Origin of the sequence: Streptomyces sp. NPDC050528 (genome assembly GCF_044457795.1) — a bacterium.
In the GTDB taxonomy this organism is placed as follows: Bacteria; Actinomycetota; Actinomycetes; order Streptomycetales; family Streptomycetaceae; genus Streptomyces.
The window spans coordinates 56124-111252 of the sequence record NZ_JBITHH010000022.1; the positions used below are offsets into that span (position 1 = coordinate 56124).

Here is a 55129-nt window from a genome sequence, read left to right on the forward strand (position 1 = left end):
TGACGACGCCGTTCCCGTTGTGCTGGTCGGTGACTTCAACAGTCCCTCGCATCTGGACTGGCCGGATGTGGAGTGGCCGGTGACGAAGGCGGCGGAGGACGCGGGGCTGTCTGACTCGTACCGGGAGGTGCACCCGGACCCGGTTGCCGAGCCCGGGCACACCTGGTCGCCGATCCATCCCGTGAACGAGGACGGTAGTGGGCGCGCCGAGCCGCAGGACCGGATCGACTACGTCCTGCACCGGGGGCTGGACGTGCTTGACTCCCGGACGTTCGTGGTGGGCACGCCTGGCCCGTGGCCGGATGTGTCCGGGAACTGCTGGCCGTCGGACCACGCGGCTGTGCTTACGGTGTTCGCGGTGCCCCGCCGTTGAGTGACACAGCGGTGCGGCAGCGCGCCCCAAAGGGGCGCGGGGAACTGCGCGACCAGCCACAACGGACCCGCAGCCGACGCACGGGCCTTCCCGCGGAGCGCTATCAGGGGTTCCAGAAGAACGACACGTGTGCTCGGTCGAAGCGGCCCTCGGCCAGATCCTGTCGCGGGATCACCCAGTGCAGGGTCGAACCCTCCCGCCCGTTGAGACCGATGTCCCACTGGGCGAGCAGGGTCCACTCCCCGGGAGCGGGCAGTTCTGCGGTGTCGTCGGCCCGGTGCCGGCGTGCCTCGTGCGCGTCCTCCGCCGCGTCCGTGACCGGGTCCGTCTCCGTGCACTCGTGGGAGGCGTAGCCGCCGATGTGCAGCGGGCCGTCGACGATGATGTCGCCGTACGTCTCCTCCCACACCTCGGCCAGGTCCCAGGCGCGGGGATGACCGGGGAGCGTGACGGTCTCGTCGCCGCCCTCCGGGGAGCGGACCAGGAAGTGGTACGGCAGGGAGACATCGGGCGCCAGCCGCAGCTCCTCCTGCGGGAACTGCTCGTAGACGGAGAGCGCGGCGCCGTCGTCGAACTCGTTCCCCTCTTCGCCGTAGACGCTGGCGTACTTCGTGTTCCGTTCCTCGACGGGTGTGCCCTCGGGGATGTACACGACCTCGCCGGCGCTGCCGCCGTAGTACGTCATCTCGGGGAAGCCGAAGAGCAACAGGCGGCCGTCGGGCGGGAGTTGGAGGCCGGTCGTCTCCTCGGGCAGGGCCGCGCAGTCGAGGGTGGCGAGTAACGGGGACCAGGGGTCGGGGGCGTCGGCGGGCAGGAGCAGGGGGCCGCCGAACCGGCCGACGACCGGGCCGTCCCCGCTGGTGACGAGGGTTCCGGACGGACGGGCGGTGGCGATCCAGCGCTCGACGTCCTCGGGCGGTATCCCGCGTCCCAGTGCTTCCTCGCGGAAGGGGGTGAGCCGGTTGATCAGGGCAGGATTCATGGGCGGAAACCTACGCCCGGGGTCTGACAACGGGTTCACCGCACCGGAACGACCCGTGCCCACCGGGCACGCAACGAATCGCCGCCCCACCGCGCCCGCACGCAACAAACCGCTCACCGGCGCGCAACGGCTCCTTCTTGTCCGGCCCGGCCCCTCGGCCGTACCGTCTAGGTGGGCCCCGATAGGCGGCTCTTCAACCTCTTCAGCCTCTTCAGCCCTTTCGTACCGGTGAGGAACACACATGCGCACCGCCCTCCTCCAGAGCTCCGGCCGCCCCGGCTCCGTCGTCGAGAACCTCAAGGTCCTCGACGAGGCCGCGGGCCGGGCCGCGGCCGGCGGTGCCGGGCTGTTCGCCGCGCCGGAGATGTTCCTCACCGGATACGCGATCGGCGACGACATCGGCCGCCTCGCCGAGCCCGCCGACGGCGACTCCGCGGACGCCGTCGCCGAGATCGCCGGCCGCCACGGACTCGCCATCGCCTACGGCTACCCCGAGCGCGACGGCGACGCCGTGTACAACTCCGCCCAGCTGATCTCCGCCGACGGCACCCGCCTCGCCAACTACCGCAAGACCCACCTCTTCGGCGACTTCGAGCGCGCCCACTTCACCCCGGGCGAACAGCCGGTCGTCCAGGCCGAGTTGGAGGGCCTGACCGTCGGCCTGATGATCTGCTACGACGTCGAGTTCCCGGAGCCCGTCCGCGCCCACGCCCTCGCCGGCACCGACCTGCTGCTCGTGCCGACGGCGAACATGCACCCGTTCCAGTTCGTCGCCGAGTCCCTGGTCCCGGTGCGCGCCTGGGAGAACCAGATGTACGTGGCGTACATCAACCGCATCGGCCAGGAAGGGGAGTTCGACTTCTTCGGCCTCTCCACGCTGGCCGGACCCGACGGAGTCGCCCGCACCCGCGCAGGCCGCGGCGAGGAACTCCTCCTCGCGGACCTGGACCCCGAGTTCCTCGCCAACTCCCGTGCGGCGAACCCGTATCTGACGGACCGTCGCCCCGGCCTCTACGGGTCCCTCGCCTGAATCCCCCTGCTGTTCCCGTACTTGTACTTGTTCTTGTTCCGCTAGGAGTCCGTACCCCATGACGTCCACGGTGCCCAACGCCGTCCAGCACGCCGACGCGCAGCAGCCGCCGATCACCATGTTCGGGCCGGACTTCCCCTACGCGTACGACGACTTCCTCGCCCATCCGGCGGGCCTCGGCCAGATACCCGCGACCGAGCACGGCACCGAAGTCGCGGTGATCGGCGGCGGGTTGTCCGGCATCGTGGCCGCCTACGAGCTGATGAAGATGGGCCTCAAGCCCGTCGTCTACGAGGCCGACCAGATCGGGGGCCGACTGCGGACCGTCGGTTTCGAGGGGTGCGATCCGTCCCTCACCGCCGAGATGGGCGCGATGCGCTTCCCGCCTTCCTCGACCGCTCTCCAGCACTACATCGACCTGGTGGGACTTGAGACCCGGCCGTTCCCCAACCCCCTTGCGGAGGCGACCCCTTCGACGGTCGTCGACCTCAAGGGCGAGTCCCACTACGCGACCACCGTCGACGACCTCCCGCAGGTCTACCGCGACGTGATGCACGCCTGGAACGCCTGCCTCGAAGAGGGCGCCGACTTCTCCGACATGAACCGCGCCCTGCGCGAACGCGACGTCCCGCGCATCCGCGCGATCTGGTCGAAGCTCGTCGAGAAGCTCGACAACCAGACCTTCTACGGCTTCCTCTGCGACTCCGAGTCCTTCAAGTCCTTCCGGCACCGCGAGATCTTCGGCCAGGTCGGCTTCGGAACGGGCGGCTGGGACACCGACTTCCCGAACTCCATCCTCGAAATCCTGCGCGTCGTCTACACCGAGGCCGACGACCACCACCGCGGCATCGTCGGCGGCTCCCAGCAACTCCCGCTCCGCCTCTGGGACCGCGAACCGCAGAAGATCGTCCACTGGCCCTACGGCACCTCGCTCGCGTCCCTGCACGTGGGCGGCGAACCCCGCCCGGCCGTGACCCGACTGCACCGCACGGCGGGCAACGGCATCACGGTGACGGACGCCAACGGCGACATCCGCACCTACCAGGCGGCGATCTTCACCGCCCAGTCCTGGATGCTGCTCTCGAAGATCGCCTGCGACGACTCGCTCTTCCCGATCGACCACTGGACCGCGATCGAGCGCACCCACTACATGGAGTCCAGCAAGCTCTTCGTCCCCGTCGACCGGCCGTTCTGGCTCGACAAGGACGAGGAGACCGGGCGGGACGTCATGTCGATGACCCTCACCGACCGTATGACGCGCGGGACTTACCTCCTCGACGACGGCCCGGACAAGCCGGCCGTCATCTGCCTCTCGTACACCTGGTGCGACGACAGCCTCAAGTGGCTGCCGCTGTCGGCCAACGAGCGGATGGAGGTCATGCTGAAGTCGCTCGGCGAGATCTATCCGAAGGTCGACATCAGGAAGCACGTCATCGGCAACCCGGTGACCGTCTCCTGGGAGAACGAGCCTTATTTCATGGGCGCGTTCAAGGCCAACCTGCCCGGCCACTACCGCTACCAGCGGCGCCTGTTCACCCACTTCATGCAGGACCGGCTGCCCGCGGACAAGCGGGGCGTCTTCCTCGCCGGCGACGACATCTCCTGGACGGCCGGCTGGGCCGAGGGCGCCGTCCAGACCGCCCTGAACGCGGTCTGGGGCGTCATGCACCAGCTCGGTGGCGCGACCGACCCGACGAACCCCGGGCCCGGGGACGTCTACGACGAGATCGCGCCGGTCGAACTCCCGGAGGACTGAGGGGAGTTCAGTCAGCTGGAGGTGAGCCGGCCGGAGTTCCTCAGACCCCGGCCGCCCGCGCCTTCTCGTAAACCTCCGCGGCGACGTCCTTGAGTTCCCGGGCGTCCCGGGTGCGGGTCTGCAGGTCGACGAGGATCTCGTCCAGGCCGATCGCGGCATGGGCGGCCAGGTCCTCGACGATCTGGTCGACGCTGCCGTGGAAGGGGGGCCGGTCGGGGCCGTCGTAGGGCTTGGCGCTGTAGCGCGCGTTGGCGCGCAGGACGCTCGGGATCGGTTCCGTGCGTCCGCGCTCGGCGGCCGTGTCCCGCAGCGCGCGCCACTGCGCGGCGACCGCCTCCGCGCCGATGCCGACCGGTATCCACCCGTCGGCGTGGTCGACCAGTCGGCGCCGGGCCTTCCCGCTGGTGGCCGGGAGCAGGATCGGGATCGGCCGAACGGGCTTGGGGCCGACCACCGCCGACGGGATCCGCGTCAACGAGCCCTCGTACGACACCGGGTCGGGGCCCCACGCGGCCCGGCACACCGCGATCACCTCGTCCAGGACCTGGCCGCGCTCCTCGAACGGCCGTACCGAGGAGGCCGCGTACTCCTCGTAGGACCAGCCCGTGCCGAGGCCCGCGACCACCCGGCCGCCGCTCGCCGCGTCCAACGTGGCGAGGAACTTGGCCAGTTGGAACGGCACGTGCAGCGGCGCCACCAGCACGCTGGTGCCGAGGCGGGCCCGCTCGGTCGCGGCGGCGGCGAGGGTGAGCGTCACCAACGGCTCGGCCATGCTCCGGTAGTGATCGGGCCAGGGCACGCCCTCCATGCCGTACAGACCCTGGGCGGCGGGTTCGGGGAACAGGGCGCGCTCGGACACCCACAGGCTCTCGTAGCCGATCCGCTCGGCGGCGCGGGCCACGTCGGGCACGTCCCTGCCGAGGTCGTACCAGCGCATCTGGGGGAGGCCGAGTCCGAGAGGGATCGTCATGCCCTGTACTCCTTCGCCCGAGGTTCGCAGTGGTCCGTCCTGCACCCGAACGTACAACCGGAGTAGGGGAGTTGACCGGATCAGTCGGGCAAGGGTGTGAGCATCAGACGGCCCGCGAGCCCGACCGCCGCGTCCAGCCGTTCGGTGAACTCCTCGGCGACATCGGGCAGTCCGCGCAGTGCCCACAGGGCCCGCGCCGCCGTCCAGGTGGCCTCCCGGGCGCGCTCCAGACTCCACGAACCGAGCAGATGCGTCAGCGGATCGGCGATCTGGAACAGGTCGGGCCCCGGCATCAGCTCTTCCCGGATGCGCTCCTCCAGCGACACGAGGAGATCGCCCACGCGGTCGAACTCGTCCTCCAGCTCGGCCGGTTCGCAGTCCAGCGTGCGACAGGCGTCCACGACGGCGAGCGCCAGATCGTGGCCGATGTGCGCGTTGATGCCCGACAGGGCGAACTGCAGCGGTCGTACGCCGGGATGGCGGCGGAGCTGGAACAGCGGGCGCCAACAGGCGGGCGGGCGGCGCCCGTTGGCCGCCGCGTCCACGGCCGCGAGGTACCGCTCCGCGAACCGTACGTCCAGCGCGATCGCGGCCCGCGCGTCGGCGAACCGCCCGGCGTCGACGCTCCGGTCGACCGCCTCCGTGACGGCGAGATAGACGCGGTTGAAGACCGCGACCCCGTCCCGCGCGGGCAGTTCCTCGTCGAGTGCGCGCAGCCGGGAGACGACGATGTCCACGGGTGTGGTGAAGTGTGCCAATTGCCCCATGGGGGCAGCGTCCCAGTCCTAGGCTGGCCGGGGTGCCGCCGGGCCCGACACTTCCCCAGAACGGGGGAACGGGTTCGGCGCGAGGGGGCGGCGTGTCGGGTTCACGAGGCCGGCGGCGGAGTCGGGCCGCCCGGCGCGGTGTGCTGGTGGTGGCCGCGTCGGTCGTGGTCGCGGTCGGCGCCGTGACCGGGATGATCAACGCGCTGGACGACGAGCGCGGTGCGAACACGGCGCGGCCGGACGCGACCGGGGCGACGCTGCTGGTGCCCATGCCTGACACGCCGTCAATATCCGCCCCCGCAAAGGCGAGTGGCTCCGCCTCCGCCACACCGAAGAAGACTGTCGCGCCCTCGCCCACCAAGACCGGGAAGGAGCGGCCCGCCGCCGTGTCCCCGCGCCTCTACCGTCACCCCGAGTCCCAGGTCCTCGACTGGGTCCGCGATCACCCCGACGACCCCCGTACCGAGGTCATAGCGTCCCGGATCGCCGATCAGCCGGCGGCGGTGTGGTTCGCGGACTTCACACCGTCGACGATCACCTCCCGGGTCCGCGCGGTCACTTCGGGCGCCGCCGCGCAGGGCCGGGTGCCGGTCGTCGTGCCGTACGCGATCCCGGACCGCGACTGCGGCGGGGCCTCGGAGGGCGGGGCGGGCGACTTCGACGCGTACGACGGGTGGATCGACAACTTCGCGGCGGGACTGGGTTCCAGGGAGGTCGTGGTCATCCTCGAACCCGACTCCATAGCCCAGGCCGACTGCCTCTCCGACGCCCAACGCGCCGACCGCTTCGGGGCGTTGGCCCGCGCGGGCCGCGTCCTGAAGGCCGCCGACCCGAAGGCCCGCGTGTACTACGACGCCGGCCACTCCGACTGGAACCCGGCCGCGCAACAGGCGGCCCTGCTGAAGCAGGCGGGCGCGGCCTCCGCCGACTCCTCCGACGGGATCTTCAGCAACGTCTCGAATTTCCACGCCACTTCGGCCGAGATCGCCTACGACCGTCAGGTCCTCGACGCCCTCGGCGGCCCCGCGGGTCTCGGCGCCGTCATCGACACCAGCCGCAACGGCAACGGCGCCCCGGCCGACGGCCAGTGGTGCGACCCGGCGGGCCGGAAGATCGGTCAGGCACCAACTCTCGATACCGGGGAGGCGCGGATCGACGGCTACTTGTGGGTCAAGCTGCCGGGTGAGTCGGACGGTTGCAAGGGCGCGGCCGGCACGTTCACGGCGTCGTACGCCTACGACTTGGCGCGCTGACCCCGCTGACCCGCGTCGCCGGGTGAGTCGTACGACGAGGTCCCCTCGTCCAACAGCGGTTGCTCGGTCTTGAGATGGGCGGGTGCGAGGAAGCGCAGCGCGTGATAGCCGGTGATGACGACGAGCGTGCCGAGCGCGATCCCGCTGAGCGTGAAATTGTCGGTGAACTTGATCGAGACACCGCCGACGCCGATGATGATGCCCGCAGCGGCCGGTACCAGGTTCAGCGGATTGCGCAGGTCCACACCGGAGTTGAGCCAGATCTGCGCGCCGAGCAGGCCGATCATGCCGTAGAGGATGACGGTGATCCCGCCGAGCACCCCGCCCGGGATCGCGGCCACGATCGCGCCGAACTTGGGGCAGAGGCCGAAGAGGAGGGCGAAGCCGGCCGCCGCCCAGTAGGCGGCGGTGGAGTAGACGCGGGTCGCGGCCATCACGCCGATGTTCTCGGAGTAGGTGGTGTTGGGCGGGCCGCCGACGGCCGTGGACAGCATCGAGGCGACGCCGTCCGCCGAGATCGCGGTGCCCAGCTTGTCGTCCAGTGAGTCGCCGGTCATCTCGCCAACTGCCTTGACGTGTCCGGCGTTTTCGGCGACCAGCGCGATCACCACCGGCAGCGCGACCAGGATCGCCGACCACTGGAACGTCGGTCCGTGGAAGGACGGCAGCCCGACCCAGTCGGCCTTGCCGACGCCGGAGAGGTCCAGGCGCCAGTGGTCGGTGACCTCGCCGCTCGCGCTCATCGAGTGGATGCGGCCGAAGATCCGGTCGAACGCCCAGGAGATGCCGTAGCCGAAGACCAGGCCCAGGAAGATCGCGACGCGGGACCAGAAACCACGCAGACAGACGACGGCCAGACCGGTGAACGCCATGACCAGCAGGGCCGTCCACTGGTCCTGCGGCCAGTAGGTGGCGGCGGTGACCGGGGCGAGGTTGAAGCCGATCAGCATCACCACCGCGCCGGTGACGATCGGCGGCATCGCGGCATGGATGATCCGCGCCCCGAACCGCTGCACGGCGACCCCGACCAGGAACAGCACGACCCCGACGACGAACACCGCGCCGGTCACCGTCGCGCTCGTCCCGCCCTGCGCCCGGATCACCGCGGCGACGCCCACGAACGACAGCGAACAGCCGAGGTAGCTGGGCACCCGGCCCCTGGTCGCGAGCAGGAAGATCACGGTCGCGACGCCGGACATCATGATCGCGAGGTTGGGGTCCAGACCCATGAGTACCGGGGCGACGAAAGACGCGCCGAACATCGCGACCACGTGCTGGGCGCCGAGTCCGACCGTGCGCGGCCAGGAGAGCCGTTCGTCGGGGCGGACGACCGCTCCGGGCGCGGGCGTCCGCCCGTCACCGTGCAGCTTCCAGCGCACGCCGAGGTCCATGGTGGGTTCGCTTTCTCTGTAGCTGAATTCGCTAGCTGAATTCTGTCTATCTGAAGTCGGTCCGGACCATTGTCACGGCCAGCTGGTGGTTCTACGCTCGCACGGTTCCACTCATGAACTGAGTTCATATATCTGATCGGAGCTGATCGGTGAGTGCACTGAGCGCAAGACCTCGACGGGGTGTTCTGCCGGCCGTGGCGGCCATGCTGGCAGCCGTGTTCTTCCCCTCCGTGTCCGCCTCCGCGCACACGGCACCCGCCGTTCCCCACACCGCCGTCCTCGACGGCACCCGCCTCCAGCAGACCAAGCTCCGACTGGACCACGGCGACCCCCAACTCCGTCGCGCGCTCAAGCAGTTGACGACCCGCGCCGACAACTGGCTGCACCAGGGCCCCTGGACGGTCGTCGACAAACCAAAGCCCGCCCCCGGAGGGGACGTTCACGACTACCTGAGTCAGGCGCCCTACTGGTGGCCCACGACCACCCCCACCGCCGACAACCCCTGGGGCTGCCCCTACGTCCAGCGCGATGGACAGCGCAACCCCGAGGTCGACACGGGAACCGACCGCCAGGACGTGGAGAAGGTCTTCGACTCGACGTACGACCTGGCCCTCGCCTGGTACTACACCGGCGACAAGCGCTACGCGCACAAGGCCGACCAGGTCCTGCGCACCTGGTTCCTCGACCCGGCCACGAAGATGAACCCCAACCTGGACCACGCCCAGTTCATCCCGTGCAAGTACGACGGCCGCGCCATCGGCATCATCGACTTCTCCCAGTCGTACACCAGCGTCGTCGACGCCATCGCGATCCTCGGCACCGGCGCCCCCGGCTGGACGAGCAACGACCGTACGGGGATGGCCGGTTGGAACTCCGCCTTCCTCGGCTGGCTCAAGAACAGCGCCTTCGGCAAGGAGGAGGGCGCCGCCGCCAACAACCACGGCACCTTCTACGACATGGAGTTGGCCGCCCTCGCCTACGCGACCGGCGACAAGGCGCTGGCCAAGCGGACCGTGCTGGACGCGCGCGCCAAGCGCGTCGATCCGCAGATCGCGGGCGACGGCAGCCAGCCGCAAGAGCTTGCGCGGACCCGGAGTTGGCACTACTCGACCTTCGACCTGGTCGCGTACACCCGGCTCGCGGCCATCGGCCGGCATGTCGGCGTGAACCTGTGGACCTATCAAGGGCCGAACGGGCAGGGCCTGTTGAAGGCGGTGGACTATCTGCTGCCCGCCGCGACCGGGGCCGCCGCGTGGTCGCATCCGGAGCTGGAGTTCTACCGGTACGCGGCGAGCGATGTCGTCCACGCGGCGGCCGACGCGGGGGACGCGAAGGCGAAGGCCGCCGTACCGAAGCTGGAGGCGCCGCCCGGCGGCGACCTGTGGGCGCTGCGCCCGGCGGCCGAGCAGCTGGACTCGATCGCCGGTTGACCGGCCCACCCGGTAGGCCTCCTCTGTAGGCCCGCCTGACCAGGGCCTTCCCGACAGGGGCTCCTGAGCGGTCGCTTAGAATGGGGCGTCCCCACAGTCTCCACCGCCCCAACAGCACCGCTCGGGAGTCCCGCCGTGACCGTCGAAAGCCCGCCCGCCACCGTTCTGTCGTACGGCCAACTCGTACCGGTCACCGTGCACTTCGACGATCTCGACGCGCTCGGCATGCTGCACAACGCCCGCTATCCACTCCTCGTCGAGCGCGCCTGGACCGAGCTGTGGCAGGGGCACGGGGTCCGCTTCGACGGCGACTGGGCGGCCGCCGGTGACGCGTGCAACGTGGTGAAGGAACTGCTGATCAGCTACGAGGCGCCGGTCACCAGGCCGGGGGCGTACGCCGTGCACCTGTGGCTCGACCGGCTGGGGACGACGGGACTGACGTACGGTTTCCGGTTCTGCTCGGCGGATGGGGTGACGACGTACGCGACCGGCACTCGGGTGCTCGTGCGGCTGGACGCGGGGACGCTGCGCCCCGCGCCCTGGAGCGAGGCGTTCAGGTCCGTGGGCCGGTCACTGCTGCGCTCGGCGGGCTGACCTTCGGGCGCTCGCGGTCCCCGGCGCGGAGCACGCCCGCGAAGAGCACGAGCCCGCCCGCCAACACCGTGACCAGGCAGAACGACACGACCAGGCTCGTCGCCTGCGCCACCCCGCCGATCAGGCTCGGCGCGACAAGGCCCGAGGTGTAGGTGATCGTCGCGACGCCCGCGATGGCCTGGCTCGGGTTGGGGCCGCTGCGGCCCGCCGCCGCGAAGCACAGCGGGACGACGACGGCGATACCGAGACCGAGCAGCGCGAAGCCGGTCATCGTCAGCGCCGGGTTCTCCGCGAGCACGATCAACAGCCCGCCGCACACTGCCAGTACACCGCCCGCGCGGACCGTACGCACCGAACCGAAGCGGTTCACCACCCCGTCGCCCACCAGTCGGGCCACCGCCATCGTCAGCATGAAGCCGGTCGTCGAGGCCGCCGCGAGACCGGCCGACGTGTCCAACTGGTCCTTCAGGAACACCGCCGACCAGTCCAGGCTCGCGCCCTCCGCGAACACCGCGCAGAAGCCGACCGCGCCGATGAGCAGCGCGGACTTGGGCGGCAGCGTGAACCGGGGCGGCGCTTCCTCTTCGATGCCCGGGGGGATGTCCAGCACCCAGTGGCAGGCGGTCACGCCGAGGGTGGTGAGGACCGCGGCGGCGATGAGGTGGTGCACGCGCGCGTCCGAGCCGAGGTGCGCGGCGAGGGTGCCGCCCGCCGAACCGATCAGGGCGCCCGCGCTCCACATGCCGTGCAGGCTCGACATGATCGACTTGTCGAGGAGGCGCTCGATCTCGACGCCGAGCGCGTTCATCGCGACGTCGGCCATGCCCGCGCTCGCGCCGTACGTGAACATCGCCAGGCACAGGGTGACCAGGTTCGGCGCGAGGGACGGCAGGATCAGGGACATCGTCCACATGGCGATCAGCCCGCGCAGTGCCGTACGGCTGCCGAAACGGTGGGTGATCCAGCCGGCCAGCGGCATCGAGCAGGAGGCGCCGAACGCCGTGAAGGCGAGGGCGAATCCGAGCCAGCCCGTGGTGACGTGGGCGTGCTCCTGGATCCACGGCACGCGGGTCGCGAACGAGCCGGTCACCGCGCCGTGCACGGCGAAGACGGCCGCCACGGCGTACCGGGCACGCTTCACCTCGTGTCGGTCGTAGACCACTTCGCTCATTGTCGGCCCCTCCTGCTGTTCGCGTCCCCGCCGCCGTCACGATTTCTGCTCGCGTGGTCTCGTCCGCGCTCGCGTCGGGTAAACTATCAGGAACCCTGCCTGATAGATAGAGAGTTACCGGTCGCCCGTCGCACCCCCTCGATCTGGGAGGATTCCCGGCATGCCCGCATCCCCGAGCACCGCCCGGGTCATCAACGACCGGCTCGCCCTGCGGCTGCTGCAGCAGCAAGGCCCGCTGACGGCAGGGCGGTTGAAGCAGCTCACCGGACTGTCCAGGCCGACCGTCGCCGACCTCGTCGAACGCCTCACCGCCTCCGGGCTGATCGAGATGGTCGGCGAGTCCGGCGAGCAACGGCGCGGTCCGAACGCCCGGTTGTACGGCATCGTCGGCGACCGCGCCTACCTGGCCGCGCTGGACGTCCGCCTGGAGGGCGTCTCCGTGCTCGTCTCCGACCTGGTCGGCCGGGTGCTCGCGGAGGCGTCCGTACCGATCGACGGCGCTTCGGGCACGGGACCCGCGGTCGAACAGGCCGTCGCGCTGGTGGAGCGGGCCGCGAAGGAGGCGGGCGCGGAGCAGCTCCACACCGTCGGCGTCGGCGCCCCCGGACTCATCGACCCGGCCACCGGCGAACTCCGCGACACCACCGGCCTGCCCGCGTGGCACCGCCGCCTGGTCGCCGCCCTCCACGAACGCCTCCCCGGCACCCACATCGTCGTCGAGAACGAGACCAACCTCGCGGCGCTGGCCGAACAGCGGGACGGCGCGGCCCACGACCGGGACACGTTCGTGCTGCTCTGGCTGGGCATGGGGATCGGCGCTGCGGTGGTCCTGGACGGGGCGTTGCGCAGGGGCGCGTCGGGGGGTGCGGGTGAGCTCGGTTTTCTTCCCGTGCCCGGGACACGGGGGCTCCCTTCGTCGACGGACTGCGAGGGGGGGTTCCACTCACTGGCGGGGGCGGGGGCTGTGCTTGAACTCGCCCGGGAGTGTGGGGTGTTGGGGGCCGGGGGCGCGGGGGAGGGGGCTGGTGCTGCGGGGGTGGTGCGGTGGGCTGTTGCGGAGGTGGGGGGTTTTGGTGGTGGGGGTGAGGTGGGTTTTGAGGCCGGGGGTGGCTCGCGTGTAGGTGTCGGTGCTGGGGGTGACTCGGATGCGGGCGTCGGTGCCGGGCGTGGCTCGGATGCTGGCGTCGGTGCCCGGGGTGACGTGGATGCGGTGGTCGGTGCCGGGGGCGCTCAGGATGCGGGTGGCTCAGGTGTAGGTGTAGGTGTCGGTGCTGGGGGTGACTCGGATGCTGGCGTCGGTGCCGGGGGTGACGTGGATGTGGTGGTCGATGCCGCGAGTGCTCCGGATGTGGGTGACTCGGGCGCCGGTGTCGACGCCGGTGACGCCCCGGATGTGAGCGTCAGCTCCGGGCACTCGGCCCCCACGCGAATCGCCGGCCCCCTCGGAGCCTCAGCCGACCGTTTTCTCGACACTCTCGCCGACCGGCTCGCCCTTGGTGTCGCGTCCGTGGTCGCGCTGTTGGACCCCGGGTGCGTGGTCCTCGGTGGCGAGGTCGGGCAGGCCGGCGGGGACGAACTCGCCGTACGGGTCGCCGAGCGGATCGTTCGTATGTCCCCGTTGCCTGCGGAGGTACGCCCGAGTGCCCTGGGCGGCGCCGCCGTCCTGCGCGGCGCGCTGCTGACCGCGCAGGACGGTGCGCAAGGGGAGTTGTTCGGGTAGCCGCTTCAACTTCCGTGCCGCACAAGCCCGTTGGTGGTCACGCGTTGCTGATGCCGTCGTTCTGCGCGGAGCGCTGTGCGGCACGCTGCGCGGCGCGCGGCGGAGGTGGCGGTATGCGTGAGAACTTGATCTTGGACCAGCCTTCGGGGGTCACGTGATAGTGCTCCCCGTCGTCGGCGTCCATGCGTGAATGGAAGTGGACGTACAGATGATCGTCTTCGAGGCGATAGGTGACGCCGCCCATCATGCCGAACACGACGAAGGTGATCTCCATGGCCGGTGCCTCCGTCAGCGGCGCCAGCGGTGGCAACAGGTGCTCGGTCTCCTCGAAGCACCTGCCGGTTCGCTCCCGCAGCAGCGAGTGGAAGAGGTGTTCCAGTACCTCGGGCGGGGACGGGAGCGGCCGCACCTCGACCGGTTCCAGGAGCTCCAGCAGATGTGTGTGCCCCTGCTTCCGCGCGATGTCCACGGGGCGCTGCCCGTCCCGGGTGCGCTGCGTACGCCAGGCGCCGTGCGCGATCAACCGGGAGACGACGGGGAATTCCGCGCCGTGCCAGGCCGCCTGATGCAGCGGGGCGTAACCGGTGCGGATCCCGATCCGGGGGAGGTTGACCTGCTCCGGGTGCTTCCTCAACTCCTCGAACAGGCCGCTCCAGTCGGCGTCCCGGGCCATGTCCGAGAGCCGGTCGCGCTGCTCCCGGTACCACTCGTTGGGCTCGCTCTCGGTGAGGGCGTCCCACTGCATCTGGTTCCTGATCACCCGGACACGTTAATCCACGTCTTCCAGGCGCGTTCTTCCGGGCGAGGCCGTGCCCCAACTCGTCGGCGCTCCTCGTGAGTTCGGCCTGCCGGAAGCTGCCGCAAGCCGCCGCACGGCACGCGCGCTGAGTGGCCCGGCGGTGGGCAAGGGCCGTCGTCACCACCGCCGGACCGGTCCGAGGGTGTCCCTCCGGAGATCCGAAAAGGACTAGACCAGATGATCCAGCAGGCGGGGGCCGGTTGAGAAGGGCGACGACGCTGTCTGTGAGCCAGCCCACACCCTTCGCCTGGATGGACCCTTGCCGGGCGTGGCACACTGGCCGTGTACCAGAAGCAGCGCACTCCGGGGTCGGTGAAAGTCCGAACCGGCGGTTACAGTCCGCGACCCGTCCGCTTCCAGCGGCCGGTTGACCAGGTGAAATTCCTGGACCGACGGTTAAAGTCCGGATGGGAGGCAGTGCGCGGCGGGCGGGCATTCGTGCGCGCCGCCGTATCGGCTCGTCCTGTGTGGACGGGTTCTGTCCGGCGTCGTTCCCGGTGTCTTCGTCCGTTTCATTCTGTCGTCTTCGACAGGCCCCGGAGTCCGTGCCCTATGAGGCAGGAGGACCCGGGAAGTGTTCACCGGAATCGTCGAAGAGCTGGGTGAGGTCACCGCCGTCGAGAGTCTCGACGACGCCTCCCGCTTTCGTCTGCGCGGCCCCATCGTCACCGAGGGCGCGAAGCACGGCGACTCCATCGCCGTGAACGGCGTCTGTCTCACCGTCGTCGAGCACGAGGGTGACGAGTTCACCGCCGACGTCATGGCCGAGACCCTGAACCGCTCCAGCCTCGGCGTCCTCGCCGTCGGCTCCCGCGTCAACCTCGAACGCCCCATGGCCCTCGGCGCCCGCCTCGGCGGCCACATCGTGCAGGGCCATGTCGACGGCACCGGCGCGGTGTTGGAGCGCAAGCCGTCCGAGAACTGGGAGCTCGTCAAGATCTCCCTTCCGGCCGACCTCACGCGCTACGTCGTCGAGAAGGGCTCCATCACCGTCGACGGCATCAGCCTCACCGTCGTCGACGCGGGCCCGGACTACTTCACCGTCAGCCTCATCCCCACCACCCTCGACCTGACCACGCTCGGCCTCAAGCAGCCCGGCGACCCGGTCAACCTCGAAGTGGACGTCATCGCCAAGTACGTCGAGCGGCTCATGGGCGATCGCGAGGTGACCCCGTGAACTGGCTCAACTCCGAGGCCTTCGTCCTGTTCGGCCAGCACATCAAGTGGTCGGACATGATCGGCAACGTCATCGGACTGATCGGCCTCGCCTTCGGCTGGCGGCGCTCCATATGGAGCTGGCCCACCCAGTTCGTCTCCGGCGTGATCCTCTTCGCCGCGTTCGCCACCGCCCACCTCTCCGGCAGCGCCGGCAAGCAGGTCGTCGTCATGGTCGTCGCGGTCTACGGCTGGTGGCAGTGGAACCGCGGCACGGGCGGCTCCGCCGACGGCCACATCACCCCCCGCTTCGCCACCTGGCGCGAACGCGCGATCCTGGCAGCCTCCGCCGCCGTAGGGACCGTGGCCGTAGCGGCCCTCTTCAAGGCGTACCCGTCCCTCTCCTGGGACCCGTGGCCCGACGCCTACATCTTCGTCGGCACCGTCGTCGCGATGTACGCCCAGGCCCGCGGCATGGTCGAGTTCTGGTTCGCCTGGCTCCTCGTCGACCTCGTCGGCGTCCCCCTCAACTTCGCCAACGGCTTCGCCTTCTCCGGCTTCGTCTACGTCATCTACGGCGCACTCGTCCTGTGGGGCATGCGCGACTGGTGGCTGCGCTCCCGCAAGGCCCCGCAGCCCGTCCTGGAAGGAGCGCCGGCATGACAGCGGCACCGATCCTGTACAGCACCGATGGTTTCGAGGACTTCTCCCTCGACCCGGTCGAGCAGGCCATCGCGGACATCGCGGCGGGCCGCCCGGTCGTGGTCGTCGACGACGAGGACCGCGAGAACGAGGGCGACCTCGTCATCGCCGCCGAGAAGGCGACCCCCGAGATCATCGCGTTCATGATGAGCGAGTGCAGGGGCTTGATCTGCGCCCCCATGGAGGGCGACGAGCTGGACCGGCTCCGGCTCCCGCAGATGGTCGAGGACAACACCGAGTCGATGAAAACCGCGTTCACAGTGTCCGTGGACGCCGCGCCTGTTCACGGTGTGACCACCGGTATCTCGGCCTCCGACCGCGCGACCACGCTTCAGGTCCTGGCGAGCGGCAACGCCGAGCCCGACGACCTGGTCCGCCCCGGCCACATCTTCCCGCTGCGCGCCCGCACCGGCGGCGTGCTGGTTCGCAACGGCCACACCGAGGCCGCCGTGGACCTCGCCCGCCTCGCGGGCCTGCGCCCGGCCGGCGCGATCGTCGAGATCGCGGGCGAGGACGGCCGTATGCTCCGCCTCCCCGAACTGATCCCCTTCGCCCGCAAGCACGGCCTGACGATCATCTCCATCGAGGACCTGATCGCCTACCGGCAGACCGCCGAACCCACCGTCCGCCGCGAGGCCGAGGTCCAACTCCCCACCCGCCACGGCGAGTTCACGGCCTACGGCTACCGTTCCACCGTCGACGGCGTCGAGCACGTCGCCCTCGTCCACGGCGAGATCGGCGCCGGCGAGGACGTCCTGGTCCGCGTCCACTCCGAGTGCCTCACCGGCGACGTCTTCCACTCCCTGCGCTGCGACTGCGGCCCCCAGTTGGAGGCCTCCCTGGAGCGCATCCAGGAGGAGGGCAGGGGAGTGGTCGTCTACCTGCGCGGCCACGAGGGACGCGGCATCGGCCTCCTGTCCAAGCTCCGGGCCTACGAGCTCCAGGAGCGAGGCCGCGACACCCTCGACGCCAACCTGGAGCTCGGCCTGCCCGCCGACGCCCGGGACTACGGCGCCGGCGCGCAGATCCTGGAGGACCTCGGCGTCCACAGCCTGCGCCTGATGACCAACAACCCCGACAAGACCGACGCGCTCGTCCGGCACGGCCTCAAGGTCATCGGCCGGGAGCCGATGCCCGTACAGGCGGGCGAGCACAACCTCCGCTACCTGCGCACCAAGCGGGACCGGATGGGGCACGACCTCCCCTGGCTGGACGCGGCCCCCGTGTCCACCTGCGGCAACCAGTAATCGCGCAATCGCACTTCCACGCGGCATCGCACTTCTAGGAGACAAGAGAACGTGAGCGGCAAGGGCGCACCCGAACTGTCCGTACGCAACGTCGGAGACCTGCGGGTCGCCGTCATCGCGGCGCAGTGGCACGAAAAGGTGATGGACGGTCTGGTGGACGGCGCCCTGCGCGCCCTGCACGACCTCGGGATCGACGAACCGACCCTCCTCCGGGTCCCCGGCAGCTGGGAACTCCCCGTCGTGGCAAAGGTGTTGGCGGGCCGGGGCTACGACGCGATCGTCGCCCTCGGCGTCGTGATCCGCGGCGGCACCCCGCACTTCGAGTACGTGTGCCAGGGCGTCGTCCAGGGCCTCACCCAGGTCTCGGTCGAGACCGGTGTCCCCGTCGGCATGGGCGTCCTGACCTGCGACACCGAGGAGCAGGCGCTCGACCGGGCCGGCCTGGAGGGCTCGAACGAGGACAAGGGCCACGAGGCGGTGACGGCGGCCGTGGCCACGGCGGCCACCCTCCGCTCAGTATCTGAACCGTGGCGTTAAGCCCACGATTGTTTGCAATAGGGTGGGCAGCACCATGTCCAATAAGACGTTCGAGGAGCTCTTCACCGAGCTCCAGCAGAAGGCCGCCACCGGCGACCCCGCCACTTCCCGCACCGCAGAGCTGGTCGGCAAGGGCGTCCATGCCATCGGCAAGAAGGTCGTAGAAGAGGCCGCCGAGGTCTGGATGGCCGCCGAGTACGAGGGCAAGGAGGCGGCCGCCGAGGAGATCTCGCAGCTGCTCTACCACGTCCAGGTGATGATGGTCGCCCGCGGAATCTCGCTGGACGACGTCTACGCCCACCTGTAAAAACCCTTCAGAGCCGATTCAGACAGTTCACCCTTTTTCACGCAAAGGAAGCCGACCTCATGCTGCGCATCGCCGTCCCCAACAAGGGTTCCCTGTCAGGACCTGCGGCGGACATGCTGCATGAGGCCGGCTACCAGCAGCGCAGGGAGTCCAAGGAGCTGCGGATCGTCGACCCGGTCAACGAGGTGGAGTTCTTCTACCTCCGCCCGCGCGACATCGCGATCTACGTCTCCTCCGGCCGCCTCGACATCGGCATCACCGGGCGCGACCTGCTGATCGACTCCGCCGCGAGCGCCGAGGAGATCCTCCCGCTCGGCTTCGCCCGCTCCACGTTCCGCTTCGCCTCCAAGCCGGGCGCGGCGAGCAGCGTGGCGGACCTCAAGGGCAAGACGGTCGCCACCTCGTACGAGGGAATCGTCGCCAAGTACCTCGCGGACAACGGCGTCGACGCCTCCGTCGTGCACCTCGACGGCGCCGTGGAGACCGCCATCGAACTCGGTGTCGCCGAGGTCATCGCGGACGTCGTCGAGACCGGAACGTCCTTGCGCAACGCGGGACTTGAGGTCTTCGGCGATCCCATCATGAAGTCTGAGGCCGTCGTCATCCGCCGCAAGGGCGCCGATGTCGAGGAGCCCAAGGTCCAGCAGTTCCTCCGCCGCCTCCAGGGCGTCCTGGTCGCCCGGACGTACGTGATGATGGACTACGACTGCCGGGTCGAGCAGCTGGAGAAGGCCGTCGCGCTCACCCCCGGCCTGGAGTCCCCGACCGTCTCCCCGCTGCACAACGAAGGCTGGGTCGCCGTCCGCGCGATGGTCCCCGCCAAGGAGGCGCAGCGGATCATGGACGACCTGTACGACATCGGCGCCCGGGCCATCCTGACGACGGCCATCCACGCCTGCCGTCTCTGAGGAACACGCCGAGGACCACGCCGATCATGTCCGAACTCCCCGCCCTGCCGGTCACGTTCCGGCCTGGCCGCACCCGTGCCGTGCTGCTCACCGCCGGCGTCACGATCTTCGTCGTCATCACGACGGTCGCGATGCTCTTGGAGCAGCTCACCCCGGGGGAGAAGCTCAGCTTCGTCTTCACCGGTGCCCTCCTCTTCGCCGTACTGGCGGTGCTCGCCCGCGTGAAGGTCGTCGCCGACGAGTCCGGTGTCACCGTCGTGAACATCGCCAGCAGGCGCCGGCTGGCGTGGGCCGAGATCCTCCAGGTGAATCTGCGCCCCGGTGACCCCTGGGTGTTCCTCAACCTCAGCGACGGCACCAGCCTGCCCGTGCTCGGCATTCAGCCCGGTATCGCCAAGGCGCGGGCCATCGCCGACGCGCGCACTCTGCGGGCGCTCGCCGAGGACCGGTCGCTGAGGGATCTGCCGTAGAAGGCCATGTCTTGATTAATCTGTTGTCGGTGGCGTTTTTCGTTCTCGCCTCCGCCACCGATGTTCCCCCCTGTCTTCAGAGGCACCCTGCGACCCGAGGAGTGACTCCCTCCAGCGATGGACGGATCGTCCTGTAGTACCTGCGCCGCCCCCTCCCGACATATCGAGGCGGCGGCATGACCATCCCCTTGTTGCTCCTCGGAGCGGCGATCCTGCTGATTCTGGCCAACGGATTCTTCGTGGCGGCCGAGTTCGGACTCGTCACCGTGGAGCGCCCCGAGGCCGAGAAGGCCGCAGCCGAGGGCGACCGACGGGCCGCCACGGTCGTCGAGTCGCTCAAGGAGCTGTCCTTCCAGCTCTCCGGCACCCAGCTCGGCATCACCATCACCTCCCTGGTCGTCGGCATGCTCGCCGAACCGGCCCTCGCGGAGCTGCTGCACGGTCCGTTCAGCGCGATCGGCATCCCCGAGGGCGCCGTCTCCGGCGTCGCCGTGGTCGTCGGCATGCTGCTGGCGTCCGCCGTACAGATGGTGATCGGCGAACTCGTGCCGAAGAACTGGGCGGTGTCGCGGCCGCTCCAGGTCGCGCGCTTCGTCGCCGCACCGCAGCACGCCTTCGCGAAGCTGTTCCGTCCGGTGATCGCCGCGCTGAACACCGTCGCCAACAAGCTCGTCCGCGCGCTGGGCGTCGAGCCCACCGACGAGCTGGCCTCGGCCCGCACCCCCGGCGAACTCGTCTCCCTGGCCCGGCACTCGGCGCAGGCCGGCACGCTGGAGCAGGACACCGCCGATCTCTTCGTACGGACGCTGTCGCTGGGCGAGTTGACCGCGCAGCACGTCATGACCCCGCGCGTGAAGGTCAGCGCGCTGCAGTCGTCGGCGACGGCCGAGGACGTGGTCAACCTGACCCGCGCCACGGGCCTGTCCCGCTTCCCCGTCTACCGCGAGAAGATCGACGAGATCGTCGGCATGGTCCACCTCAAGGACGCGCTGGCCGTGCCCGCGCACGACCGCCTGCGCACCTCCGTCACCACCATCGCCAAGTCCCCCCTGCTGGTCCCCGAGACCCTGCCCGTGCAACCGTTGTTGGCCCGGCTGCGCAGCGAACAGCCGATCGCCGTCGTGGTCGACGAATACGGCGGTACGGCCGGAGTGGTCACCCTGGAGGACATCGTCGAGGAACTCGTCGGCGAGGTCCGCGACGAGCACGACGGCCAGGACGTCCCCGAACTCGCCGCCGCCCCACCGGAGGACGGCAAACCGGCCTGGGACGCCGACGGCAGCTGCCGCGTCGACATCCTCCAACGCATAGGCCTGGACGTCCCCGAGGGCCCGTACGAGACGGTGGCCGGCCTGGTCGCCGACCTGCTCGGCCGCATCCCGGCCCCCGGCGACAAGGCCGAACTCCCCGGCTGGCGCTTGTCAGTTCGCCAGGTGGGCCACTACCGAGCGGAACGCGTCCGCCTGGTCCGCACGACTCCCGCGGTGAACGTCATGGAGGCGGCCCGATGACCGTCCTCCAACTCCTCTTCGCCGTACTCCTGGTGCTCGCCAACGGCTTCTTCGTCGGCGCCGAGTTCGCCCTCGTCTCCGTCCGTCGCAGCCAGATCGAACCCCTCGGCACGGCCCGCGCCCGCCAGGTCCTCTACGGCCTTGAGCGGCTCCCGCAGATGATGGCGGCGGCCCAATTCGGCATCACCGTCTGCTCGTTGACGCTGGGCGCGGTCGCCGAACCGACGGTCGCGCACGTCCTGGAGCCGGTCTTCGAGTGGATGCACCTGCCCGAGGGCATGATCCACCCCCTCGGCTACATCCTCGCCCTGGCGGCCGTGGTCTTCTTCCACCTCGTCATCGGCGAGATGGTCCCGAAGAACCTCGCGATGGCCGCGCCGGAGAAGGCCGCGATGTGGCTCAGCCCCGGCCTGGTCGCCTTCGCCCGCGTCTGCAAGCCGATCACCGTGGCCCTCGGCGCCGTCGCCCAGGGCATCCTGCGCCTCTTCCACGTCGAGCCCAAGGACGAGGTCGAGGCGGTCTTCACCAGCGAACAGCTCAACCGCCTGGTGGAGGACTCCGGCCAGGCGGGCCTCCTCGACCCCGAGGAACAGGAACGCCTGGAGGACGCCCTGGAGTTGGGCTCCCGCCCGGTCACGGACGTCCTCCTCCGCCGAGAGGACCTGGTGACCGTCAGCCCCTCGGTCACCCCGGGCGAGATCGTCGCCCTCACGGCCCGCACCGGCTACTCCCGCTTCCCCGTCGCGGCGGAGACCGGCGCCTTCATGGGCTATCTCCACGTCAAGGACGTCCTGGACCTGGAGGAGTCCGAGCGGGCGGTACCGCAGCAGATCTGGCGCCCCATGACGACGCTGAGGGCCGAACTCCCCCTGGACGACGCCCTCACGGTGATGCGCCGGGCGGCCACGCACTTGGCCCAGGTGGCCGACGCGTCCGGCAAGGTGCTGGGCTTGGTCGCCCTGGAGGACGTACTGGAACTCCTGGTGGGCGAGGTGACGGACCCGGCCCACCGAGAGGTCCCGGCACCGGCACAGCCACGGGCGGCGGAACTCAAGCAGGCGGTGGCCGGGTGAGGTCTGAGATCTGAAGCGGGCAGTGAGCGGTGGGAGGCGAGGACGTCCGCAATGGCCAACCGGCGGAGACTGTGAAAATCGCTGTCCGGTCACCGGAGCACGGTGATAGACATCGGGCGTGGAAGAGAATCTTGAGTTCCCCGACCTGTTGCGACTGATCGACGAACGGTCGACCGCCTTCCGCGCCGTGGTCGCCGCCGCGCCCGGTCTTGACGCGCAGGTGCCGAGCTGCCCCGGGTGGACGCTGTTCGATCTGGTGAAGCACCTGGGCGGGGGAGACCGCTTCTGGGCGGCCATCGTCGGCGCGGGGCCCGCCGACGCGCCCCCGGCCCAGGCCGTCGCCGCGCGCGCCGCGCTGGAAGTGCCGCAGGAGCGTGAGGCCCTGCTGGCCTGGCTGGACGCGTCGACGCAGCTTCTGCTGGGCGCCCTGCGCGAGGCGGGACCGGAGAGCGGTTGCTGGACGTGGTGGCCCGCGTCGCAGTCACCGCGGACCGCCGGCGGCACCGCCCGGCACCGGGTCCAGGAGACCGCGGTGCACACCTACGACGCCCAGCTCGCCGGGGGCGCCCCGCAGCCGCTGCCGGTCGAGCTCGCACTCGACGGTGTGGAGGAATTCCTGTTCACCGTCTGCGCAACGCCGAGTGCCTGGCCGCACAAGCCCACGGCGTTCGACTTCCACGCAGCCGAGGGCCGCTCCTGGCGCCTCACCGTCGACGGCGACGGCGCACGCACCACCCGCATCCCTGTGCTCACCGCCGCGATCGGCGAGGACCCGGACGCAGCCGGCGCCTCCGTCCACGGCACGGCCAGTGAGCTGGTCCTCTACCTGTACGACCGGATCAAGGCCGACTCCTTGCGCGTTGACGGAGACGCAGGGCTGCTCGACCTGCTCCGCGCCTGGGAGCCGGAGGAGAAGTAGGGCGGAGCGGGGGCGGTCGGCCGCGCCTAGAGCCGGTAGGACACGACTCTTCGCCGGGTTCGTCAGTCGCGCCACCGGGCTCGAACCCGCGAGGCGTCACCAAGCCGACCCGCTGCCTGGAGGCGCCGCAGCCGCAGAGGGCACGGACCCAACCGAGCTCTGGCGCACCGGAGTTCACATCCCGGCGGAACCCGGCCCCCGCCCCGACAACACCTCGCCGTACGCCTGCATCAGATCCGGCAACCGCAAAGTCGACAGATCATCCCGGGACAACATCCCGGGATACACCGACAACCGCAGATCCCGATACGCACAGCTCTTCTCGTACAGCGTCCGCAAGAACCGCCCGTTCCCGAGCTCGTCGATCCACCCCTGGTCGACCACATGCCCGGCGATGGACCGCAACTCGTCCAACGCCTCCTCGTCCCACACGTCCCCGTTCTCCGCCGCCAACACCTCACCGATGGACGTGAGTTCAAGCGGACGGTACGAGGGAAAGTCGACGCGAGTCGTGAAGCGGGACGACAACCCGGGGTTCGCGGCGAGAAGCCGGTCCATCCCCTCCGGGTAACCCGCCAGGATCACCACAAGGTGATCGCGATTGTCCTCGGCCCGCTTCAACAACACCTGCAAGGCCTCGTCGCCGTACGCATCCCCTTTGCCGTAACCGGAGTTGGAGAGCGAGTAGGCCTCGTCGACGAAGAGCACCCCACCGATCGCGGAGTCGATCAACTCGTTGGCCTTCACGGCGGTTTGACCCAGATACTCACCAACGAGGTCGGCCCGCTGCGCCTCGACGAGATGATCACCGCCGAGCAGCCCGAGGGCGTAGAAGACCCGCCCGAGAATGCGCGCCACGGTGGTCTTGCCGGTACCCGAGGGCCCGGAGAAGACGAAGTGCCGTTTCGGCGGCTGGACCGGCAGTCCCTGCCCGGCCCGCAGCCGCGCCATGTTCAACTGGGCGGACAGCGCCTTGACTTGGCGCTTCACCGGCTCCAACCCCACCATGCGCTCCAGCTCGTTGAGTGCTTCCTCCAGTAAGACGGGGTCAGTGGGCCCCGTGGGCAAGGGCAGCACGGGATTCGCGGTCTTCTCCCGCACCGAGTCACCCGCGGAGGGCAACGGCCCGGTCGGCGGCAGACCGGGCTCCGACAGCTTTAGATCCCTTCCCTCCGCGCCGAACAGCGGATCGAGCCCGTCCGGCCCCTCCAGCGCGTCCTGCCCGCCGGAGAGCGCGACCGCCGCGAGGTCGGTCACGTCCTCGGATCCGTCGTACCCGTCGGAGTCGGTGATCGCCGCGAGCCGCGCCGAGGTGTCCATGAACGCGGGATCGACCCGGTGCACCGCCCGGTACAGGGGAAGCGCGGCGGCGCTGCGCCCGGTGCCCTCGTGGGCCCGCGCCAGCCAGTACCGCAACTCCTTGCGCTGCGGCTGTTCGCTGCGACAGCGCATCAGCGCGGAGGACAGCAGCGGCTCGGCCTGGCCGTACATCTCCAGCCGTACCCGCGCCATGCCACCGAACAACCCGGCCTCGATGCCCAGGAGTTGGTCGTTGATCAGCGGGTCGGTGTGCCGGACCAGCTGCTCCCAGTCCTTGACCAGATAGGCCCGGCACGCGTGCAGGAAGCGGACCTGGTGGTCGGTGTCGACCGGCGGCAGTCCCGCCAACGCCCGGTCCAGCTCCGGCACATGGCGGCCGTCCAGCCAGTGCGAGGCGTGCGCGAGCAGCAGATCACGCGGACTCTCCAGCACGGGCTGGACCCACCAGCCCAGCCAGTACCAGGAGTTGAGCGTACGGCGGTGCCTGGTGCGCTGTTCCCCGAAGCGTTCCCGGTGCCGGTACATCCGCAGCAGCGCGGTCGTCGTGTCGACGCGCAGCGCGTGCAGTCCGAGCCAGCCGTCGGCCATCCCGGGATCCATCCGTACCGCGGTGCGGAACTCCTCCTCCGCCTGCGGATAAGCGCCCATCGTGTAGGCGTCCACGCCTCGCAGCCACGCGAGGTCGGCCGGGGCCTCGGGGCCCTGCGTGCCGAAGTCCATCACGTCCCCCCACAAACCGTGCCCCCGTTGATTCGCCGCCGGGCCGGCGCCCGTCGGCAGTCTGGGTCGAACCGCTGTGCCGCGGACGGGAGTTGCCGTGGTGCGCGCAGCAGCCGTCCGTCGGTCGCACCCTGGGCATCGTACCTGCGGGGCAGTCGCCCATCGAAGGGTGCCGCACAGGCCGTTTGGCGAGGTGGGAGCAGATGGGGCGCACTCAAGACGGTGACCCAGGGTGAGCAAATCACGGCTCGTAACGGCCGGAAACCGGGCTGAGAGCAGAACGAAGCCCCCGATCACGGGGGAACAACCGGGGGCTTCGCGACTCTGGGCGGCTTCGAACGGCCGCACATTCAGAACGTAAGACCTGTACGGCCCCTGGGTCAAGCCGAGTTGAGGCACTCAAGCAAGTTCGAGCCGAAGGGTCTTCACAAGTTCAGCACACTGCGGGCGGTCCGTCACCGTGGGTGACCTCATGGTCCGGTCCAACCGTCCCTGAGGGCCCCGCGCGCACCTCGTACCCCATTCCCAACTGCCGCACCAGGAAGTCCGCGTGGGGGCGCGAAGGGTCTTTGGCGAAGTGTTCTCGTTCCGCCTCGACCCATCCGTCCCAGAAGTCCCGCTGCTCCGCCCCGTCCCGCAACCGCCCGCGCGCCCAGGCCTCCTCGCGGGGCAGCTCCATCCACAGCAGCCCCGCGAGGAACGGGCGCACCGCACGGCGTCCGGCGCCGACGCCCTCGACGAGGACCACGGGCGCGGGCGGCAGCGCGCGGGGCGCCGCGAAGTGGCGGGCGTGCCAGTCGTAGGGGGCGTAGTGGGCACTCTCGCCGCGGCCGAGCGGGGTGATCACCTGGCTCTGGAGCCGCTCGGTCCAGTCGAACAGTTCGGCGTGGGTGGCCAGGTCGTCCAGGTGCAGCACGGGGGCGCCGCCCAGGGACTCGGCCAGCCGTCCGGCGAACGTGGACTTCCCGGACCCCGCGTGCCCGTCGACGGCGACGAGCCGGACCGGGCCGCAGGACGGCGGGAGCCGGCGGAGCCGGTGGGCGAGGTCGTGCATGGCTGGTCCCGGGGATTCGTGGGATGGGTGATGCCGCTGGTCGCGGTGACAGTCTAGGGAGCGGTGGGTCCCGTCCCAGGTCATGCCAGTGGTCGAGACCAATATTGGTGGGTGTGGCGAGGTTCGAAGTGCTGGCAGCGGAGTGCCGCGTGTGTCCATAGTGGGCGCACAGCCGTCCGTTGGATCTGTCCCGATCTGGACCACCCGGGGGTCTTCCGCCCATGAGCAGAGCCGAACAGCCGTCCCGCAGAACCGTCCTGGCCGCAGCGGTCGCCGCCGCGGTGGTGAGCGGCGCGGTCGCCGACACCGCGAGCGCCGCCGCCGCCGACTCCGACCGGGCGCCGACCCTCCTCGGCTCCCGGCGCCGATCGAGCGGAGGGAGCCCCACGGTCGACAACCACGCGTGGACCTCCTACGCCGACTGGCGCACCGGCGCCGCCCAGGGCACCCGTGCCGTGGCGGGCGCCCGCCCGGGCCTCGCGATCGGCGCTCCCCTCGGCAGCGTCGACTACACGGACCCGCACACCAAGACGACCGCGGCCTGGGAGTACGCGACCTGGACGTCCCCCGTCCACCAGCTCTCCGTCCCGGCGACGGAGACCATCGCCTCCTGGAACGCGCACACCCCGGCCGGCACCTGGATCCAGGTCGAGCTGCACGGCACGTACTCGGACGGCACGGACACCCCCTGGTACGTGATGGGCCGCTGGGCGGCCGGCGACCAGGACATCAAGCGGACCTCCGTCGACGGCCAGACGGACGGCAGGTCCACGATCTGGACGGACACCTTCTCGATCGACGACGCCACGACGGGCCTGCGCCTCACGTCGTACAGACTCCGCCTGACGCTCTACCGCAAACCCGGCACCAAGCTCACCCCCACCGTGTGGCGGCTCGGTGCGATGGGCTCCGACGTCCCGGACCGCTTCACCGTCCCGGCCTCGACTCCGGGCCTGGTACGGGAGTTGACCGTCCCGCGCTACTCGCAGGAGATCCACGTCGGCCAGTACCCCGAGTACGACAACGGCGGCGAGGCCTGGTGCAGCCCCACCTCCTCGCAGATGATCATCGAGTACTGGGGCGGCCGGCTCACCCCGGAGCAACTCGCCTGGGTGGACCCGGCGTTCGCCGACCCGCAGGTCGACAACGCGGCCCGCTTCACCTACGACTACCAGTACGAGGGCTGCGGCAACTGGCCGTTCAACGCCGCCTACGCGGCCACGTTCAAGGACCTCCAGGGCGTGGTCACCCGGCTCGGCTCGCTCGGCGACCTGGAGACCCTGATCGCGGCGGGCATCCCGGCCATAACGTCACAGTCGTTCCTGAGCAGCGAACTGACCGGCGCGGGCTACGGCACCTCCGGCCACCTGATGACCGTGATCGGCTTCACGGCGGACGGGGACGTGATCGCCAACGACCCCAACTCGCCCACCGATCCGGCCGTCCGCCGCGTCTACAACCGGCGCGAGTTCGAGAACATCTGGCTGCGCACCAAGCGGTACAACGCCTCCGGCAACCTCTCCTCCGGTACCGGCGGCGTCTGTTACCTCTACTTCCCGGCGCACCCGACCGCCCGCCAGTGCGAGGCCCTCGCGGCGGTGGGCGTGCGCTGACCCGGAGCCGGAGACCGAGGTTCCTGTGACCAAGGTCTCCGGCGCAAAACCCGACAGGGATGGCAAGGTGGACAGAACGGGGGAGTCCACCGCACATCCGACCTCTGCGAGCCACCATGACCGCACACTCAGCCAGCGCCGCCCGCACCCGTACCCGCACCGGCGGCCCCAAGAGCGACGGCCCGAAGATCGTCGAGCACATCGTGGGCTGGACCCTGGTCGTGGTGATCGCGATGCTCGTGACCCAAATCGGCCTGCTGTGACCTGACGCATACGCGACCTGCCATACTGCGGTTGACCAAGCCCAGTTGGAGAGCCAGAGTCGAAATTGGAAATCAGTCAGCAGCGTGACGTCGTACGTCCCCGGGCACGCGGTACCGAGCGTTCCTTGGCGCGCCGCGCCGAACTCATCACCATCGGCCGGAAGTTGTTCGCCGACACGTCCTACGACGCGCTGTCCATGGACGACATCGCGCGGCAGGCGCATGTCGCCAAAGGGCTGATCTACTACTACTTCCAGTCCAAGCGCGGCTACTACCTGGCGATCATCAACGACTCGGTCGCCGACCTGGTGACCTTCGCGGCGAGCGGTCTCGAACTGCCCCAACTGGACCGCGTACAGCGGACGATGGACAGCTATCTGCGCTGGGCCGAGCACAACCAGGCCGCGTACCGCACCATCGTGAGCGGCGGCGTCGGTTTCGACACCGAGGTGCACGCCATCCGCGACGGGGTGCGCGCGGCGATCGTCGCGACCATCGCCGACGGGGCGTACGGCCGCACGGACATCTCCCGGATCGCCCGCATGGGCCTGTTCGGCTGGGTGTGCAGCGTCGAGGGCGCGACCCTGGAGTGGATCAGCACCTCCGACCTTTCCCGCGAGACGATGCGCGAAATCCTCGTGAAGACCCTCGGCGGCACCCTGCGCGCCATCGAGGAGCTGGATCCGGCCCACCCGGCGCCGAAGCCGGCCCGTCGGGACGGCTGAATCCAGCGCTCCCGACCTGTTCCGGACGACCGGGCTATTCTTGAAGTAAGCGGTCGTTAACTGGTGACGCGAGACCTTCGATCGGGCATACTCACAGCGCAGAGCCGCTGGTCAGCCGCTTCCGAGACCCGGGAGTAGGAGCAGCGGCCGCATCCGTGCGGTACCCGGCCACGTCGCCTCGACCCCAGGCGTACGCCCGCCGATGTGCCCGACAGGGAGGAGAGCGTCGCCATGCCCGACCGCGCCCAGCCGCCGGTGGACCGGCAACTGCCCACGGACGAGGCCCGGGATCTGATCTCGCTGGTCCGCGACATCGCCCAGCGCGAGATCGCCCCGAAGGCGGCCGAGGAAGAGGACGCCGGACACTTCCCGCGCGAGATCTTCACCCTGCTCTCCCGCTCCGGACTCCTCGGCCTCCCGTACGACTCCGAGTACGGCGGCGGCGACCAGCCGTACGAGGTCTACCTCCAGGTCCTCGAAGAGCTCGCGGCGGCCCGCCTCACGGTCGGCCTCGGCGTCAGCGTCCACTCCCTGTCCTGCCACGCGCTGGCCAACTACGGCACCAAGCAGCAGCAGGTCGAGCACCTGCCCGCGATGCTCGGCGGCGGCCTCCTCGGCGCCTACTGCCTCTCCGAACCGGCCTCCGGCTCCGACGCGGCCTCCCTGCGCACGAAGGCGGTGCGCGACGGCGAGGACTGGGTGATCGACGGCACCAAGGCCTGGATCACGCACGGTGGCATCGCCGACTTCTACACGGTCATGGCCCGTACCGGCGAGGAGGGTGCGCGCGGGATCAGCGCCTTCCTGGTGCCGGGCGACGCGGCCGGCCTGAGCGGCGCGGCACCGGAGAAGAAGATGGGCATGAAGGGCTCGCCCACCGCCCAGGTCCACTTCGACGGCGTCCGCGTCTCCGACGAGCGCCGCCTCGGCGAGGAGGGCCAGGGCTTCGCGATCGCCCTGTCCGCGCTGGACTCCGGCCGGCTCGGCATCGCGGCCTGCGCAATCGGCTTGGCCCAGGCGGCACTTGACGAGGCGGTGGCCTACGCGAGCGGCCGGCAGCAGTTCGGCCGCCCGATCTCCGACTTCCAGGGCCTGCGCTTCATGCTCGCCGACATGGCCACCCAGATCGAGGCGGGCCGCGCGCTCTACCTCGCGGCGGCCCGGCTGCGCGACGCGGGCCGCCCGTTCGCCAAACAGGCGGCCATGGCCAAACTCCACTGCACCGACACCGCGATGAAGGCCACCGTCGACGCCGTCCAGGTCCTCGGCGGCTACGGCTACACCGCGGACTTCCCGGTCGAGCGCTACATGCGCGAGGCCAAGGTCCTGCAGATCGTCGAGGGCACGAACCAGATCCAACGGATGGTCATCGCCCGCCACTTGGCAGGCCCGGAAGCCCACCGAACCGGCTGACGCCGGGGGGCTGTCCGGAACCTTGGGCCGCAGCCGCCGCGCTTTTTCCACGGCCTCTGCGGTCCGAGCCGCCGGTTGCCGGCGCCCCTGGCCCGACCAACCTCGTGCGAGAGGAACCTGTCGCCGATCAGGCGCCGTTGATCCCCTCCGCCCTGACCCACCGGGCGGACCTCGGCGGCGCCGCCAGCCGCGCCCACTCCGGGTCGTGCCGCCCCGGCAGGGTGCGGCCCCGGTCGGCCCAACTCCGCATCAGATCACGGTAGATGGGCGGATCCTGGGGCTGTGGCGGCGCCGGGGGAACCGATTCTGCGGGTACGGGGACGAAGCTCCGGTGCTGACGCCCGGTCGGCGCATATGTGGGGGTCATACCAAGGCAACGCAAGGGCATGTCGACAAGTCACCGGCGCGGATATTCGAGCGTGAGTTCACCGGCGTACAGGTCACGGCTATGGCGACCGCAAGCCACCTGACGTACCGTCACCTCCACTGTCCCCAGGGGAGGTTAGCCGTGGCAGACGACCGTCCCGTGCCCCTCGACGAGTACCCCGTGCACCAGGTCCCCCTGTCGATGAAGCACGTCGCGACCGGTGACCGGAACGCCTACGACCGCTGCATCTTCCACGTGTTCGACCACGAGGGCCGCGCCCTGCTCATCCTCGGTCTCGGCGTCTACCCCAACGTCGGTGTGATCGACGCCTACGCGACCCTCCGCACCGGCAACACGCTCCACGCGGTCCGCGCCTCGGACGCCCTCGGCGACGACCGCATGAACCTAGCGGTCGGCCCACTGCGCATAGAGGTAGAGGAGCCCCTGCGCCGACTCCGCCTGCGCTGCGAGGACAACTCCCTCTCGTACGACCTGACTTGGACGGCCGAGTTCCCCGCCCTCTGGGAACCCCACCACGTTCAGTACCGCGGCGCCCGGCTCACCCTCGAAGGCCGCCGTTTCGTCCAGGCGGGTGGGGTCGAGGGCGTGATCCGCGCCGGGGACAAGGAGTTCCGGGTCTCCGCCGACGGCTGGACCGGTACCCGTGACCGGAGTTGGGGCGTGCGGCCGATCCCGGGCGAGGAGGGCGGCCGGTTCGCCGAGGACCACCCCACCGAGGGCTTCCACTGGATCTGGTGCCCGGTGCGCTTCGAGGACCGCTTCCTCATGGTCATCGTCCAGGAGGACGCCGACGGCTACCGCACCCTGAACGAGGCGACCGTCGTCCACCCCGGCCACCGAGACCGCCAACTCGGCTGGCCCCAGGCCGAGATCACCTACCGCCCCGGCACCCGCCACCCCGAGCGCGCCCTGATCCACCTCGGCGACGCCCGCAAACCGCAGGAACTCGACGTGGAGATCCTGACCTCCTCACCCCTGGCGATCGGCGCCGGCTACCCACCCGCCGACGACTGGCAACACGGCACGTGGCGCGGCCGCGCCTGGACCGACAGCCGCACCTACGACCTCACGCAACCCGCCCCGCTCGCGGCCTACGGGGTCACGGATCACGCGGCCCGCTTCCGCTTGGACGGCCAGATCGGCCACGGCATCTTCGAACACGGCTCCTTCGGCCGCCACGACCCGAGCGGCTTCACCGGCTTCGACTCGGTCGCACCGTAGGGGAGTTGAGACATGGCCACAGCAACCTGCCCGCGCACGACCACCCGTGTCGCGAAGGAACTCGCCTGTCGTCAGACGGTGTGGCGCGCATCCCGCATTTCCGAAGCCGCGCCCGTCGGTCTTACCGGCTTCGACGCGGCAGCACCGTAGGGGAGTTGAGACATGGCGACAGCACCTCGCCCCCGCACCACCACCCGCGACCCCGAGGAACTCGCCCACCGCCTTACCGCCTGGCTCGACATCCGCCTGCCCGGCGCGAAGGCCGTCGACGTCAGGGTCCCCGCATCGAACGGCATGTCCAGCGAGACCCTGCTCTTCGACATCGAGCACCCCGAACCGCCGCTCCACGCCTGCGCGTTGAGGCTCGCGGCCGACCCGGCGGCGTACACCGTCTTCCCGGTGTACGACATACCGCGCCAGTACCGCACGATGCGGCTGGTCGCCGACCGCACCGACCTCCCCGTGCCCAAAGTGCGCTGGCTGGAGGAGGACCCGGGACCGCTCGGCGCGCCGTTCTTCGTCATGGAGCGTGCCGAGGGACGCGTGCCGCCGGACGTCATGCCCTATACGTACGAGGGTAATTGGCTGCACGCGGCGACCGACGCGGAACGCGCACACCTGGAGGCCGCCTCGGTGGCCCTCATCGCCCACCTGCATGACCAAGTCCCGCTGGGAGAGGCCGAGTTCCTCACCCTTCCGGGTGGCGGCGATGCCCTGCACCGCCATGTCTCCTCCCAACGCGCGTACTACGCATGGGTGGTTGACGGTGTCGCCCGCTCACCCCTCATCGAGAGTGCCTTCGACCGGCTGACGGAACTCTGGCCGGCCGACCCCGGCGAACCGGTCCTCAACTGGGGCGACGCGCGCATCGGGAACGTCGTCTACGACGGGTTCGACCCCGTCGCCGTCCTCGACTGGGAGATGGCGGCCCTGGCCCCGCGCGAGGTGGACCTCGGCTGGACCGTCTATCTGCACCGTTTCTTCCAGGACTTGACGGTCGCCTTCGGCCAGCCGGGACTGCCGGAGTTCTTCCGCCGGGACCGGGTGGAGGCGCGGTATGCCCAACTCACCGGCCACACCCCGCGCGACATGGAGTTCTACACCCTGTACGCGGCCCTGCGGCACGCGATCGTGATGCTCCGTATCGCCTACCGCCAGGTGCACTTCGGCGAGGTGACCGTCCCGGCGGACCCGGACACACTGATCCTGCACCACGGCAGCCTGCGGGCCATGGTGCAGGGCAGCTACTGGAGTTGAGCGGAAGCGCTCAGGCGGCGCGGCGCATGACGGGCACCCGCATCGGGCGCGAGCTGGGGCCGCCGACGTGAGAGAAGGGCTGCGTCCGCCAGTCGAGGCCCTGAGGGAGCGTCAACAGCAGCGCGGTGTCCTGCTCCTGGGGGTCCGCGGACTCGTCGGCGGACCGGGCGTCGGCCGCCTCACGGCCCGTACCGGCGCAGACCGTCAGCCCGAACGGGTTCCACGGCGAGGCGCACAGCGCGTGCTCCGGCAGGACCTCTTCGTCCGCGAGGAGCGCGATGGGCTGCACGCAGTCCGGGCAGATCACCCGGTACATCTCGAAGGTGTCGTACGCGTCGAGCTCGTCGGCGTCGAAATCCTCGGATTCGACGCCCTCCGGCTCGGGCTCGACGACGAGCTGCGGCCGCTTGGGCGCGGTGCGTCCAGGGCGCTTAAGACTCTGCATGGGTTCTCCCCCTACTGGGCTGGGCCGTGAAGGCGCTGCGGCCTCGACCACAGCAAGCACTTCCCGTCCCGTCTCCGCGGTAATCACGAGACCATCACGGAGACCGTTCGGGGCCTGTGGCGTTCGTCACATGCCGCCCGTAGATGCCCGAGGCGGCGGTTTTGTCCCCGGCTGACACACGGGCCCCTCCCGGCCACATCACGAACCGGGTATGACCTGCGCCGCCGAGGTATCGGAGGAGATCAGCCGCACTGTAGGTTCTTGCGTCATGGAGGAGCTGGACCGACAAATCGTGCAGCTGCTCGTCAAGGACGGGCGGATGAGCTACACCGATCTGGGCAAGGCCACGGGCCTGTCCACGTCGGCCGTGCATCAACGGGTGCGCCGGCTGGAGCAGCGCGGCGTCATCCGCGGGTATGCCGCGGTCGTCGACCCGGAGGCGGTGGGCCTGCCCATGACCGCCTTCATCTCGGTGAAACCGTTCGACCCCAGCGCCCCGGACGACATCGCGGACCGCCTCTCCGACGTCCCCGAGATCGAGGCCTGCCACAGCGTCGCCGGCGACGAGAACTACATCCTCAAGGTGCGGGTCTCCACCCCGCACGAACTGGAGGAGCTGCTGGCCCGGCTGCGCGGCCTGGCCGGCGTCTCGACCCGGACCACGGTGGTGCTCTCGACGCCGTACGAGGCCCGCCCGCCCCGCATCTGACCGACCTGCGTTCGGGGCGGCGCCGGCGAGGCGCGAGACTGTTCCCCATGAGTGAGCGCACCCCCGAGCCGTCGACCGTCCTGCTCCGCCGCGGCGAAGTCCACAGTCCCGCCGACCCCTTCGCGACCGCGATGGTCGTGGAGCGCGGCCAGGTCGCCTGGGTCGGCTCCGAGGGCGCTGCCGACGCCTTCGCGGACGGCGTCGACGAGGTGGTCGACCTGGACGGCGCACTGGTCACCCCGGCGTTCACCGACGCACACGTCCACACGACCGCCACCGGCCTCGCGCTCACCGGGCTCGACCTGTCCAACGCGCCGTCCCTGAAGGCGGCCCTCTCCCTCGTCCGGGACTTCGCCGCCGCCCGCCCGGCCGACCGCGTCCTGCTCGGCCACGGCTGGGACGCCGCCCGCTGGCCCGGCGGCCGCCCGCCGACCCGCGCCGAACTCGACACCGCGACCGGCGGACGCCCGCTCTACCTCTCCCGCATCGACGTCCACTCCGCCGTCGTCACCACGGCCCTGCTCGACCTCGTCCCCGGTTTCGAAGCGCCGGACGGCCCCCTCACCGCCGACGCCCACCACGCCGTACGCGCCACCGCGCTCGCCGCCATCATGCCGGAGCAGCGCGTCGAGGCCCAGCGGACCGCCCTGGCCCATGCGGCCTCCCTGGGCGTCGGCTCGGTCCATGAGTGCGCGGGGCCCGAGATCTCCTCCGAGGACGACTTCACGGGCCTGCTGCGGCTCGCCGCGGAGGAGCCCGGGCCGCGCGTGGTCGGCTACTGGGCCGAGCAGGACGTGGCGAAGGCGCGGGAGCTGGGGGCCGTAGGAGCGGCCGGTGACCTCTTCGTGGACGGGGCGCTCGGGTCGCACACCGCGTGTCTGCATCAGTCGTACGCCGATGCCGGGCACGGCGGGCTCGCGTACCTCGACGTGGACGCCGTCGCCGCCCATGTCGCCGCGTGCACCGAGGCGGGCCTCCAGGCGGGCTTCCACGCCATCGGGGACGCGGCGGTGACCGCGGTGGTCGAGGGCGTCCGCGCAGCCGCCGAGAAGGTCGGTCTGGGCCGCGTCCGCGCCGCCCGTCATCGCGTCGAACACGCCGAGATGCTCACCCCGGAGACGATCGCCGCCTTCGCCGAGCTCGGCCTGACCGCTTCCGTGCAGCCCGCCTTCGACGCGCTGTGGGGCGGTGAGGAGGGCATGTACGCCCAGCGGCTGGGCGTGGAGCGGGCGCGCACCCTGAACCCCTTCGCGGCGCTGCTGCGGGCCGGTGTACCGCTCGCCTTCGGCTCCGACAGCCCGGTGACCCCGATCGACCCGTGGGGGACGGTCCGCGCCGCCGCGTTCCACCGGACGGCTGAACATCGCGTCTCGGTGCGGGCCGCGTTCACCGCGCATACGCGGGGCGGCTGGCGGGCCGTAGGACGGGACGACGCGGGTGTTCTGGTGCCGGGCGCGCCCGCCGACTACGCCGTCTGGCGGACCGACGCCCTGGTGGTGCAGGCGCCCGACGACCGGGTCGCGCGCTGGTCGACCGACCCGCGCTCCGGCACACCCGGACTGCCCGACCTGACCCCGGGCGGCGAGCTCCCCGTCTGCCTGCGCACCGTCGTGGGCGGACGGACGGTGTTCGTACGGCCGGGCGAGTGATCTCCCGGGGTGGCGCGCCCCCGATCCACGGCCGCCGCGCCGTCGCTCGACCTGCGCATCCTCTGCCCTGACCAGCCGGTTGAGGGAGAAAGCCCAGGTCAAACGACTGTTGACAGGCGGGCGCAGGGGGCCGGTAGGTTCGTCCGAGTCCACCACCGGACGCCCGACCGGGGAACCTCCGAGCAATCGCCGAAGCGCCGCTGGGTCAGGGACGGTGTGCCGCACCGGGCACCGTCACTGGGAGCCAGGCTCAGCGCCCGCGCCACGGCGAGGGAACGTTCCGGCCGGTCGGCTGGTGTGACCCGGGTGGGGCCCGGACGTCCAGTAGACAACGGCCTTGGTCGACCCGCAGCCGGCGGGTCCCAGGTCGGCCCGAAGGGCGCCGGGCCCCCATCCGCAGTAGGCGGGTGCCAAAACGGGCATCCTTACCCCGTTCTTGTCGAATCGACACCACCGTACGAACGACGTGGCACGTCATCCCAGGCCGCGGCCACTATGGTGGACGCCTGCGTACGGACATGAAGGGGCAGCAGTGAACGACGGCGACGGAGCCCTCGCGGCACAGGCCCAGGGGCGGAAGTTCGGCCCGCTCGGCACGGCCTTGGTGATCATCCCGACCTACAACGAGGCGGAGAACATCAAGTCCATCGTCGGTCGGGTGCGGCAGTCGGTCCCCGAGGCACATGTCCTCGTGGCGGACGACAACAGCCCCGACGGCACCGGCAAGCTGGCCGACGAGCTGGCGGCCGAGGACGAACAGGTCCAGGTGCTGCACCGCAAGGGCAAGGAAGGCCTCGGCGCCGCCTACTTGGCGGGCTTCCACTGGGGCATGGACAACGGTTACGGCGTCCTCATCGAGATGGACGCCGACGGCTCCCACCAGCCCGAGGAGCTGCCCCGGCTGCTCACCGCGCTCAAGGGCGCGGACCTGGTGCTCGGCTCCCGCTGGGTGCCCGGCGGCCGGGTGGTGAACTGGCCGAAGTCCCGCGAGTACATCTCCCGAGGCGGCAGCCTCTACTCGCGCGTGGCCCTCGACCTGCCGCTGCGCGACATCACCGGCGGCTACCGCGCCTTCCGCCGCGAGACCCTCGAAGGCCTCGGACTGGACGACGTGGCCTCCCAGGGCTACTGCTTCCAGGTCGACCTGGCCCGCCGCGCCGTCAAGGCCGGCTACCACGTCGTCGAGGTCCCCATCACCTTCGTGGAGCGCGAACTCGGCGACTCCAAGATGAGCCGCGACATCCTCGTCGAGGCCCTGTGGCGGGTCACCACCTGGGGGGTTGGGGAGCGGTTCGGCAAGCTGCGCGGCCGGGGCAACCCGCCGAGAAACCCTTCACAGCCGTAGCCCTGCGACTTCACAGGCCTCGTTGATCGTCCGCTTATCCCGCACTGAGCCGGGCCCAGGCACACTGGACGTATGACGACTGGCGCACCCACCCCTTCCTCCGCCGCCCGGCCTCCGCGTTCCCGGCTGCGTACGTTCCTGCCGTTGGGCATCGCCGTGTGGCTGGTGCTGGAGATCTGGCTGCTGACGGTGGTCGCGGGCGCGTCGAGCGGTCTTACGGTCTTCCTGCTGCTGCTCGCCGGGTTCGTGCTCGGCGCCGTGGTGATCAAGCGGGCGGGCCGGCGGGCCTTCCAGAACCTGAGCCAGGCCGTGCAGCAGGGCACCGCCCCGGCCAGCGGCGGTGGCAGCGGCCTGATGATGCTCGGCGGCCTGCTGCTGATGATCCCCGGTCTGATCTCGGACGCGCTGGGCCTGCTCCTGCTGGTCCCGCCGGTCCAGAAGGCCCTGGCGCGCTACGCGGAGCGCGTGGTCGAGCGCAAGCTCGGCAAGGCCGCCCCCGGCACCCTCGGAGACGCCTTCCAGCAGGCCCGTATGCACCGCCCGGACGGCAAGGTCGTCCAGGGCGAGGTCATCCGGGACGAGCCCGCCGGTGACGCCCCGCAGGGCCCGCGTCCGCCGCTCACCCGCTGACCCGGTCGCGGACAGGCAAAAGCGCGGGCGCCGTACAGATTCGTACGGCGCCCGCGCTTACTTGCTTTGTGCCTTGTGCGGTAGAACCGCTCCGCACCTTCAGGACTAGGCCGACTTGCGGCTGTCCCTCGGGTGAACCGCGATATTCATCGCGCCGGAACGGAGAACGGCAAGACGCTCCTCAAGGACCTCTTCGAGTTCCTCGCGGGTGCGCCGCTCCATCAGCATGTCCCAGTGGGTACGCGCGGGCTTGGCCTTCTTTTCCTCAGGGCCGTCGCCGTCGACCAGGAGTGCCTGGGCCCCGCAGACCTTGCACTCCCACTCCGGCGGGATCTCCGCCTCGACCGAGAAGGGCATCTCAAAGCGATGTCCCTTCTCGCATGCGTACTCCACGGCCTGGCGTGGTGCCAGGTCGATACCGCGGTCCGTCTCGTAGCTGGTCACCACGAGGCGCGTGCCGCGAAGAGCTCGCTCACTCATGAATCGTGCCTCCCGGGCTTGTCGCCCACAGGACAGGTGTCGCTGTCGTCGTCATCCGGTCAACGTCCGGTCGGCGGTAAAGATTCCCGTACGGGGTCATGCGTCGCCGTCGTAGCCGCCCCTTGTTGTACCCACCAGCGCCCGGTTTGTCACATCTACTAGCAGATGTCACCTAGCGATTCGTCATCTTTGACGCGCAGTAACGGTACGCCAGGCAGGCCAAACGCGTACACTACCGCCCTTTCGCCTCCAGCGCTAAATCCTCTCGGGAAGAGGATTCCCCGCGTCGCTGATCGCCCGCGCCACGGGAACCCGCGCGAGCAGCACGAATCCCACCACGAAGAAGACCACCAGGGAGATGATCGCGTCCCGATAACTTCCGGTCAGCTGGTAGGTCACCCCGAACAGAAGCGGTCCCAGCCAGCTCATGCCCCGATCGCTCATCTCGTACGCAGAGAAGTACTCGGCCTCTTTCCCGGGCGGCACCAGATGCGAGAACAGGGACCGGGACAGCGCCTGGCTGCCGCCCAGGACGAGCCCGATCCCGGCCGCCAGCACGAAGAACCAGACGGGCGCGCCGGCGGGCAGGAAGTACCCGGCGGCCAGGGTCACCGTCCACGCGATCAGCGAGCCGAGAATCGTCCGCTTGGCCCCGTACGTCCGGGCGAGTCGCCCCATGCCGAGCGCGCCCGCCACCGCGAGCACCTGGACCATCAGGACGGCCGTGATGAGCGTGGACTGGCTCAGCCCCAGCTCCTCGGAGCCGTACACGGACGCCTGGGAGATCACCGTCTGGATGCCGTCGTTGTAGATCAGATAGGCGAACAGGAAGGACAGGGTGAGCGGCTTGCCGCGCATGTCCCGCACGGTCGCCGCGAGCTGCCGCCAGCCCTGCGCCGTGGGCGCCTCGGACGTCGTACGGCCGCGGTCGCGCAGCCGTTTCAGCGGTACGAGGGTGAAGGCGCCCCACCAGATGCCGGCCGAGGCGAGGCAGATGCGGACGGCCATCGACTCGGAGAGGCCGAACGAGTCGTGGGCGGTGAACAGGATCAGGTTCAGGACGAGGACCAGGGAGCCCGCCGCGTAGCCGAAGGCCCAGCCTCGGGAGGAGACCGCGTCGCGCTCCTCCGGAGGGGCGATCTGCGGAAGGTAGGAGTTGTACACGACCATCGAGACGGCCACGGAGGAGTTGGCGACGATCAGCAGGAGGCCGCCCAGGAGATAGCGGTCGCCGTCCAGGAAGAACAGGCCGGTGGTCGCCGTCGCGCCGACATAGGCGGCGAGCGCCAGGAGGGGTTTCTTGCGGCCCGTACGGTCCGCCGCCGCGCCCGCGAGGGGCATGACCAGGATCGACACGATGACGGACGCGGAGACGGTGTAGGCGAAGAAGGATCCCGCCCGGATCGGTATCCCCAGGGGATGCACGAATCCGTCCGGGTCCGCCGCCGACTTCGCGACCGAGGTCAGATAGGGGCCCAGGAACACGGTGAGCACGCTCGTCGAGTAGACGGAGCAGGCCCAGTCGTAGAAGTACCAGCCGCGCTGTTCGCGCCGCCGTTCGGCGGCCTCGTCGGCCGGCTGTGACCGCAGGGTGTCGGTACCCACCCGTGCCCTCGCTTCCCCGTGAACGCGTCGCCCCGGGGGCTCAGGCCCAGACGCCCCGCTCCACCATGACCTCGCGCAGTGTGTCGATGTGATCGGTCATGATGCCATCGACCCCCAGGTCCAGGAGCCGGTGCATGCGATCGGCCTCGTTGATGGTCCACACGTGGACCTGCACGCCACGCGCGTGTGCGGCCTGCACGAAGCGCCGGTCAACCACAGGGACGCCCGACTGCTCCTCGGGCACCTGTGCGGCGACCGCCGAGCGGCGCACCGGGAGAGGCGCGCCCCAGGACCGCAGCCGCAGATTCAGCACCCCGCGCGTGCCGAACGACGTGGCCAGGCGCGGCCCGGCCAGATGCTGGGCGCGGACCACGCGCTTCTCGGAGAAGGAGCCTACGAGGACGCGGTTCCAGGAGTCGGTGCGCTCCAGGAGATCCAGGAGGGGGCGGAGTGCCGGCTCCGCCTTGATGTCGACGTTCCAGCGCACCTCGGGGAAGGTCTCCAGCAACTCCTCGAAGAGGGGCACCGGTTCCTTGCCCGCCACGCGCGCGTGGCTCACGTCCGACCAGAACAGGTCCGCGATCCGCCCGGCGCCGTCGGTCACCCGGTCCAGGGTCTCGTCGTGGAAGGCGACGAGCTTCCCGTCCGCCGTGGCGTGGACGTCGGTCTCGATGTACCGGTAGCCCAGCTCGACCGCGCGACGGAACTGGAACACCGTGTTCTCCAGGCCGTCCGCCGCCCCGCCCCGGTGGGCGAAGGGGATCGGGCCGGGGTGGTCGAGGTAGGGATGACGTATGAGCGTGGTCACCGGGGCAGTATGACCCGTTCCGGTGACCCGCCGGCTACGACCGTGCTGCCGCCGGATGCCGACGGGGCGGCGAACACGCGCAGGAACAGCTGGGCCAGCGGGCCGATCGCCAGGGCGTACAGCAGGGTGCCGATGCCGACGGTGCCGCCGAGCGCGAAGCCGGTGGCCACGACCGCGACCTCGATCGCCGTCCGCATCAGCCGGATCGACCGGCCCGTGAGCCGGTGCAGGCCGGTCATGAGCCCGTCGCGCGGTCCCGGTCCGAAGTTCGCGGAGATGTAGAGCCCGGTGGCGGCCCCGTTGAGCAGGATGCCCGCCAGGAGCAGCGGAATCCGTACGGCCAGGCCGTGCACGTCCGGGACCAGCGCGAGCGTGCCGTCCATGGCCAGGCCGACCACGAACACGTTGGAGACTGTGCCCAGGCCCGGGCGCTGGCGCAGCGGGATCCACAGGAGCAGCACCGCCGCGCCCACGATGATCGAGACGACGCCGATCGTCAGGCCGGTGAGTTCGGCGAGGCCCTGGTGCAGCACGTTCCAGGGTTCGAGGCCCAGGCCCGAGGCCACCAGGAGCGCCGAACTGGCGCCGTAGAGCGCGAGTCCGACGTAGAGCTGGACCAACCGTCGCCCGAGACGGTTCCGCGTGGACAAAGGGTGCCCCCTGGTGGTGGTAGTGGCCTGACGCATGACACTCTGTGGCTTGAGAATGCAGGCCATCCATGGCCAATTCCGGGAAGGTGGACTGGTTTCCATGGCGCAGTGGACCTCGGCGATGGGCGCCGCACAGCTCGCCCGGCTGCTCAACTCCCAGCAGGACCGGCCGGCCGGGCCCGGCACCCGCCGACCGCCCGCCTATCGCGCGCTCGCGGACGGCATCCGGCTGCTCGTGCTGGAGGGGCGTGTCCCCGTGGCCGCGCGGCTGCCCGCCGAGCGGGAGCTGGCGCTCGCGCTGTCCGTCAGCCGCACCACGGTCGCCGCCGCCTACGAGGCGCTGCGCACCGAGGGGTTCCTGGAATCCAGGCGCGGGGCCGGGAGTTGGACCGCCGTACCCGCCGGAAATCCGCTCCCCGCGCGCGGGTTGGAGCCGTTGCCCCCGGAGGCCCTCGGTTCGGTGATCGACCTGGGCTGCGCCTCGCTGCCCGCGCCCGAGCCGTGGCTCACCCGGGCCGTGCAGGGCGCCCTGGAGGAGCTGCCGCCGTACGCCCACACACACGGCGACTATCCGGCCGGGCTGCCCGCGCTGCGCGCGATGATCGCCGAGCGGTACACCCTGCGCGGGATTCCGACCATGCCCGAGCAGATCATGGTGACGACCGGCGCGATGGGCGCCATCGACGCGATTTGCCATCTCTTCGCGGGGCGCGGCGAGCGGGTCGCCGTCGAGTCGCCCTCGTACGCCAACATCCTTCAGCTGATGCGTGAGGCGGGCGCGCGGCTGGTCCCCGTGGCGATGGCCGACGGGCTCTCCGGCTGGGACATGGACCGCTGGCGCCAGGTGCTGCGCGACGCCGCGCCCCGGCTCGCGTACGTCGTCGCCGACTTCCACAACCCGACAGGCGCCCTCGCCGGCGACGACCAGCGGCGCCAACTCGTCGACGCGGCCCGCTTGGCCGGCACCGTGCTCGTCGCCGACGAGACGATGACCGAGCTGTGGCTGGACGACGACGTCGACATGCCCAGGCCCGTCTGCGGCTTCGACCCGGCCGGCTCGACGGTGATCACCGTCGGCTCCGCCAGCAAGGCCTTCTGGGCGGGCATGCGCATCGGCTGGGTCCGCGCGGCCCCCGACGTCATCCGCAGCCTGGTCGCCGCCCGCGCCTACGCCGACCTCGGCACCCCCGTACTGGAACAGCTCGCCGTCAACTGGCTGTTCAGCACCGGAGGTTGGGAACAGGCCGTGGACATCCGCCGCGCCCAGGCCCGCGAGAACCGGGACGCACTGGTCGGCGCGCTGCGGCGACAGCTGCCCGACTGGGAGTTCGAGGTGCCCAAGGGCGGACTCACGCTGTGGGTGCGCACCGGCGGGCTGTCCGGCTCACGGCTCGCCGAGATGGGGGAGCGGGTGGGCCTGCGGGTCCCGTCCGGGCCGCGCTTCGGCGTCGACGGCGCCTTCGAGGGCTATGTGCGGCTGCCGTTCACCGTGGGCGGCGCGGTGGCCGAGGAGGCGGCGGTACGACTGGCCGCGGCGGCCCGGCTGGTGGAGAACGGGGTCACCGGGGGCGGCGATTCGCCGCGCACGTTCGTGGCGTAGCGAGGCGTCCGGGGTCGGTGCGGGCGACTTCCGGCCGCCCGCACCGAAACCGGGCTCCTACGAAGTCTCCGCCACGGCGGCCTCCACCACCGCTTCTGTCGCCACCGTCTCCTCCGCGTCCGCCGGTGTCGTGCGCGGCGGGAGCAGGGACAGGACGGCCTGGCGGTGGGCGTCGTTCGTCGCGTCGTCGTACGGGTCCGGGGTCGCCGGCACCTGGACCCGGTGGACCGGGCCGGTGCCCAGGCGGGCGTAGCCGCGGCCCGGGGGGACCTGGGCGATCGGCGTGGTGTGCGGGGGCGCGCCCAGGACCGCCTCCAACTGGCCGGCGGTGGCGGGGCCGAGGACGACACGCGCGCGTGTGTGCTGTCGTACGGCGTCGCTCAGGGTGTCCGCGCTGTCGAACTGCTCGGCCACCACGACCGTCACATTGGCCGCGCGGCCGTGCCGGAGGGGGACCTGGAGCAGGGACTGGGGGTCTTTGCAGCCGTCGGCCGTCGCCACGTGGGCGAAGGCGCTCGGGCGGTCCAGGACGATCCACAGGGGGCGTCTGGTGTCGTCCGGTGCCGGGTCGCCCGACTGGCGGGCGCGGTTGGCCGCGATCAGCCGGCGTTCCGTCTCCTGGGAGGCCCACTCCAGGCTGGCCAGTGCGCCCGCGAGCCCGCACTCGACGGCGAGGACACCGTCCCGGCCGGTGAGGCACGCGTACTCGCCGGTGCCGCCGCCCTCGACGATCAGGACGTCGCCGTACTGGAGTGCCTGGAGGGCGATCGAGCGCAGCAGGGTGGAGGTGCCGCTGCCGGGCTGGCCCATGACCAGGAGGTTCGGCTCGGTCGAGCGGATGCCGGTGCGCCAGACGACCGGCGGGACGTCGCGCTGTTCCTCGCCGTGGGTGAGGGGGAGCGTGCGGTGGACCTGGGTCGGGTCGGTGAAGCCCAGGACGGTCTCGCCGGGGGCGGTGACGAAGCGCTGGGCGGCGATGTCGGTGGGGAGCGGGGCGAGGACGCCGATCGTGAGGTGGTTGCCCTCCTCGTCCCACGTGAAGTGGTACTCCCGGCCGCGGCCGGACTTCGCGGTGAGCAGCTGCTCGATCCGCGCGCGGGAGTCGGCTTCGCCGTCGGTGAAGTACGCCGGATAGCGGACGACCAGATGGGAGATCCGGCCCGCGCCGTCGAACTCGTAGGCGGGGAACGCCTTCTCCCAGTCTCCGCCGTGGGCGAACAGGGGAGCCGGGTCCTCGGCGGCCGAGAAGTAGGGCACCAGGGCCTCGTAGAGGGACTGCAGGCGCTGGGTCTGGGAATCGTCGGGCCCTTCGGGCGCCGGCGGCGTGCGGTCCCGGCCGTGCCATGCCGCCGCCGCCATCAGGGTGATGGCGGCGAGCAGCGGGCCGTACGGCACCAGGGCCACGACCAGGATCACCGAGGCCACCAGGAAGAGCAGCGGCCCGCGCTTGTCCTTGGGGGTCTCGGTCCATCTGCGCCGGCCGGCGGATGCCAGCCGGCGCAGACCCTTGGTGATCGTGATCACTGGATGGAGGACATCGGTGGCGCTGTCGGCCGCCGTCCGGGCCAGCTCCCGGCTCCGGGCGATCTGGGCGGTGCCGTTGCTCAGGATGCGGGGGAGGGGGCGCCGGGCCACTGCTGTCTCCTGAAGGTGCGTACGGGTGGTTGCGTCAGAACTTGATGCCGCCGAGGAGGCTCGCCAGGCTCTCGCCGCCGGCCTTGATGCTCGGCGCGATGGCCGTGCTGGCCATGTAGAAGCCGAAGAGCGCGGCCACGATGGCGTGGGAGGCCTTGAGCCCGTCCTTCTTGAAGAAGAGGAAGACGATGATGCCGAGAAGGACGACGCCTGACATGGACAAGATCATTTGAGCTCTCCTGGTTCGTGGGGACAGTCACCATGAGTTGTTCCAGGATCACAGGATGTATCCATACGATAAAAGGTGCAACTGGGTGAATTTCGGCGAATTTCCCTCGGATGGCGGAGCGCATTCGGGCCGTCTGAGCAGGGGTTTCACCTGTGTCGGGCCTCATGGTGATCTTTGCCTCGGAGGGGGCCGGTCATGTGTCGGCGGAGCCAGTACGCTGGCGATTCACCCGTACTAGTGAGAGGCGGTCAGGCCGATGAGTGAAGCCCCCGACCCCGAGGTCGTGGAGTTCGCGACCAAGATCTTCGATCTGGCCCGCCAGGGCGGGACCGAGGCGCTGGTCGCCTACGTGGACGCGGGCGTCCCGGCCAACCTCACCAATGACCGCGGCGACTCCCTGGTGATGCTCGCCGCCTACCACGGGCATGCCGACGCCGTACGGGCCCTGCTGGCGCGGGGTGCCGAGGCCGACCGGATCAACGACCGGGGGCAGACCCCGCTCGCCGGAGCCGTCTTCAAGGGCGAGCAAGAGGTGATCGAGGTCCTGCTGGAGGCCGGTGCCGATCCGGCCGCGGGCACCCCCTCGGCGGTCGACACGGCCCGGATGTTCGCCAAGGCCGAGCTGCTGGAGTTGTTCGGCGCGCACTGACACGCGGCCCGTCGGCAGCGAAGACGGGCTCGCTGACCAGGTACGACAAGGAAAACGGGGGAAAACGGGGGAAGGCAGCACGGCGCCGCCCGAAATTTCGGTCGCGGCATCGAGAACTGCCGGGTCATCATGACGTCGTGATTTACGGACGCGATGGCTGGGCAGGTGTTGCCGCACCGCGCGGGCCGTAGTTGCGGCCCGCATGGGCCACCAACGAGAGGCAGAGGAAAATGGTCTACAGCAAGCAGGAAACGGCGGGCGCCCCGACGTGTTGTCACGCGGCCAGGTAGTGCACGTCCCCCGGTTGCGTCGACGCTTGATGTGAGGCTGTTTCCCATGTTCGATCCGGTCATAGCGCCCAGCGGTACGCTGCTCGGCCTGCTTCAGCGGGGCCGCGGCGACGGCACACTGCACGCGCTCACCGCACCCCGTGCCGAGGCACTCGCGGCACTGAACCACTGTGTGCTGCGCGACCCCCGCCACGACTGGCAGGTGGAGAACCGCTCCCTGTACTACGCCCGCCTGTACCTCGACCTGAACGGCGACCTGGACGCCGTGGAGGCGCACCTCTTCGACACCGAGGACGTCCTCGACACCGAGGAGTCGCGGACGGGCCTCGCGCTCGCCGTCCTCGGGCACCTCGCCTCCTACGGTCGGCGGGACGCGCTCGAACTGCTGCGCCGGTACGCGGCCTCCGGGACCAACTGGGCCTGGGCGCTCGACGAGCTGGCGCTGAGGGACGACGACGCGGGCCTGCGTGCCCTCGCCGCCCCGGTGCTGGCGCGGTTCCCGGCCGACCCCGAGGGCGAGGCCGAACTGGCCACCGCCGTGCGGGACGCCTTCGAACCCCGGCCCTGGCGGCTGTGGGCCGAGGATCCACGCGAATCGATCGCCACGCGCGTGCGTGCCGCCCAGGAGGCCGGCTGTTTCGACCTCTGGCAACGCCAGATGCGACCGACCGGGCCCCGTCCGGGGTGGAGCGTGCAAGCGGTGTTCGAATGGGCCCAACAGGGCCTCGAACGCGGCGCCGCGCTGCACGTCCCCGCCGCCCGCTGCCTCACCGCCGTGGCAGGCCCCGAGGACCGGCCCGAGATCGTCGAGGCCGCCAAGGACGGCGGCGAGGGGGCCCGCTGCACCGCGCTGCGCTATCTCGCCGACAGCAACGATCCCGAAGCCCTCCAGCTCATCGAACGAGCGGTGGCCACCGGCCCGGCACCCGTCGTCGAAGCCGCCGTCGACGCCTTCGAACGGATGCGGTCCGTCGCCGCCGTCGACCGCGCCCGCGGCTGGGCCCGACGGCCCGACCCGCTCGGCGCCGCCGCCGGACGGATGCTCGCCTGCCGGGGCGGAGCCCAGGACAGCGACCTCGTCCTCGGCGCCCTCAGGGAGGCCGTCATGGGCGAAGGGCCCGACGCCCCCACCCTGTGGACCCTCGTCGACGGCGCCGGACGCCTCGGCATCGTCTGCGCCGCACCCGTCCTGCGCCATGTGTACCGCGAGACCGCCTCGTCCCATCTGCGCGGCCGGGCCGCCCGGGCCCTCGCCGCCACCGACCCCTCGTACGCCGCGGGCTTCGCCGTCGAGTGCCTCTGGGACTGCGAGGAGACCACCCGGGAGATCGCCGCGCGGCACGCCGAGACCGGTGACGCCCGCGTCGTGGAGCAGCTGCGCAGGCTCGCCGCCGACCCGGCCGAGGAAGCGGAAGTACAGACAGCCGTACGGAGCCGGATCGGGCCCGACGCCCCCGCAGTGTGAACGTGGGATGACCCGCGGGTCAGACGCGCATGGACGCCGTCTGACCTGCTCGGGTGTGCAGCGCAACGCTCATGGGACGTTCACCGTTCGCATAGATCCACGTTGACGCGGGCACGTCCAGCGCGGCGAGAACACGGGTATGCGTGTCGTCATCGTGACCGAATCCTTTCCCCCCGATGTGAACGGCGTGGCCCACTGCGCGCTCCAGACCGCCCGGCACCTCGTGGATCGCGGTCATCATCCGCTCGTCGTCGCGCCGGCCACCTCGGCCGGCCCCGGGGCCGACGCCGAGTCGCCGTGCCCCGTCATCCGTGTCCCCTCCCTACCGCTCCCGGGCTACCCCCAGGTCCGCGTCGCCCTCCCCAGCCGACGCGTCGCCGCGGCCATCACCGAACACCGCGCCGACATCGTGCACCTGGCCAGCCCCTTCATCCTCGGCGTCCGCGGCATGGCCGCCGCCGCCCGGCTCGGCATCCCCGCCGTGGCCGTCTACCAGACCGACCTGGCCGGATACGCCCGTACGTACGTTGGTGCCGGTGAGGCCACCGCCTGGCGGCGCATCCGCTCCGTCCACGCGGCCGCCGACCGCACCCTCGCGCCCTCCAGCGCGGCCCTGGGCGACCTGGAGGCACACGGCGTGCCCCGGGTCCGCCTCTGGCCGCGAGGCGTGGACACCGAGCGTTTCCGCCCCGAGTACCGGGACGAGGCGCTGCGCCGCGAACTCGCCCCGAACGGCGAACTGATCGTCGGCTACGTCGGCCGGCTCGCCCCCGAGAAGCAGATAGAACTCCTCGCCGGAACCTGCGGCCTCCCGGGCGTCCGCGTCGTGGTCGTCGGCGACGGACCCAGCCGGCCGCACCTCGACGAGGCGCTGCCGGGCGCGGTCTTCCTCGGTCGGCGTACCGGTCACGAGCTCGCCCGTATCTTCGCCTCGTTGGACATATTCGTGCACACCGGACCTTTTGAGACCTTCTGTCAGACCGTCCAGGAAGCCATGGCCAGCGGCGTCCCCGTCGTCGCGCCCGCCGCCGGCGGCCCGCTCGACCTGGTCGCCCACGGGCGCACCGGGTTCCTCTTCCCGCCGCGCGACGAGGCCGCCGTCACGGACGCCGTGCGGACCCTGGCCACCGATCCCGCACTGCGGGCCGAGTACGGCGCCGCCGCGCGGGCCATGGTCGAGGGCCGCACCTGGGCGGCCGTCGGCGACCAACTGATCGCGCACTACGGCGACATCCTCGCCGCGCGCAAGGTGGTGGTGGCGGCATGAACACCGCTTCGCTGCGGATCGTGCGGCTCGCCAACTTCGTGGCCCCCTCCTCCGGCGGGCTGCGCACCGCCCTGCGCGAGCTGGGCAAGGGCTTCAAGGAGGCCGGGCACGACCCGGTCCTCATCGTGCCCGGCGAGCGCCACACCGACCGCGAGACCGAGCAGGGCCGGGTCATCACCCTGCCCGGGCCGCTGCTCCCCGGCACCGGCGGCTACCGCGTCCTCGCCGACAAGCGGCGCGTCGCGAACCTCCTGGAGCACCTCGCCCCGGACCGCCTGGAGGTCTCCGACCGTACGACCCTGCGCTGGACCGGCAAATGGGCCAGGCGGGCCCGCGTCCCCGCCGTGATGGTGTCCCACGAGACCGCCGACGGCGTCCTGCGCACCTGGGGCCTGTCGGAGAACATGTCCCGGCGCACCGCCGACGCCCTCAACGTCCGTACGGCGCACACCTACGCGCGCGTGGTGTGCACCACCGAGTTCGCCGAGCGGGAGTTCGTCCGCATCGGCGCCCGCAATGTCGTACGGGCTCCGCTGGGCGTCGACCTGGTGGGGCGCAGTCCCGCGCTGCGGGACCCGGTGGTGCGCGCGGAGTACGCGCGCGTGGACCAGGTTCTGCTGGTGACCTGCACCAGGCTCTCAGTGGAGAAGAAGCCCGGCACGGCGCTCGACGCCTTGGAGGCGCTGGTACGGCGCGGACGGCGGGCGGTTCTCGTGGTCGCCGGGGACGGGCCGCTGCGGGCCCGGCTCGAACAGCGGGCGCGGGAGCGCGGGTTGCCGGTCACGTTCCTCGGGCACGTCTCCGACCGGCGGCTGCTCGGCGCGCTCCAGGCCTCCGCGGACGTGTGCCTGGCACCCGGGCCCGCCGAGACCTTCGGGCTCGCCGCGCTGGAGGCCATGGCCTGCGGCACGCCCGTGGTGGCCAGCGCCTCGTCCGCACTCCCCGAGGTCATCGGCTCCGCCGGTGCCACGGCTGCGGACAACGGCAGGGCCTTCGCGGACGCCGTCGACATGCTCCTCGAACGCTCCGAGGTGGAGCGCCGCGAGATCGCACGTGCGCGTGCCGAGTGTTTCGGCTGGCACACGGCGGTCGACGCGTTCCTAGCGGCCCACGACGCGGATGTTCCGGTCCGGCGGTTCGTGCCCGGAGGCGTGGCATGAGAACCGTCCGTTTCGTCGCCCTCGGTGACTCGCTCACCGAGGGCGTGGGCGATCCCGTCGGCGAGGCATGGCGCGGTTGGGCCGCGCTGCTCGCCGCCGGGCTTGCCGAACAGCCCGAGGGGTCCGTGGAGTTCACGAACCTCGCGGTCAGCGGCGCACAGACGCGGGACGTGCTGGAACGGCAGACCCCGGCCGGGCTCGCCCTGGACTCGGACATCGTGTCCGTCGTCATAGGCGTCAACGACACCCTGCGCTGCACCTTCGACATCCAGGCCGTGGCCGCCCGCCTCGACGAGGTCTACGCCGCCTTCACGGCGCGGGGCGCGACCCTCCTGACGGCCTGTCTGCCCGACCCGGGCGCGATGCTCGGCCTCCCGGGCGCACTGGCGCGCCCGCTCGCCCGGCGCCAACGGGCCGTCAACACCGTGGTGCACGCGCTGTCCGAGCGGTACGGGGCCGTGCATCTGCACGCGGCGGAGGGCGATTGGATCATGGGCCGCGAGATCTGGAGCGCGGACCGGCTGCACCCCAGCGAGCGGGGACACCGCCAACTGGCACTGCGTTTCCACGCGTTGCTCACCGAGGAGGGCTTGGCGACGGGGGCCGCGCCGTCGCCCGAGCCCGAGTTCCCGGTGCCCGCCAGGTCGGCCAGCCTGCTGTGGCTGGCGACGGCGGGCACCGGGTGGGTGGCCCGCCGCTGCACCGACCTGCTGCCGCAGCTCCTCAGACTGGCCGCCGACGAGATGCGCCACCGCGCGCGGGGCACCAGCGCGCGCCTCGACCTGAGCGCGTCCCACGCCGTGTCGATGGCGCTGGCGTCCCTGTCGGTGCAGCAGGAGCAACCGGACGCCGCCTAGGGCGTCCGGCGCCTCAGCGGCGCCGTACGGCCACGAAACGGACCGGGGTGCCGGGCACCGCCTGGGCGGCGGCCGGGAGGTCCGTGGGGCGGACGACGGCGATCACCGGGTAGCCGCCGGTGGTCGGATGGTCGGCGAGGAACACCACCGGGTGGCCGTCCGGGGGGACCTGGACGGCACCGAGGACCATGCCCTCGCTGGGGAGTTCACCGGTCAGGGCCCGCTCCAGGGCGGGCCCCTCGGTGCGCAGCCCGATGCGGTTGCTCGCCGAGGAGACCCGGTAGGCACGTGCCGTGAACGTGCGGACGGCCTCCGGTGTGAACCAGTCGTCGCGGGGCCCCAGGGTCACCCGCAGGACGAGTTCGACCGGGGGAGCCGGCTGCGGAGCGACGTCCACGCACGCGTGGCGGCTCATCGGGGACCCCAACGGCAGTATGGCGCCGTTCGTGAGCGGCGCCGGGCCGAGCCCGGACATCAGGTCCGTGGAACGGCTGCCGAGTACCGGCTCGACGCCGATACCGCCGGCGAAGGCGACGTAGCTGCGTACTCCGGAGACGGCCGTTCCGATGTCCAGCAGCGCCCCGGCGGGCACATGCACGGGGGCACCCCAGGCGACCGGCCGTCCGTCCACCGTGACCGGGCAGGGCGCGCCGCCGACCGCCACGAGGATCGTTGAACGAGGCCGTACGGAACAGCCGTTGAGGGTCGTCTCCAGGACGGCCGCTTCGGGCGGATTGCCGACCAGCCGGTTGACGAGCGCCGCCGCCGGCCCGTCGAGCGCGCCGGAACGCGGCACCCCCAGGTGCGCGTGACCGGGCCGTCCCAGGTCCTGCACGGTGGTCAGGGCCCCGGCCCGTACGACGGCGACCGCACGGTCCGTCATACGTCCGCCACCGGGACGAAGCGCACCCGCGTGCCCGGCGCCAGCAGCGCGGCCGGCTCGCGCGCGGTGTCCCACAGGACCGCGTCCGTCGTGCCGATCAACTGCCAGCCGCCGGGCGAGGCACGCGGGTACACGCCGGTGTACGGGCCCGCCAGGCCCACGGCACCGGCGTGCACGGCCGTGCGCGGAGTGGCCCGGCGCGGGACGTCGTAGCGGGCCGGGAGGCCGGTGAGGTAGCCGAAGCCGGGGGCGAATCCGCAGAAGGCGACGCGGAACTCGGTGGCCGCGTGGATACGGGCCACCTCCCGCTCGGGTACGCCCCACAGGGCGGCGACATCGGCCAGGTCCGGGCCGTCGTAGCGCACCGGGAGGTCGATCACCTCACCCGCGCGCGGGGGAGCGGGGGGTACGTCGGAGGCGGCGAGTTCGGAGGCCAGGCGGGCCGGGTCGTCGAGGCCGTCGAGGAGGACCGTGCGGGCGGCCGGGACGATCTCGCGGACGGTGAGCAGGCCCTCCGCGCGGCGCCGCAGCAGCTCCGCGTGGACGGCCTGGGCCTCCTCCCCGGAGGCGACCTCGACGAGCAGCGCGCTGTCGCCGACGGGCAGCGCCCTCATGCGAACGCCTCCACCCGGACACCCGACTCCAGGAGCCGCGCGCGGACCCTGCGGGCCAGGTCGACCGCGCCGGGCGTGTCCCCGTGCAGGCACAGGGAGCGGGCCTTCACCTCGATGCGGGCCCCGGAGAGCGCGTCGACCGCCCCGGAGCGGGCCAGGCTCAGTGAGCGCTCCACGACGGCCTCTGGGTCGGTGACCACCGCGCCGTCCCGGCCGCGCGGCACGAGCGTGCCCTCGTCGGTGTAGCCGCGGTCCGCGAACGCCTCCGTGACGGCCGGCAGGCCCGCCTTCGCGGCCAGGTCGAGGACGACTGAGCCGGGCAGCCCGAGCACGGGCAGCGAGGCGTCGGCCAGGAGCACGCCCTCGATCACCGCGGCGGCCTGCTCCGGGTCGTGCACGATCCGGTTGTAGAGCGCGCCGTGCGGCTTGACGTACGACACGCGCGTGCCCGCCGCCCGGGCGAACACCTCCAAGGCACCGATCTGGTACGCCACTTCGGCCGCCAGCTCGGCGGACGGCACGTCCATCGCGCGCCGCCCGAACCCCGCCAGGTCCCGGTAGGACACCTGCGCGCCGACCCGTACCCCGCGCTCGGCCGCCAGCTCGCACACCCGCCGCATGGTGACCGGGTCCCCGGCGTGGAAACCGCAGGCCACATTGGCACTGGTGACGACGGACAACAGCTGTTCGTCGTCGGTGAGATGCCAGCGGCCGAAGCCCTCGCCGAGGTCGGCGTTCAGATCGATCATCATCTCTCCTGGTCAGGCGACGCGGTACTGCTCGTCGCGGGCGTCGGTGACGAACATCTGGCCCGGCGCGTGGGTGATGGCGAACGGCGGGCGGGAGGCCATCACCGCGGCCTGCGGGGTCACTCCGCAGGCCCAGAACACCGGGATGTCGTCCGGGTCGGCGTCCACCGGATCGCCGAAGTCCGGCCGGCCGAGGTCCGCGATGCCGAGCCCCGAGGGATCGCCGCAGTGTACGGGGCTGCCGTGCACCGCCGGGAGCAGCGCGGTCTCCCGGATGGCCGTCGCCAGGTGCTCCGGGGGCACCGGGCGCATCGACACGACCATGGGGCCGTGCAGCCGCCCCGCCGGGCGGCACGGGCGGCCGGTCACGTACATCGGGACGTTGCGGCCCTGCTCGATGTGCCGGATCGGGACACCCGCCTCGCTCAGCGACCACTCGAAGGTGAAGCTGCAGCCGATCAGGAACGACACCAGGTCGCCGCGCCAGTACGCCCGCACGTCCGTCGGCTCGTCCGTCAACTCGCCGTCCCGCCACACCCGGTAGCGCGGTAGATCGGTGCGCAGGTCCGCGCCGTCCGCGAGAACGGTCGTCCAGGAGCCTGCGTCCGTGACGTCGAGCACCGGGCAGGGCTTCGGGTTGCGCTGGCAGAACAGCAGCATGTCGTAGGCCCAGTCGGCGGGCACCGAGATCAGGTTGACCTGGGTGTGGCCCGCCGCGACCCCGGCCGTGGGGCCCGTCAGCCCGGCCCGGAAGCGGGCCCGGGCGGAACGCGGGCTCCACGCGTGCGCGTGCTCGTCGACAAGCGTCAGGGGGCGGTCTTCCGTGCGGTTCACGCCAGTTCCTTTCCGCGCGTCTCCGGCAGTCCCAGGAGCGCCAGCGCCGCGATGCCGTAACCGATGGCCCCGAAGACGAGCGCTCCGCCCACACCCCAACTGTCGGCCAGGAAGCCCACCAGGGTCGGGAAGACGGCGCCCACCGCGCGGCCCGTGTTGTAGGTGAAGCCCTGTCCCGTGCCGCGCACCGCCGTCGGATACAGCTCGCTCAGGTACGAACCGAAGCCGCTGAAGATCGCCGACATACAGAACCCGAGCGGGAAACCGAGCACCAGGAGAAGGGTGTTGGCGCCGCTGGGGATGTGCGTGTACGCCAGGATGCAGACCGCCGAGAGCAGCGCGAAGAGCCAGATGTTGCGCTTGCGGCCCAGCACGTCGGTCAGGACGCCGCCTGTCAGGTAGCCCAGGAAGGCGCCGGAGATCAGGAAGGTCAGATAGCCGCCGGTGCCGACGACCGACAGACCGCGCTCCGTCTTGAGGTACGTCGGCACCCAGGTGGCGAGCGTGTAGTAGCCGCCCTGGACACCGGTCGAGAGCAGGCCCGCGAAGACGGTCGTACGCAGCAGGCCGGGAGAATCGGCCGTCCCCGGCTTGAAGATCGCCGCGAACGAGCCCTTCTGGGGGTTCTGTTCGCGCACGGCCGTCGCCTCCGGGGCGTCGTGCACCCGGCGCCGCAGCCAGAACACCAGCAGCGCGGGGATCGCGCCGGTCCAGAACATCACCCGCCAGGCCAGGTCGTCGCCGACGAACGAGAAGACCAGCGTGTAGACGACCGCCGCCAGCGCCCAGCCCACCGCCCAGGAACTCTGGACCGCGCCGAGCGTACGGCCGCGGTGCTTCGCACTCGCGTACTCGGCGACCAGGATCGCGCCGACCGCCCACTCGCCGCCGAAACCGAGCCCCTGGAGGGCGCGGAACACCAGCAGGGTCTCGTAGTTGGGCGCGAAGCCGCAGGCCACCGTGAAGACGGCGTAGGTGATCACCGTGATCATCAGGGCCTTGACGCGGCCCACCCGGTCGGCGAAGACGCCCGCTATGGCGCCGCCCACCGCGGAGACGACCAGCGTGACCGTGGTGAACAGGCCGGTCTGGCCGCTGTCCAGGCCGAAGTACGCGGCCAGCGCGACCATGCTCAGCGGCAGCGTGAAGTAGTCGTAGGAGTCCAGGGCGTAGCCGCCGAACGCGCCGGCGAAGGCGCGCCGGCCGTTCGGACCGAGCGCGCGCAGCCAGGCCAACGCGCCGTCGTCGGCGGTGAGTTCATCCGTGTCCGGATGCACGCCGGTGACCGGGGCCTGAGGTGGAGGGGTCGTGCTCATGGGGCACCTCGCAGAGGGAGGACGGAGGGTGCTGGGAGTGAGCAGTGCCGTGCGGGAGCCGTCGGCGCCGGGGTGAGCGGTGGCGCCTTGCAGAGAAAGGTAGAGGATCGTTGAACGATCCCTCAATACCCATGTTGTTTCGTTCTTGTATCTGCGGTTGAATTCCGGGCATGGCAGAGCAGATGGCGGGACTGGCCGACGACCGTGCCCTTCTGGGCCGC

The 55129-nt window shown here is 71.0% G+C and carries 56 protein-coding genes and 1 riboswitch (2 of these 57 only partly in view); of the genes, 35 read left to right on the plus strand and 21 right to left on the minus strand.

Annotated elements, in window-relative coordinates:
- Positions 1 to 373: the end of an HAD-IA family hydrolase gene (locus tag ACIBK4_RS48095; RefSeq protein WP_399006115.1), read on the plus strand. 1103 nt of this gene lie to the left of the window's left edge; 373 of the gene's 1476 nt are visible here — the last part of the coding sequence; its start codon lies off the left edge, out of view; it ends in the stop codon at positions 371 to 373.
- Between the two features lie 103 nt (positions 374 to 476).
- Here the strand turns inward: ACIBK4_RS48095 and ACIBK4_RS48100 are convergent, their stop codons facing one another.
- Positions 477 to 1355 (minus strand): DUF1963 domain-containing protein, encoded by an 879-nt coding sequence (locus ACIBK4_RS48100; RefSeq protein ID WP_399006117.1) that lies wholly within the window; start codon positions 1353 to 1355, stop codon positions 477 to 479.
- Between the two features lie 241 nt (positions 1356 to 1596).
- On the opposite strand from ACIBK4_RS48100, the gene ACIBK4_RS48105 reads away from it, so the two are divergent.
- Positions 1597 to 2385 (plus strand): carbon-nitrogen hydrolase family protein, encoded by a 789-nt coding sequence (locus tag ACIBK4_RS48105; RefSeq protein WP_399006119.1) that lies wholly within the window; start codon positions 1597 to 1599, stop codon positions 2383 to 2385.
- 58 nt (positions 2386 to 2443) lie between these two features.
- A complete protein-coding gene (locus ACIBK4_RS48110; RefSeq protein ID WP_399006121.1) occupies positions 2444 to 4141 on the plus strand; it encodes a flavin monoamine oxidase family protein in 1698 nt (565 codons plus the stop codon).
- Positions 4142 to 4181: 40 nt separating this feature from the next.
- Here the strand turns inward: ACIBK4_RS48110 and ACIBK4_RS48115 are convergent, their stop codons facing one another.
- Entirely contained in the window at positions 4182 to 5111 is a 930-nt protein-coding gene (locus ACIBK4_RS48115) for an LLM class F420-dependent oxidoreductase (RefSeq protein ID WP_399006123.1), read from the minus strand.
- A gap of 80 nt (positions 5112 to 5191) precedes the next feature.
- Positions 5192 to 5878, minus strand: a complete 687-nt coding sequence (locus ACIBK4_RS48120) for a DUF5995 family protein (RefSeq protein WP_399006125.1) — start codon at positions 5876 to 5878, stop codon at positions 5192 to 5194.
- A gap of 140 nt (positions 5879 to 6018) precedes the next feature.
- Here ACIBK4_RS48120 and ACIBK4_RS48125 point away from each other — a divergent pair, with 140 nt between their 5' ends.
- Positions 6019 to 7131 (plus strand): glycoside hydrolase family 6 protein, encoded by a 1113-nt coding sequence (locus tag ACIBK4_RS48125; protein WP_399006238.1) that lies wholly within the window; start codon positions 6019 to 6021, stop codon positions 7129 to 7131.
- Here the strand turns inward: ACIBK4_RS48125 and ACIBK4_RS48130 are convergent.
- On the minus strand, positions 7113 to 8522 hold the full coding sequence (locus ACIBK4_RS48130; protein ID WP_399006127.1) for a uracil-xanthine permease family protein: 1410 nt from the start codon (positions 8520 to 8522) through the stop codon (positions 7113 to 7115). The two genes, ACIBK4_RS48125 and ACIBK4_RS48130, sit on opposite strands and share 19 nt — an antisense overlap.
- A 158-nt stretch (positions 8523 to 8680) precedes the next feature.
- Between ACIBK4_RS48130 and ACIBK4_RS48135 the strand changes: the two genes are divergently transcribed.
- Both ACIBK4_RS48135 and ACIBK4_RS48140 read left to right on the plus strand, forming a co-directional pair.
- Positions 8681 to 9952, plus strand: a complete 1272-nt coding sequence (locus ACIBK4_RS48135) for an alginate lyase family protein (protein WP_399006240.1) — start codon at positions 8681 to 8683, stop codon at positions 9950 to 9952.
- A gap of 135 nt (positions 9953 to 10087) precedes the next feature.
- Positions 10088 to 10546, plus strand: a complete 459-nt coding sequence (locus ACIBK4_RS48140; protein ID WP_399006129.1) for an acyl-CoA thioesterase — start codon at positions 10088 to 10090, stop codon at positions 10544 to 10546.
- Here ACIBK4_RS48140 and ACIBK4_RS48145 read toward each other — a convergent pair.
- Positions 10506 to 11717, minus strand: coding sequence for an MFS transporter (locus tag ACIBK4_RS48145; RefSeq protein WP_399006131.1), 1212 nt, complete (start codon positions 11715 to 11717; stop codon positions 10506 to 10508). The genes ACIBK4_RS48140 and ACIBK4_RS48145 overlap by 41 nt on opposite strands.
- Before the next feature lie 160 nt (positions 11718 to 11877).
- Between ACIBK4_RS48145 and ACIBK4_RS48150 the strand changes: the two genes are divergently transcribed.
- Positions 11878 to 13437 (plus strand): ROK family transcriptional regulator, encoded by a 1560-nt coding sequence (locus tag ACIBK4_RS48150; protein ID WP_399006133.1) that lies wholly within the window; start codon positions 11878 to 11880, stop codon positions 13435 to 13437.
- 37 nt (positions 13438 to 13474) lie between these two features.
- Here the strand turns inward: ACIBK4_RS48150 and ACIBK4_RS48155 are convergent, their stop codons facing one another.
- Complete coding sequence (locus ACIBK4_RS48155; protein ID WP_399006135.1) at positions 13475 to 14197, minus strand: ankyrin repeat domain-containing protein; 723 nt, start codon at positions 14195 to 14197, stop codon at positions 13475 to 13477.
- A 333-nt stretch (positions 14198 to 14530) separates the two neighbouring features.
- A riboswitch (FMN riboswitch) is annotated at positions 14531 to 14661 on the plus strand.
- A gap of 149 nt (positions 14662 to 14810) precedes the next feature.
- Here ACIBK4_RS48155 and ACIBK4_RS48160 point away from each other — a divergent pair.
- From ACIBK4_RS48160 to ACIBK4_RS48205, 10 genes are all read left to right on the plus strand, one after another.
- Positions 14811 to 15413 carry a riboflavin synthase gene (locus ACIBK4_RS48160; protein ID WP_200708876.1) on the plus strand — a complete coding sequence of 201 codons (603 nt, stop codon included), beginning with the start codon at positions 14811 to 14813 and terminating at the stop codon, positions 15411 to 15413.
- The gene (locus tag ACIBK4_RS48165; RefSeq protein WP_399006138.1) at positions 15410 to 16054 is read left to right on the plus strand and encodes a nicotinamide riboside transporter PnuC; all 645 of its coding nucleotides are present in this window, start codon (positions 15410 to 15412) and stop codon (positions 16052 to 16054) included. Before ACIBK4_RS48160 ends, ACIBK4_RS48165 begins: the two co-directional genes overlap by 4 nt.
- The gene (locus ACIBK4_RS48170) at positions 16051 to 17340 is read left to right on the plus strand and encodes a bifunctional 3,4-dihydroxy-2-butanone-4-phosphate synthase/GTP cyclohydrolase II (RefSeq protein WP_399006140.1); all 1290 of its coding nucleotides are present in this window, start codon (positions 16051 to 16053) and stop codon (positions 17338 to 17340) included. Before ACIBK4_RS48165 ends, ACIBK4_RS48170 begins: the two co-directional genes overlap by 4 nt.
- A gap of 51 nt (positions 17341 to 17391) precedes the next feature.
- Positions 17392 to 17877 (plus strand): 6,7-dimethyl-8-ribityllumazine synthase, encoded by a 486-nt coding sequence (gene ribH / locus ACIBK4_RS48175; RefSeq protein WP_019059681.1) that lies wholly within the window; start codon positions 17392 to 17394, stop codon positions 17875 to 17877.
- A 34-nt stretch (positions 17878 to 17911) separates the two neighbouring features.
- Positions 17912 to 18184, plus strand: coding sequence for a phosphoribosyl-ATP diphosphatase (locus ACIBK4_RS48180; protein WP_018534786.1), 273 nt, complete (start codon positions 17912 to 17914; stop codon positions 18182 to 18184).
- Positions 18185 to 18243: 59 nt separating this feature from the next.
- Positions 18244 to 19092, plus strand: a complete 849-nt coding sequence (hisG, locus tag ACIBK4_RS48185) for an ATP phosphoribosyltransferase (protein ID WP_399006143.1) — start codon at positions 18244 to 18246, stop codon at positions 19090 to 19092.
- Positions 19093 to 19118: 26 nt separating this feature from the next.
- Entirely contained in the window at positions 19119 to 19562 is a 444-nt protein-coding gene (locus ACIBK4_RS48190) for a PH domain-containing protein (RefSeq protein WP_399006145.1), read from the plus strand.
- 176 nt (positions 19563 to 19738) lie between these two features.
- The gene (locus tag ACIBK4_RS48195) at positions 19739 to 21073 is read left to right on the plus strand and encodes a hemolysin family protein (RefSeq protein WP_399006147.1); all 1335 of its coding nucleotides are present in this window, start codon (positions 19739 to 19741) and stop codon (positions 21071 to 21073) included.
- On the plus strand, positions 21070 to 22146 hold the full coding sequence (locus ACIBK4_RS48200) for a hemolysin family protein (protein WP_399006149.1): 1077 nt from the start codon (positions 21070 to 21072) through the stop codon (positions 22144 to 22146). Before ACIBK4_RS48195 ends, ACIBK4_RS48200 begins: the two co-directional genes overlap by 4 nt.
- 118 nt (positions 22147 to 22264) lie before the next feature.
- Positions 22265 to 23065, plus strand: coding sequence for a maleylpyruvate isomerase family mycothiol-dependent enzyme (locus ACIBK4_RS48205; protein WP_399006151.1), 801 nt, complete (start codon positions 22265 to 22267; stop codon positions 23063 to 23065).
- 174 nt (positions 23066 to 23239) lie between these two features.
- Here the strand turns inward: ACIBK4_RS48205 and ACIBK4_RS48210 are convergent, their stop codons facing one another.
- Both ACIBK4_RS48210 and ACIBK4_RS48215 read right to left on the minus strand, forming a co-directional pair.
- Positions 23240 to 25105 carry an AAA family ATPase gene (locus tag ACIBK4_RS48210; RefSeq protein ID WP_399006152.1) on the minus strand — a complete coding sequence of 622 codons (1866 nt, stop codon included), beginning with the start codon at positions 25103 to 25105 and terminating at the stop codon, positions 23240 to 23242.
- Between the two features lie 433 nt (positions 25106 to 25538).
- Positions 25539 to 26159 carry a uridine kinase gene (locus ACIBK4_RS48215; RefSeq protein WP_399006154.1) on the minus strand — a complete coding sequence of 207 codons (621 nt, stop codon included), beginning with the start codon at positions 26157 to 26159 and terminating at the stop codon, positions 25539 to 25541.
- Between the two features lie 221 nt (positions 26160 to 26380).
- Between ACIBK4_RS48215 and ACIBK4_RS48220 the strand changes: the two genes are divergently transcribed.
- The 4 genes from ACIBK4_RS48220 to ACIBK4_RS48235 all read left to right on the plus strand — a co-directional run bounded on the left by ACIBK4_RS48220 (position 26381) and on the right by ACIBK4_RS48235 (position 30173).
- Positions 26381 to 27772, plus strand: a complete 1392-nt coding sequence (locus ACIBK4_RS48220) for a peptidase C39 family protein (RefSeq protein WP_399006156.1) — start codon at positions 26381 to 26383, stop codon at positions 27770 to 27772.
- A 116-nt stretch (positions 27773 to 27888) separates the two neighbouring features.
- Positions 27889 to 28035: an SCO1431 family membrane protein gene (locus ACIBK4_RS48225; protein ID WP_399006158.1), complete on the plus strand. Its 147-nt coding sequence runs from the start codon at positions 27889 to 27891 to the stop codon at positions 28033 to 28035.
- 65 nt (positions 28036 to 28100) lie between these two features.
- The gene (locus ACIBK4_RS48230; protein ID WP_399006160.1) at positions 28101 to 28760 is read left to right on the plus strand and encodes a TetR/AcrR family transcriptional regulator; all 660 of its coding nucleotides are present in this window, start codon (positions 28101 to 28103) and stop codon (positions 28758 to 28760) included.
- A gap of 231 nt (positions 28761 to 28991) precedes the next feature.
- A complete protein-coding gene (locus ACIBK4_RS48235) occupies positions 28992 to 30173 on the plus strand; it encodes an acyl-CoA dehydrogenase family protein (RefSeq protein WP_399006162.1) in 1182 nt (393 codons plus the stop codon).
- A gap of 127 nt (positions 30174 to 30300) precedes the next feature.
- On the opposite strand, the gene ACIBK4_RS48240 is transcribed toward ACIBK4_RS48235, so the two are convergent.
- A complete protein-coding gene (locus ACIBK4_RS48240) occupies positions 30301 to 30423 on the minus strand; it encodes a hypothetical protein (protein ID WP_399006164.1) in 123 nt (40 codons plus the stop codon).
- A gap of 258 nt (positions 30424 to 30681) precedes the next feature.
- Between ACIBK4_RS48240 and ACIBK4_RS48245 the strand changes: the two genes are divergently transcribed.
- The 3 genes from ACIBK4_RS48245 to ACIBK4_RS48255 are packed head-to-tail and all read left to right on the plus strand — an operon-like array spanning position 30682 to position 33039.
- Positions 30682 to 31782, plus strand: coding sequence for a hypothetical protein (locus ACIBK4_RS48245; RefSeq protein WP_399006166.1), 1101 nt, complete (start codon positions 30682 to 30684; stop codon positions 31780 to 31782).
- A 12-nt stretch (positions 31783 to 31794) separates the two neighbouring features.
- Complete coding sequence (locus ACIBK4_RS48250) at positions 31795 to 31932, plus strand: hypothetical protein (RefSeq protein WP_399006167.1); 138 nt, start codon at positions 31795 to 31797, stop codon at positions 31930 to 31932.
- 12 nt (positions 31933 to 31944) lie between these two features.
- On the plus strand, positions 31945 to 33039 hold the full coding sequence (locus tag ACIBK4_RS48255) for a phosphotransferase family protein (protein ID WP_399006169.1): 1095 nt from the start codon (positions 31945 to 31947) through the stop codon (positions 33037 to 33039).
- A 10-nt stretch (positions 33040 to 33049) separates the two neighbouring features.
- On the opposite strand, the gene ACIBK4_RS48260 is transcribed toward ACIBK4_RS48255, so the two are convergent.
- A complete protein-coding gene (locus ACIBK4_RS48260) occupies positions 33050 to 33484 on the minus strand; it encodes a hypothetical protein (RefSeq protein ID WP_399006171.1) in 435 nt (144 codons plus the stop codon).
- A 268-nt stretch (positions 33485 to 33752) separates the two neighbouring features.
- On the opposite strand from ACIBK4_RS48260, the gene ACIBK4_RS48265 reads away from it, so the two are divergent.
- From ACIBK4_RS48265 to fxsA, 4 genes are all read left to right on the plus strand, one after another.
- Positions 33753 to 34193 (plus strand): Lrp/AsnC family transcriptional regulator, encoded by a 441-nt coding sequence (locus ACIBK4_RS48265; RefSeq protein WP_026150833.1) that lies wholly within the window; start codon positions 33753 to 33755, stop codon positions 34191 to 34193.
- A 47-nt stretch (positions 34194 to 34240) separates the two neighbouring features.
- The gene (locus ACIBK4_RS48270; protein ID WP_399006174.1) at positions 34241 to 35842 is read left to right on the plus strand and encodes an amidohydrolase; all 1602 of its coding nucleotides are present in this window, start codon (positions 34241 to 34243) and stop codon (positions 35840 to 35842) included.
- 532 nt (positions 35843 to 36374) lie between these two features.
- A complete protein-coding gene (locus ACIBK4_RS48275; RefSeq protein WP_399006176.1) occupies positions 36375 to 37187 on the plus strand; it encodes a polyprenol monophosphomannose synthase in 813 nt (270 codons plus the stop codon).
- A gap of 72 nt (positions 37188 to 37259) precedes the next feature.
- The gene (fxsA, locus tag ACIBK4_RS48280; RefSeq protein WP_399006177.1) at positions 37260 to 37817 is read left to right on the plus strand and encodes an FxsA family membrane protein; all 558 of its coding nucleotides are present in this window, start codon (positions 37260 to 37262) and stop codon (positions 37815 to 37817) included.
- Between the two features lie 105 nt (positions 37818 to 37922).
- Here the strand turns inward: fxsA and ACIBK4_RS48285 are convergent, their stop codons facing one another.
- The 4 genes from ACIBK4_RS48285 to ACIBK4_RS48300 all read right to left on the minus strand — a co-directional run bounded on the left by ACIBK4_RS48285 (position 37923) and on the right by ACIBK4_RS48300 (position 41396).
- Complete coding sequence (locus ACIBK4_RS48285) at positions 37923 to 38297, minus strand: RNA polymerase-binding protein RbpA (protein WP_003977404.1); 375 nt, start codon at positions 38295 to 38297, stop codon at positions 37923 to 37925.
- 255 nt (positions 38298 to 38552) lie between these two features.
- On the minus strand, positions 38553 to 39902 hold the full coding sequence (locus tag ACIBK4_RS48290) for an MFS transporter (protein WP_399006179.1): 1350 nt from the start codon (positions 39900 to 39902) through the stop codon (positions 38553 to 38555).
- 40 nt (positions 39903 to 39942) lie between these two features.
- Positions 39943 to 40710 carry a glycerophosphodiester phosphodiesterase gene (locus ACIBK4_RS48295; RefSeq protein ID WP_318015106.1) on the minus strand — a complete coding sequence of 256 codons (768 nt, stop codon included), beginning with the start codon at positions 40708 to 40710 and terminating at the stop codon, positions 39943 to 39945.
- Positions 40707 to 41396: a YitT family protein gene (locus tag ACIBK4_RS48300; protein WP_399006182.1), complete on the minus strand. Its 690-nt coding sequence runs from the start codon at positions 41394 to 41396 to the stop codon at positions 40707 to 40709. Before ACIBK4_RS48300 ends, ACIBK4_RS48295 begins: the two co-directional genes overlap by 4 nt.
- A gap of 64 nt (positions 41397 to 41460) precedes the next feature.
- On the opposite strand from ACIBK4_RS48300, the gene ACIBK4_RS48305 reads away from it, so the two are divergent.
- Positions 41461 to 42960, plus strand: a complete 1500-nt coding sequence (locus ACIBK4_RS48305; protein WP_399006184.1) for a PLP-dependent aminotransferase family protein — start codon at positions 41461 to 41463, stop codon at positions 42958 to 42960.
- 57 nt (positions 42961 to 43017) lie between these two features.
- Here the strand turns inward: ACIBK4_RS48305 and ACIBK4_RS48310 are convergent, their stop codons facing one another.
- Both ACIBK4_RS48310 and ACIBK4_RS48315 read right to left on the minus strand, forming a co-directional pair.
- Positions 43018 to 44595 (minus strand): hypothetical protein, encoded by a 1578-nt coding sequence (locus ACIBK4_RS48310; protein ID WP_399006186.1) that lies wholly within the window; start codon positions 44593 to 44595, stop codon positions 43018 to 43020.
- Between the two features lie 34 nt (positions 44596 to 44629).
- On the minus strand, positions 44630 to 44824 hold the full coding sequence (locus ACIBK4_RS48315) for a hypothetical protein (protein ID WP_019066471.1): 195 nt from the start codon (positions 44822 to 44824) through the stop codon (positions 44630 to 44632).
- Positions 44825 to 45080: 256 nt separating this feature from the next.
- Between ACIBK4_RS48315 and ACIBK4_RS48320 the strand changes: the two genes are divergently transcribed.
- From ACIBK4_RS48320 to ACIBK4_RS48340, 5 genes are all read left to right on the plus strand, one after another.
- On the plus strand, positions 45081 to 45473 hold the full coding sequence (locus ACIBK4_RS48320) for an ankyrin repeat domain-containing protein (protein WP_033282360.1): 393 nt from the start codon (positions 45081 to 45083) through the stop codon (positions 45471 to 45473).
- 336 nt (positions 45474 to 45809) lie between these two features.
- Positions 45810 to 47228 carry a HEAT repeat domain-containing protein gene (locus ACIBK4_RS48325; protein ID WP_399006189.1) on the plus strand — a complete coding sequence of 473 codons (1419 nt, stop codon included), beginning with the start codon at positions 45810 to 45812 and terminating at the stop codon, positions 47226 to 47228.
- A 139-nt stretch (positions 47229 to 47367) separates the two neighbouring features.
- Positions 47368 to 48495 (plus strand): glycosyltransferase family 4 protein, encoded by a 1128-nt coding sequence (locus ACIBK4_RS48330; RefSeq protein WP_399006191.1) that lies wholly within the window; start codon positions 47368 to 47370, stop codon positions 48493 to 48495.
- On the plus strand, positions 48492 to 49655 hold the full coding sequence (locus tag ACIBK4_RS48335; protein WP_399006193.1) for a glycosyltransferase: 1164 nt from the start codon (positions 48492 to 48494) through the stop codon (positions 49653 to 49655). Before ACIBK4_RS48330 ends, ACIBK4_RS48335 begins: the two co-directional genes overlap by 4 nt.
- Complete coding sequence (locus ACIBK4_RS48340) at positions 49652 to 50512, plus strand: SGNH/GDSL hydrolase family protein (RefSeq protein WP_399006195.1); 861 nt, start codon at positions 49652 to 49654, stop codon at positions 50510 to 50512. The genes ACIBK4_RS48335 and ACIBK4_RS48340 overlap by 4 nt, the downstream gene beginning before the upstream one ends.
- A gap of 13 nt (positions 50513 to 50525) precedes the next feature.
- On the opposite strand, the gene ACIBK4_RS48345 is transcribed toward ACIBK4_RS48340, so the two are convergent.
- From ACIBK4_RS48345 to ACIBK4_RS48365, 5 genes are read right to left on the minus strand one after another with little or no spacing between them, the layout of a single operon-like run.
- Complete coding sequence (locus ACIBK4_RS48345) at positions 50526 to 51395, minus strand: biotin-dependent carboxyltransferase family protein (RefSeq protein WP_399006197.1); 870 nt, start codon at positions 51393 to 51395, stop codon at positions 50526 to 50528.
- Positions 51392 to 52009: an allophanate hydrolase subunit 1 gene (locus ACIBK4_RS48350; RefSeq protein WP_399006199.1), complete on the minus strand. Its 618-nt coding sequence runs from the start codon at positions 52007 to 52009 to the stop codon at positions 51392 to 51394. The genes ACIBK4_RS48345 and ACIBK4_RS48350 overlap by 4 nt, the downstream gene beginning before the upstream one ends.
- Positions 52006 to 52758: a LamB/YcsF family protein gene (locus ACIBK4_RS48355; RefSeq protein ID WP_399006242.1), complete on the minus strand. Its 753-nt coding sequence runs from the start codon at positions 52756 to 52758 to the stop codon at positions 52006 to 52008. The genes ACIBK4_RS48350 and ACIBK4_RS48355 overlap by 4 nt, the downstream gene beginning before the upstream one ends.
- A gap of 12 nt (positions 52759 to 52770) precedes the next feature.
- Complete coding sequence (locus ACIBK4_RS48360; protein ID WP_399006201.1) at positions 52771 to 53592, minus strand: putative hydro-lyase; 822 nt, start codon at positions 53590 to 53592, stop codon at positions 52771 to 52773.
- The gene (locus tag ACIBK4_RS48365; protein WP_399006203.1) at positions 53589 to 54908 is read right to left on the minus strand and encodes an MFS transporter; all 1320 of its coding nucleotides are present in this window, start codon (positions 54906 to 54908) and stop codon (positions 53589 to 53591) included. Before ACIBK4_RS48365 ends, ACIBK4_RS48360 begins: the two co-directional genes overlap by 4 nt.
- Positions 54909 to 55078: 170 nt before the next feature.
- Here ACIBK4_RS48365 and ACIBK4_RS48370 point away from each other — a divergent pair, with 170 nt between their 5' ends.
- A protein-coding gene (locus ACIBK4_RS48370; RefSeq protein WP_366434390.1) for a GntR family transcriptional regulator crosses the window boundary here: on the plus strand, positions 55079 to 55129 show its 5' portion. It continues 657 nt past the right edge of the window; the window shows 51 of its 708 coding nt (coding positions 1-51); it begins with the start codon at positions 55079 to 55081; its stop codon lies off the right edge, out of view.

What these genes read in the sequence shown, in the direction of transcription:
- ACIBK4_RS48235 (WP_399006162.1), top strand. Translation starts at nt 28,992, where the DNA reads ATGCCCGACCGCGCCCAGCCGCCGGTGGACCGGCAACTGCCCACGGAC.
- ACIBK4_RS48325 (WP_399006189.1), top strand. Translation starts at nt 45,810, where the DNA reads ATGTTCGATCCGGTCATAGCGCCCAGCGGTACGCTGCTCGGCCTGCTT.
- ACIBK4_RS48315 (WP_019066471.1), bottom strand. Translation starts at nt 44,824, where the DNA reads ATGATCTTGTCCATGTCAGGCGTCGTCCTTCTCGGCATCATCGTCTTC.
- hisG (WP_399006143.1), top strand. Translation starts at nt 18,244, where the DNA reads ATGCTGCGCATCGCCGTCCCCAACAAGGGTTCCCTGTCAGGACCTGCG.
- ACIBK4_RS48105 (WP_399006119.1), top strand. Translation starts at nt 1,597, where the DNA reads ATGCGCACCGCCCTCCTCCAGAGCTCCGGCCGCCCCGGCTCCGTCGTC.
- ACIBK4_RS48345 (WP_399006197.1), bottom strand. Translation starts at nt 51,395, where the DNA reads ATGACGGACCGTGCGGTCGCCGTCGTACGGGCCGGGGCCCTGACCACC.
- ACIBK4_RS48145 (WP_399006131.1), bottom strand. Translation starts at nt 11,717, where the DNA reads ATGAGCGAAGTGGTCTACGACCGACACGAGGTGAAGCGTGCCCGGTAC.
- ACIBK4_RS48220 (WP_399006156.1), top strand. Translation starts at nt 26,381, where the DNA reads ATGAGCAGAGCCGAACAGCCGTCCCGCAGAACCGTCCTGGCCGCAGCG.
- ACIBK4_RS48240 (WP_399006164.1), bottom strand. Translation starts at nt 30,423, where the DNA reads ATGCGGAGTTGGGCCGACCGGGGCCGCACCCTGCCGGGGCGGCACGAC.
- ACIBK4_RS48255 (WP_399006169.1), top strand. Translation starts at nt 31,945, where the DNA reads ATGGCGACAGCACCTCGCCCCCGCACCACCACCCGCGACCCCGAGGAA.
- ACIBK4_RS48130 (WP_399006127.1), bottom strand. Translation starts at nt 8,522, where the DNA reads ATGGACCTCGGCGTGCGCTGGAAGCTGCACGGTGACGGGCGGACGCCC.
- ACIBK4_RS48330 (WP_399006191.1), top strand. Translation starts at nt 47,368, where the DNA reads ATGCGTGTCGTCATCGTGACCGAATCCTTTCCCCCCGATGTGAACGGC.
- ACIBK4_RS48365 (WP_399006203.1), bottom strand. Translation starts at nt 54,908, where the DNA reads ATGAGCACGACCCCTCCACCTCAGGCCCCGGTCACCGGCGTGCATCCG.
- ACIBK4_RS48320 (WP_033282360.1), top strand. Translation starts at nt 45,081, where the DNA reads ATGAGTGAAGCCCCCGACCCCGAGGTCGTGGAGTTCGCGACCAAGATC.
- ACIBK4_RS48170 (WP_399006140.1), top strand. Translation starts at nt 16,051, where the DNA reads ATGACAGCGGCACCGATCCTGTACAGCACCGATGGTTTCGAGGACTTC.
- ACIBK4_RS48305 (WP_399006184.1), top strand. Translation starts at nt 41,461, where the DNA reads ATGGCGCAGTGGACCTCGGCGATGGGCGCCGCACAGCTCGCCCGGCTG.
- ACIBK4_RS48210 (WP_399006152.1), bottom strand. Translation starts at nt 25,105, where the DNA reads ATGGACTTCGGCACGCAGGGCCCCGAGGCCCCGGCCGACCTCGCGTGG.
- ACIBK4_RS48190 (WP_399006145.1), top strand. Translation starts at nt 19,119, where the DNA reads ATGTCCGAACTCCCCGCCCTGCCGGTCACGTTCCGGCCTGGCCGCACC.
- ACIBK4_RS48355 (WP_399006242.1), bottom strand. Translation starts at nt 52,758, where the DNA reads ATGATCGATCTGAACGCCGACCTCGGCGAGGGCTTCGGCCGCTGGCAT.
- ACIBK4_RS48300 (WP_399006182.1), bottom strand. Translation starts at nt 41,396, where the DNA reads ATGCGTCAGGCCACTACCACCACCAGGGGGCACCCTTTGTCCACGCGG.
- ACIBK4_RS48350 (WP_399006199.1), bottom strand. Translation starts at nt 52,009, where the DNA reads ATGAGGGCGCTGCCCGTCGGCGACAGCGCGCTGCTCGTCGAGGTCGCC.
- ACIBK4_RS48225 (WP_399006158.1), top strand. Translation starts at nt 27,889, where the DNA reads ATGACCGCACACTCAGCCAGCGCCGCCCGCACCCGTACCCGCACCGGC.
- ACIBK4_RS48180 (WP_018534786.1), top strand. Translation starts at nt 17,912, where the DNA reads ATGTCCAATAAGACGTTCGAGGAGCTCTTCACCGAGCTCCAGCAGAAG.
- ACIBK4_RS48265 (WP_026150833.1), top strand. Translation starts at nt 33,753, where the DNA reads ATGGAGGAGCTGGACCGACAAATCGTGCAGCTGCTCGTCAAGGACGGG.
- ACIBK4_RS48150 (WP_399006133.1), top strand. Translation starts at nt 11,878, where the DNA reads ATGCCCGCATCCCCGAGCACCGCCCGGGTCATCAACGACCGGCTCGCC.
- ACIBK4_RS48270 (WP_399006174.1), top strand. Translation starts at nt 34,241, where the DNA reads ATGAGTGAGCGCACCCCCGAGCCGTCGACCGTCCTGCTCCGCCGCGGC.
- ACIBK4_RS48195 (WP_399006147.1), top strand. Translation starts at nt 19,739, where the DNA reads ATGACCATCCCCTTGTTGCTCCTCGGAGCGGCGATCCTGCTGATTCTG.
- ACIBK4_RS48110 (WP_399006121.1), top strand. Translation starts at nt 2,444, where the DNA reads ATGACGTCCACGGTGCCCAACGCCGTCCAGCACGCCGACGCGCAGCAG.
- ACIBK4_RS48260 (WP_399006171.1), bottom strand. Translation starts at nt 33,484, where the DNA reads ATGCAGAGTCTTAAGCGCCCTGGACGCACCGCGCCCAAGCGGCCGCAG.
- ACIBK4_RS48215 (WP_399006154.1), bottom strand. Translation starts at nt 26,159, where the DNA reads ATGCACGACCTCGCCCACCGGCTCCGCCGGCTCCCGCCGTCCTGCGGC.
- fxsA (WP_399006177.1), top strand. Translation starts at nt 37,260, where the DNA reads ATGACGACTGGCGCACCCACCCCTTCCTCCGCCGCCCGGCCTCCGCGT.
- ACIBK4_RS48250 (WP_399006167.1), top strand. Translation starts at nt 31,795, where the DNA reads ATGGCCACAGCAACCTGCCCGCGCACGACCACCCGTGTCGCGAAGGAA.
- ACIBK4_RS48100 (WP_399006117.1), bottom strand. Translation starts at nt 1,355, where the DNA reads ATGAATCCTGCCCTGATCAACCGGCTCACCCCCTTCCGCGAGGAAGCA.
- ACIBK4_RS48200 (WP_399006149.1), top strand. Translation starts at nt 21,070, where the DNA reads ATGACCGTCCTCCAACTCCTCTTCGCCGTACTCCTGGTGCTCGCCAAC.
- ACIBK4_RS48285 (WP_003977404.1), bottom strand. Translation starts at nt 38,297, where the DNA reads ATGAGTGAGCGAGCTCTTCGCGGCACGCGCCTCGTGGTGACCAGCTAC.
- ACIBK4_RS48115 (WP_399006123.1), bottom strand. Translation starts at nt 5,111, where the DNA reads ATGACGATCCCTCTCGGACTCGGCCTCCCCCAGATGCGCTGGTACGAC.
- ACIBK4_RS48335 (WP_399006193.1), top strand. Translation starts at nt 48,492, where the DNA reads ATGAACACCGCTTCGCTGCGGATCGTGCGGCTCGCCAACTTCGTGGCC.
- ACIBK4_RS48120 (WP_399006125.1), bottom strand. Translation starts at nt 5,878, where the DNA reads ATGGGGCAATTGGCACACTTCACCACACCCGTGGACATCGTCGTCTCC.
- ACIBK4_RS48340 (WP_399006195.1), top strand. Translation starts at nt 49,652, where the DNA reads ATGAGAACCGTCCGTTTCGTCGCCCTCGGTGACTCGCTCACCGAGGGC.